This window comes from Mesorhizobium sp. BR1-1-6, from assembly GCF_020165355.1.
Classification (GTDB): Bacteria; Pseudomonadota; Alphaproteobacteria; order Rhizobiales; family Rhizobiaceae; genus Mesorhizobium.
This window is the reverse complement of sequence record NZ_JAIUHZ010000017.1, coordinates 1-55,198: the sequence shown is the minus strand read 5'-3', so window position 1 is coordinate 55,198 and position 55,198 is coordinate 1. Positions and strand designations below refer to the sequence as shown.

Below are 55,198 nucleotides of genomic sequence, written 5' to 3'. Positions count from 1 at the left end.
GAATGGCGATATCGCTGTCACCGCTGAAAAACACGAACGGGACGCCGCGGCGCATCAGTTCGTCCGCGATCGGAAAGACACGTCGCCCGTTGAGGTTGACGTCGAGGATGGCAGCCTCGGCCGATTCAGTGTGCAATGATGCTTGTTCGACCGTCGCTGCCGGTCCCAGGATGATCGCACCCATATTGCTGAAATAACGGGCGAGATCTCCGGCTACCATCCATTCGTCTTCGACGATCAGAAGATGCACCCCTTGCAGATCGCGCACCTCGTCATCCTTTCTCGACCAGTATCTCGTGGAAACAGTCTCCCTGGCCGAGCCTGCTGGCGTGTCGGCACGAGCCCGGCCGAAATCGTCGAGCAATTCCACGCCGCTGACTCCATGTGCGTCGGGAGCTTTGTTTCAGAATGGACGTTTGGTCATTGAACACGTGAACTCCAAATTCAACGCCATCCGTCGCGACTTGTTCCGTATCTCCGCCGCGCCTATGCTTACCTGCTGTCCGCCTGCTTCATAAGTGATTTCGCACACAGGTGCCGAAAGGGGAACTTCCAGTGACAGCCCAGTCGAAAAGATTTCCCATCGTTGGCGTCGGCGCGTCCGCCGGCGGGATTCCGGCGATGGAAGGGCTGTTCAAGGGTATGGCCGATCAGCCCGGCATGGCGTTCGTCGTCATCACTCATCTCAGCCCCAAGCGAGAGAGCCTGTTGCACGAGGTCGTCGGCCGCTACACCGAAATGGCGGTCGAAATCGCGGCGGACGGCATGATCGTTCAACCAAACCACGTCTATGTCATGCCGCAGAACGTGACCATGACCATCGACAAGGGAATGCTGCGCCTGCGCCGGCCCAATGGGTTCAGCCAGGAGCGCAAACCCATAGACATCTTCTTCAGCGCACTTGCCGAAGACCAGGGGGAACATGCCGTCGGCGTCATCCTGTCGGGCGGAGATTCCGATGGAACTTTGGGCGCCAAGGCGATCAAGGAGCATGGCGGGCTCACCGTCGCGCAGATCTCCGACGGCTACGGCCCGCGCAACCCCGATATGCCGCAGAGCGCCATCACCAGCGGACTTATCGATATAGCCGCGCCCGCCGAGGAGATCGGCACGAAACTGGAAGCCTTCACGCGCGGCTTCGACGCGTTGAATGGGTTGGCGGAGGAGGATAGCGTCCGCACGGCGGGTATGGAAAAGGTCCTGTCCCAGATCTACGGCATCCTGCGCAGCCACTCAGGCCATGATTTCTCGGGCTACAAGACCAAGACGTTCCTGCGACGCATCAAGCGGCGCATGCAGATCGCGCAGATGCAATCCATTGGCGCATACGTGGAATGGCTGCAGAAGGACCCTCGCGAGGTGATGAACCTTTTTCGCGACCTGCTGATCAACGTCACCAACTTCTTTCGCGATCCCGAGGCCTTCGAACTGCTCGAGCGAAAGATCGTACCGCAACTCTTCGAAGGCAAGACCGCCAACGACATCATCAGGGTGTGGATTCCCGGCTGCGCCACAGGCGAAGAGGTGTTCTCCATCGGCATCCTGCTGCGCGAACATGTGGAAAAGCTCCCGGTCGTTCCGCGAATCCAGATATTCGCGACCGATATCGACGAACCGGCGCTGGCGGTGGCGCGGGCAGGGCGCTATCCTGAAGCCCTGCTGCAGGGACTTTCCCCCGAACGCCGCCAGCGGTTTTTCAATGGCGACGGGGACACCTATGTCATCAGCAACGAGATACGGGAGCTGTGCATCTTTTCGCCGCACAGCGTCGTTCGCGACCCGCCTTTCTCACGCATGGACCTGGTGTCGTGCCGTAACCTGCTGATCTATTTCGGCCCCGCCATTCAGAACCGGGTCATTCCTATTTTCCATTACGCCCTGAAGCCCGGCGGTTATCTTTTCCTCGGCACCTCGGAGAGCGTCGGACAGAACGACGATCTGTTCGCTACCGTCGACAAGAAACATCGCATCTTCCAGGCGCGGGAGCATGCCTCGCCGCATGTCAGGCTGCCGGCCCTGATCGGCGATGGCCGTTCAGGCGCATTCCCGTCCGAGAGCACTGGCTTGAGGAAGGGAGCCGCCGGTTATCCCCTACGCCAGGCGGTCGAGGCGCAGGTGCTGGAGCGCTTCGCCCCCCCGCATGTGCTGGTCAACGCCGAGGGCGATGTCGTCTACTACTCAGCTCGCACCGGCAAATATCTCGAAGCGCCGCAAGGCATTCCCAGCCGGCAACTGTTGACAATGGCGCGCCGTGGGCTGCGACTCGACCTGCGCGCCGCGCTGCGGGAAGCGACGTCGACGCGCCGGACCGTCATACGGGAAAATCTCACGGTCGAGGAGGATGATGAGCGGATCCAGCCGATCAAGCTCACCATTGAGCCGCTGGCGGAACGCGACAATGGCGAGCCGCTCTATCTCGTCCTGTTCGAACCGTCGGGACCTACGCAGATCCGCACAGACGAAGGCGGCAGCCATGACACCGACAGCACCGCCGATCTGGAGCGAGAACTGCGCGATGCGAGGGAGCGCCTGCAATCGACGATCGAGGAATATGAGACCGCACTGGAAGAGGTGAAATCGTCCAACGAGGAACTCGTCTCTGTCAACGAGGAGGCCCAGTCGACCAATGAGGAACTTGAGGCCTCGAAGGAGGAAATGCAGTCGCTCAATGAGGAACTGAACACTATCAATGCCGAGTTGACGAACAAGATCGAGGAACTCGATCACGCCAACAGCGATCTGCGCAACCTGTTCGAAAGCACGGAGATCGCGACCATTTTCCTCGATCGCAATCTAGTGGTGCGGACCTTCACGCCCGCGGCTTCGTCGTTCTTCAGTCTGCGACCCTCCGACGTCGGCCGGCCGCTGACGGACCTGTCGAGCCAGTTGGAGTATCCCGAGTTGAAGCAGCATATCGCCGAGGTGTTCGAGACAGGCGAGACCCTGAACCACCACCTTGCGCGCGACAGCGCCGGGCGGTTTCACATGGTCCATATCAATCCCTATCGGGACAAGAGCAACCGCGTTCAGGGTGTGGTCGTGACACTGGTCGACGTCACCACTCTGGCTCAGGCGGAAGAACATCAGCAGGTTCTCATCTCTGAGCTCAACCACCGGGTCAAGAACATGTTGGCGGTGATCGTCAGCATTGCGAGCCGCACGCGGGAGAAATCCGTGTCGAAGGATGAATTCGCGGAAGCCTTGATCGGGCGCTTGCATGCGATGTCGCGGGCCTATGGATTATTGAGCCGGAAAAGCTGGAAGGAAGCTTCGGTCAGCGAGCTGCTTCACCAGGAGCTCGAGCCGTTTGGCATTGAACGGTTCGAACTGAACGGCCAGGAGATAGAACTTGGACCGCAACAGGGCCTTTCCCTTAGCATGGCCGTCCACGAACTGGCCACCAACGCGGCCAAATATGGCGCTCTTTCCAAACCTCGTGGCAAGGTGGTGGTGATGTGGTCGATCGCTGACGACATGTTTACGCTTACCTGGCGCGAGAAGGACGGTCCCCCTGTCAATGAACCCGTCGGCAGCGGCTTCGGCCTCACGCTGCTGCAGGGAGAGATCGGCTACAGGCTTGGCGGCCATGTCGAAACCGCTTTTCGCAAGGAAGGCCTCAACGTTCAGATCGCATTTCCCGTTAACCGGAAGGAGGGGTCGTGAACGACGGACCGCGCGTCCTGGTTGTCGAGGATGAATGGCTGATCGCGGAAGACACCGCGTTGGTCCTGCGTAGCGCCGGTTACCAGGTGGTCGGTCCCGCGCCTTCGGTAGCCGCGGCGCTTCGTCTCGTCGGCTCGGACAAGATCGACATGGCGTTGCTGGACATTCAGTTGAACGGTGAAACGAGCCTGCCCCTCGCGGAGACATTGCAGGCGCAGGGTGTTCCCTTCGCCCTCATGACGGGATTTGGCGCGCGCGACCTACCGGCATCCTTTCGCGACTGCAAATTCGTGCCCAAGCCGGCGACTGAAGCAGCTATCCTGGCTGCGCTGGCCGACCTGGGGTCGCTGCGCGACGTTTCGCGTTGACGGGCACTCGAAGGCGCCACAGGATCAGTCCAAGGGCTTGTCCGTCGGTCGCGGAGTCGTGCTGGGCTGACGGGGACGACCGGCATTTCGATTGGCTGTGGGATTGTCCAGGGGAGGAGCTGAAGGGTGAGATCCTCCGGCAGTCTTCGGCGTCGGCGATTTCGCCCCTGCGTCCGTATCACCGGCGTCTCGCCTCGGGTGTGGCAAACCATCGGTGTTCGGAGACCGAATAACGGGTTTCGAGCGAGAATTCTCGTTGGCCATGGCGGCACCCTTCTTCCGAACCGAACTCAGCGGGTCAATCGCCGACACAACAGAAAGTTCCGAACTGCCAATGCCGATCGGGCGGGCGTCCAACGGATGCCGGGAATGAGACAGCTCTTGCCTCTGGAATTGCGACATCTCAGCCATGCGGCCGCATAACCACCTTGATGCAACCATCCTGCTTGTCTCGGAAGGTCTTGTAGAGGTCCGGCCCGGCTTCGAGCTCGGCTCTGTGGGTGATGACGAAAGACGGGTCGATCTCGCCATTCTGGACCTTGGCCAGAAGTGGTTCGAGATAGCGCTGGGTATGGGTTTGGCCCATTCGGAAGGTCAGCCCCTTGTTCATCGCGGCGCCGAACGGGATGTGATCGACCAGGCCGATATAGACGCCGGGAACCGAGATGGTGCCGCCCTTGCGGCAGCAATAGATCGCCTCTCGCAGCACATGCGGCCGATCGGTGCCGAGATAGACGGCGGCCTTCACCTTGTCGAGCATGGCGTCGGCGCTGGCGCCGGGGTCGGATTCAGTGCCGACGCAGTCGATGCAGCGATCCGGGCCGCGGCCGTCGGTCATCGCCATCAGTGCGTCGTAGATATTGGAATTGCTGAAGTCGAGCGTCTCTGCTTTGCCGTGTTCACGCGCCATGGCCAGCCGCTCCGGCACCTTGTCGATGGCGATGACGCGGCCGGCGCCGAGCATCCACGCGCTCTGGATGGCGAATTGGCCAACCGGGCCGCAACCCCATATCGCGACCGTATCGCCCGGCTCGATGCCGGCGTTCTCTGCCGCCATGTACCCGGTCGGGAAGATGTCGGAGAGAAACAGCACCTGTTCATCTTCCATTCCCTCCGGCACCTTAATCGGACCGACATCGGCGAACGGAACCCGCAGATATTCCGCTTGTCCGCCCCAATAGCCGCCGACAAGATGCGAATATCCGAAAAGGCCGGCCGGCGATTGCCCCATCGCTTCGGCGGCCTGTTTTGCGTTGGGATTCGAGCGGTCGCAAAGCGAAAACAGCCCGTTCTGGCAAAACCAGCACTCGCCGCAGGAAATGTTGAACGGCACCACCACCCGGTCACCCTTCTTGAACTTCGAATGGCCCTGACCAACCTCCACCACTTCGCCCATCGTCTCGTGGCCAAGCACGTCGCCCGATTTCATCGTCGGCATGTAACCGTTCATCAGGTGGAGGTCGGAGCCGCATATGGCGCAGCAGGTAACCTTGATGATCACGTCGCGGTCATCCTCGATGACGGGATCGGCCACTTGGTCGCAGCGTATGTCGCCTTTGCCGTGCCATGTAAGGGCTTTCACGATGTTGCTCCTGAGTTTCGAGGGTGCGTTTCATTGGTGAGACGCGCGTTTCTCGTGCGTGGCGCCGAAGATGCCGCCGGTCAGTCCTGGGACGCCGAGTCCGGCGCAGCCATCTCGCGGTGCTGTTCGGCCAGCGTACCCGCTGGCGTGACATGCGCAGCGGCGACCTGCAGCTTGTTCTTCCAGCCGCTGACCACCTGTTCTTCGCCAGTCATCATCGCTTCGTAGCCGGCCTTGGCAACGTCGGCCGGATTGTCCTTCTCGTCGGTGCCGACCTTGGTGTCCATCATCTCGGCGCGTTCGAAGAAGCGTGTCTGCGTGGCGCCGGGCATCAACACGGTCACCGTGACGCCGGTGTCCTGCAATTCGTGACGCAAGGCGATCGCGAAGGAATCGATGAATGCCTTGGTGCCGTTGTAGACGGCTTGGAAAGTCCCGGGCATGAAACCGGCGATCGACCCGGTGAAAAGAATGCGCCCGCGCCCGCGGCGAGCCATCTTGGCGCCGAGTTCATGCGCGAGATACACCGTTCCGGTGATATTGGTGTCGATGATGCGCCGGATCTTCCCCCAGTCCTGGTCGACGAAGCCATTGCCGAGCCCGCGTCCAGCGTTGAGAAACAGCAGGTCGATGTCACGCTCGCCAATTCGGGAGATCAGCCGATCCACGCCTTCGACGATCGCGAGATCGGCCTCGACGGCTTCGACTGCGATATTATGTGAGCCGAGTGCCTCGGCGGCCTGCTGGATTGCGGGTTCATCAGCCGCAACGACGAGATCGTAGCCGTCCTTCGCGCAGAGTTTCGCAAGTTCCTTGCCTATGCCGCTCGAGGCGCCGGTGACCACTGCGAGTTTTGCATCCGTCATGATTTCCTCCGTCGTGCCGGCCGAACCAGCAGAGGAGATGATTGTTCCGTGGATCGGTATCGTCCGGTCGGCGCCTGTCGGGAGTCTGACTTCTGCTCTTGGCCGGGCGATGGATTTTCGGAATTCGGGCGGGAACAAGCGGATGGTCCCGCAGTTCGGCGCGTGCAGGAGGAACATGATGCAACATGCTGATAAGATCGCGCTCCGGCGTGTGAAAATGCTGGTCGAGCAATATGTGCTGACCAGGAGCAGGCGATATGATTTCGTGTCGACGGAGTTGGCTTGCAGGGCCATTCGTGAGGTGATGCGCAGCCCGATCGAAGATGCCGAACTGGATCGCATGTTGGCCAGAAGCGCGGCCAGGCAGGGGCTTTCGGTGCGATTCGACCGGATGGAAGCTTGGCAGGCTGCTTCGCCATCTCCCACCGAAGGAGTATCGATATGAGAGCCGTGTTGCTGATGCTGGCACTGGTTTGTCTGGCCGGGTGCAACAATCCCGATCCCGACAAATCCAAAGCGGATACGAACAGTCAGCCGGTCGACAAAAACCCCACAACCGACACGAACCCCACCCCACAAACCACCACCGGCGGAGATCAGCAAGGCACCCAACCGGCCCAGCCGGCATCCCCTAAGCCGGCTGGCGGCTAGCTACCGGCCTGGCGTTGCCGGCTGGGGAACAGCGGTGGAGCATTTCACCGTTTCACGGAAATGGCGAGAGCTCTACGTCTTTGTTTTCGCGCAATCCCAAGGGAAAGCGCTACGTGCTCTTCCCGAGAAAGCATACACACTTTCCTGGAATTGCTTTAGTGGCGCGCCGAGCTTCTCGTTTCGGGTTCCCTGGCAACAATTCTGACGGGTACCGATTTGACGGCTGGAACGTGAGCCTTCTTGGCCCGGTGCCACAGAGGAACCAGGGGATTGAGTTCCGGATAATAACCGGCGCAGTTGCCTTCGGGCACGGAGTAGGGGGTGATGCGCAAACCTCGAACCCGCCGCTCCACGCCATCGTCGGCATGGGTTTCCAGATCGATTTCCTGCCCGGCGCTCAATCCGAACCGCTGAATGTCGGCCTCGTTCATCAACAGGACCATGCGTGTGCCGTGGATGCCGCGCAATCTGTCATTGTACCCATAGACGGTGGTATTGAACTGGTCATTGGAGCGCACCGTTATCAGCGTCAGCACATTGTGACCCGAAACATCAATATCCGGGTCTGTTTCAAGCGTCGTCGGCAGCTTGAAATTGGCTTTCTTGTTCGGCGTCTCCCAGACCCGTTTCGAAGCCTTGATGTCCCGGTGAAAGCCTCCCGGCGTCAGGAACCGCTTGTTGAACTCACGAAAATGCTGCGGGTAACAACGCTCGATCTCATCGCGGATAAGGGAATAATCGCCGACCCATTTATCCCACGGGATCGAACTCACCCCCGATACGGTGGCCTTGGCCAGTTCCGCCACGATCTTCGGTTCGGAAAGCAGATGCGGTGAAGCCGGCGGACGCGAACCGAAGGAGCCGTGGATACAGGCGGTGGAGTCCTCCATTGAAACGGTCTGGTCGCCGCTCGCCTGATGGTCCCTTTCCAGCCGCGACAGGCAGGGCAGCAGATAGGTCACCGCCCCTGGCAGGAGATGGCTGCGGTTGAGCTTGGTGGCGACTTCGACATGCAGCCCAAGCCGACGCCATGCTTTCTCGATCAGGCCGGTTTCGGGAACGGCGCGAACGAAATTGCCGCCGAGCCCGATGAAGCCGTTCACCGAGCCGGCGATGACGCCCTCGCAGGCCTCGACCGTGTCGAGACCCTTCTCGCGTGGCGGCTCGAAATCATAGAACCGGGCGAACTTGTCGAGCGGGACGAGCTCGGGCTTTTCGGATATGCCGACAGTGCGCTGGCCCTGGACATTGGAATGGCCGCGCAGCGGTGAAATGCCGGCGCCGGGCTTTCCCATGTTGCCGCGCATGAGCAGCAGGTTGCATAGCATCTGGACGTTCTCGGTACCGTGCCGGTGCTGTGTCAAACCCATGCCGTAATTGCCGATCACCGCATTGGAGCGGCTGTAGACCTCGGCAACATGTTCGAGATCCGCCTGCGCTATTCCCGAGCGCCTGACGACTTCGTCCCACCTGGCTGCCCGCAGGTAAGCCTCGAATTCGGCAAAACCATCCGTGTGCTCGGCAATGAAATCGACGTCGAGGACGCGCGGATTCCCGTGTTCCCGTGCCGCGTCGTCGAGCGCCAGCACCGCCTTGGCGATGCCGGTCATGGCGGCGATATCGCCGCCGCTGCGGACCTGGAAGAAGTCGCTGGACATCTTCGTGCCGGGCCCCGGCGACAGCATCTCAAGGGGATCTTGCGGATTCTTGAAGCGCTTCAGCCCCCTTTCCGGCAAGGGATTGAAGGTGAACACCGGCACCCCGCGTTGACGAGCCTCTTGCAGCGGATGCAGCAGCCGCGGCGCCGTCACCCCGGTGTTGTGGCCAAAAAAGAACATCATGTCGCACTGGGAGAAGTCCTCGAGCTGCACGGTTCCAACCGGCGAGCCGATCGATTCGGGCAGCCCGACCGAGGTCGATTCGTGGCACATGTTGGAAGAATCGGGCAGGTTCGATGAGCCATAGATACGCGCAAAGAGCTGATACATGAACGAAGCCTCCAGCGAGGCCCGGCCGGATGTGTAGAAGACGACCGATTTCGGATCGAGCCGCCGAAGCTCCATGCCGATCTCGAGGAATGCGTCATCCCAGGAAACCGGTTCATAGCGGTCGGTGACGGCATTGTAGCGCAGGGGATCGGTAAGCCTGCCCTGTTTTTCGAGCTCACGATCCGGCCAGTCGAGCAGTTCGGTGACCGTATGTCGTGCGAAGAAATCGGGGCCGCAACGCAGCTTCGTCTGATCCCACATGGTCGCCTTCGCGCCATTTTCGCAGAACTCGAAGGGCCGCGGATCGGCCGGCTTGGCCCATGAACAGGAAACGCACATGTAGCCATCGGCCTTGTTCTGCTTGAGCAGCGTGCTCCATATGCCCGACATCAGCAGGCCTTCGCCGTATGCCTTGCGGACCAATGACCTCAGGGATCCCCATCCGCCCGTGGGATGGTTGTATTTTTTTGTTTCGATACGGTCGGTTACGGCAGGTTTCATCGAGATCGTCCTTGAAGAACCATACCGAACCTCGCCCGTCACCGATTGTTCCCGCGGCTCCGTGCAGTGTTGGGGTCGAATCTTGCGGGTCGAAGCCGACGCGACCGAGGAGCGATCGCGGCCGGTCGTGGAACTATTTTCGTGATCGGCTGTTCGGCTTGGGATCGGCTTGGGAAGGGAGCCTGGCAATGGTGCGACGCAATGCAGTGCTTTCGCTCGTGATAGCCGCCATCATCATCATCGGCTTCCTCATAGGCTTTCTCTATGCCGACATGGGCTGGCATACCTCGCCACTGAAGCGGGCGCCTGAACAGAACCGGGGCGGTAACGCGCCGACGGATACTTCGCCAGCCGCGGGTGTCCGGAAAAATCCCCAGGAAAACACCGAAATGCCGGGGCAGCAGTAGCGACCTCGAACGGGATCCCGCGCGAAAGGATGTCATGCTGTCAGATCCTACCGTGCTGATCCTGATGTATTTCCTGCTGCCGGTCTGGTTGGCCGCCGGATTTGCCGACTGGCTCTGCCATCGCGCCTCTCACATCGAATCGACGACAGGCGCCAAGGAGTCGTTGATCCACCTTCTGATGTTCGCCGAGGTCGGAATACCTTTGCTGGCCGCCATGTTTCTTGACGTGAATGCTCTCATCATTCTCGTCATGATCGTTACCTTCCTCGTCCACGAGGCGACAGCGATGTGGGACGTCAGCTACGCCACCACCGCCCGCACCGTCACGCCGATCGAGCAGCACGTTCACAGCTTCCTCGAGATGATCCCGCTGATGGGGCTGGTCAGCGTCATTTCCCTCCACTGGGGACAGTTCCTCGCCTTGTTCGGGGCAGGGACGGAAACCGCGCGCTTCGAACTTGTCTGGAAATCGCAGCAGCTGCCGGTGATCTACATTGCCTGCGTGATGGCCGTGATCCTGCTGTTCGAACTGCTTCCCTATCTGGAAGAGCTCGTCAGGGGATTGCGGGCCAACGCCGGGAAACTGATCCCGTCGAAGGCCAGGCGAGGAGATCCGGGCCAGACGACATGGCGTTGACACGGATCGCGCGGCAGCACCCCTCCAGCCGCCGGCGTCGGATATCCAGCCGGTCTGCAATGCCAGGATCGTTGTGCGGAACATTTCTGTCGGGCGAGCCATTGAGAGAGCGGGCACGGCAGCGATGGGGAGTGCGACGATGGGATTTCTTTCCGACCTCGACAAGAAATTGACGGACAATGTCTACGAACATGGCAGCCAGCTCACCGATTCCGCCGCGGATCTCCCGCAGACGGTCGGCGAAATTGTCGAACGGCTGATGCCTTTCGTCCAACCTGAGGCGCGCGAGACGGTCAAGGCTCAGATTCTGGGCCTGATCCACGAGTACAAAGCCGAGCGCACCCGGAGCGCCGCCGAGCAGGATCATCCAGGCTGAACTACCCGTTCTGGTCTATCGCGTGAGGCGCCGGCTGGCTGCCGCCCCCGCTGCCCGATGTATCGCGCCCGAACCATATCCAAGCCGCGACAAGCACAATCACCACGATGGCTATCCAGGCAATGAGACGGGGCATCGAGGGGTCCTTCCCTGCCAGTCGATCGTTCGGGCGGCGCGGCGATCAGGATGGAAGTCGAACCGCCCGCCTCCTCGTTAATCCGATTGCCGATCCTTTGTTCCGCTCGAGCTGGTCCCCGTCGCTGCCGCTTGGCACCTGCCGCGGCCGACAGGCTTGCACTCCGTGCTGGGCTCGATCGTAGCCTCGGTTGACGGGGAGGGCGGGCGCGCTAGATCAAAACTTACGCCGAACATGGTTTTCGTTGGTGGGGGAGGTCATTCGTGTGGCGGGTCCAACGCCGGATCTAATTCTTAGCGGTCGTTGCCTTGGCCGCAACAGCGCATGCCTGCTGTTGCTCATGGCCATTTCGACCGCGTGCTCGTCCTCGGACCAGATCGAACAGCAATCCCGAACTGCCGCCTCGACGGCGCAGACCGTATCAATGACGCTTGATGCCTGGGCGGCGGGAGCTGCCCCTTCCAAATATGCTTCGCGCACGCTGCAATCGGCCGGCACGACACTGGCCGATATCGACGCGAAGATCCGATCGGCCACTACGGCTGAACCTGCCGAGCAGGCTGCGTTGGCGGAGGCGGTCAAGGACCTGTCGATCGCGGTGAACCGCGCCCAGGCGGGAGTGCAAGCGGACCGCCGCCCGCAAGTGCAGGAGGCTCAAGAAGATATTCGGACGGCCACGCGCTCCCTGGCCGCCGCTTACTTCAGATATTTCGCGCCGAAGCCATGAAGAAGCTCCTGGAAATATCGCTGGGCATCGTCACCAGTGTTGGCGGCTTCCTGGAAGTCGGATCGATGGCGACGGCAGCCCAGGCAGGTGCGACCTTCGGGTTTCAGCTGATCTGGGCGGTGGTTCTCGGCACCATCTGCATCATTTTTCTGGTCGAGATGGCCGGCCGGTTTGCCGCCGTGAGCCATCACACGATCTCTGACGGGATCCGGGAACGATTTGGCTTCAACGTTTCGCTATGGCCATTGCTTGCCGCCCTGCTGGTCAATTTCATGGTGCTGTCCGCCGAGATCGGTGGTGTTGCCATCGCGCTCGAACTTGCCACCGGCATTGGCTTCCAATGGTGGGCTTTACCCGTGGCTTTGGTGGCATGGCTGTTGCTGTGGAAAGGCACGTTCGGGCTGATCGAGAAAGGCGTGTCGATACTCGGCCTCGTGACGCTGTGCTTCGTGGTCGCAGCGGTGATGCTGAAGCCCGATTGGACAGCTGTCGCGTCCGGCGCGGTGCCTACACTGCCGACCCATGATGCGGCGAGTTACTGGTTCATGGCGGTCAGCATCCTTGGCGCTTCGATATCGCCTTACCTGTTCATGTTCTATTCCTCGGGGGCGATCGAGGACCAGTGGGACAGAAGCTATCTCGGAACCAATCGGGCCATCGCCGGACTGGGCATGGCCTTTGGCGGCACCATTTCGATCGGCGTCTTGATGGTGGCCGCGCTCGTGCTTGCAACGCACGGCATCGATCAGGTCGACGACTATCATCAATTACCGTTGATGCTGATCCCGATATTCGGCTTCTGGGGGTTCGTCCTGTTCGTTGCCTCGCTCGCCATCGCTTGCTTCGGCGCCGCACTCGAGGTTGGGCTGCAACAGGCTTATCTGGTGGCGCAAGGGTTTGGATGGAACTGGGGCGAAAACCTCAAGCCACGCGACGATCCTGGCTTCAGTGCCGTCTACACGGTATCATTGTTTCTGGCCGCCATCCCCATCATGCTTGGGCTCGATCCGCTGAAGCTCACCATTTTTTCCATGGCGCTGACCGCCGCCAGCCTGCCGCTGACGGTAATTCCTTTCCTTTTCCTGCTGAACGACAAGCGCTATGTCGGCGAGCACCGCAACGGCATTGTCTCGAATGCCGCGGTGATCTTCATCATCGGGCTTGGTTTCGTGCTCGCCGTGGTGACCATTCCCCTGCAGATATTCGGAGGCACGTGATGGATTTGCTGCGCGACATCCTCGACAAGCAGATCGTCGACCGCGAGCAGGTCAAGATCGGCAAGATCGACGGGCTGGTGGCGGAGTTGCGGCCGGGCAAGCCGCCGAGGATCATCGCGGTCGAGCTCGGCTCCGTCACCTTGGCGCGTCGACTGGGCGTACGGCCAGGGCGTTGGATGACGCAACTCGCGGCAGCGTGGGGCGGCAAACGCCATCGCAAGCCGCACCGGATCGCCTGGAAGAAGGTCCAGGACATAGGCGTCGACATCCAGTTCGATATCGATGTGCGCGAAACCTCGATCTTCGCCTGGCAGGACTGGCTGCGCGACCATGTCATCGGACGCATTCCGGGAGCTTGATGATGTCCACCGTCAACCTCGAGCATCTGGCCGGACGACGCGTTCTCTCGCGGCAAGGCGAAAGCATCGGCTATATCGAGGAGATACGAGCCGAACCGGCCGGCGACGACTTCGTCGTTACCGAATTCCATGTCGGTATCTACGCCGCTTTCGAGCGTCTCTCGGCCTCGACCATCGGCACGGCGGTGCTGGATTTCTTCCGGTTGCGCCGTCGCGACGGCCTGTACCGTATTCCCTGGGACAAGCTCGACATCTCCGATCCTGCACGGCCGCGGCTGCTGTGTTCGACAACGGAACTTTCCGGCATGAAGGGCGCCCCCGAATTTCATCCACGAGGGAGGCAGGATCGATGACGACCCAGGCGGACGGCCGCGCGAAAGTGCTCGAACTCAGCCAAGGGTTGTCTGATGCTGTCTGCACTCAGGATGATGCGCCTTACCGCAGCAGGCTGGCTGCCAGGAACACCGCGGCCGCTATCAGCACGACGGCCGCAATCATCATTAGCGGCCAGTTGCTGCGGGGCTGCAGTTGGGGCTCGTTCTCCACCGGCCGCATCGCGTTGGCGAAGCTGGCATCGTTTTCGAATTTTGGCCGGAGAGAACGCTGCGGACCTGCTTCAGTGACCGGGTTCTGCGTGTCCGCCGCCTCGGCGTCGGTCTCGAACGGGGCAACTGCAGGATCGAATCCGGGCGTTTTGTCCCGTGTGGCTCCAGCCTGAACTTCTCCCCTGGCTGCGGCAGGTGTGGAATTTGAAATCTTGGCCATGAACTCTCCTCGGAACCCAATTCGGCAAGTTCGCTCGGTCGACAGATTGACGCTCATGGGTCGCATTTAAAATCAAATCTCGCAGCCGCCGATTTGTTCCGCGCCGCGGTCCCGATGTTGAAGGTCTCCTGGCCGGCTGTGGGGCCTGTCCGAAGGCGCTTGCAGCGCATCGCACGGCGCCGGAACAAAGCCCATCCTGGCTTGTTAGGGCGCATCGTAAGTTCGCGCATCGACAAGGACAAAGCCAATGAAAACGCGACACCTTCTTGCCTCGCTCGCCGCTGCTTCCATGCTTATCGCAATGCCTGCTTTGGCTGCTGCCGACAGCGCCCAGGATTTCGTCGACAAGGCCGCCGTCGGCGGCAAGTTCGAAGTCGACTCAAGCAAGATTGCCCAGGACAAGGCCCAGGATCAAAGCATCAAGAATTTCGCGCAGACGATGATCCGGGACCACGGCGCGGCCAACGCCAAGCTGGAAACAATTGCCGGCGAACAGAAGTTGAAGATGCCGACGGCGCTCGATGCGCAGCACCAGGCGGATCTGGATAAGCTCCAGAACGCACAGCCGCCAATCGATCCGGCCTATGTGGACATGCAGCGCAAGGCGCACGCCGATGCCGTCAATCTGTTTGAAAGCTACGCCCGCGACGGCGACAACGCGGCCCTCAAGACGTTCGCCCAGCAGACGGTCGATACGTTGAAGATGCATCGGCAGATGATCGAAAAGATCGCCGCCGGCCAGGACTCCATCACGGGAGCGACAACGCCCGCTGTGAAAACCACGAACACGCCCAATGCCGCGGCCCTGGTGCCCGGCGCAAACAGTTTCACCGAGACCCAGGCAAAGAGCCGCATCGAGGATGCCGGCTATTCCAATGTGTCGAAGCTTGCCAAGGACGATCAAGGCATCTGGCGCGGCCAGGCGACCAAGTCAGGCCAAAGTGTCGCCGTCGGGCTCGACTATCAGGGCAACGTCGTCGCCGACAGCAAATGAGCCCGATCAGGAGATATCAAAATGAAAACCGTAACTGCACTGTTCGACAACTATGACGACGCAGCCGACGCGGTCGGCGAACTGGAAGCGTCCGGAGTGCCACATTCCGATATCAGCATCATCGCCAACAACTCGGATGGCTGGTACGAGAGAGATCGTTCCGAAGCCGCTGAAGATGCCGCGAGCGGTGCAGGGATAGGGGCCGTGGTCGGTGGCGCCGGCGGTTTGCTGACAGGGTTGGGCGTCATGGCCGTTCCGGGCGTCGGACCTGTGGTTGCGGCCGGATGGCTTGCCGCTACCGCCACCGGGGCGGTTGCCGGCGCGGTGGCTGGTGGTGCGGCGGGCGGTATCATTGGCGCTCTGACGGATTCGGGCGTTTCCGAAAACGATGCAAATGTCTATGCAGAGGGCGTACGTCGTGGCGGTACGCTGGTGACGGCCAAGGTGGACGATGGGCTTGTTCCGGAAGCCGAGGACATTCTGGGTCAGTCCAGCTCGGTTGACGTGATGGAACGCCGTAGGGCTTACGAGGCGGATGGCTGGACCGGCTTTGACGTCAACGCGGGCGACTATGTCCCTGAGCGCGACGGCGGCAGGGCAATAAACCGGCCCTGAAGAACAAGCCTGCCAGGGCGGCGGGGCACTTTGCAGCCAGGCCGGCGTGGGTGCCTCGCCCGAAATTTGATCTTCGGGACATGTGCGAGGGATGTTTGGACCGCTGATCGAGTTTGCTGTGGGCCACAGTAGCTACAATCAATCCTTGTCCTGATGATAGAGCCGATCGGTGGCTCGATCGCTTTCTCTGCGTTCTGCGGGACCGCGGCGACGTCGGGTGACAATGACGTAGGCCAGCAACACGAGCAGCAACAATGGCCCGCCGGCGACGACGATCAACCACATGACGCTTTCAAACATGGGACGTCTCCTTTCCCTCACAACCGGCAAGGAGAAGAACCGTTCCGCGCGTGGACGACGGCGCCCGGATCAATCTGCCTTCAATTACCGGCCACGTTCGTAGGTTCCGACGAGTTCTGCCTGCTCCAGCAAATGTTTTTGCGCCTCCTGCCAGATACGCTCCACGCCCGTGCTTGCGGGGATAGCAAGGTTCGGCGTGTCGAGCGCCGCCAGCCGGAAGTGGTAGTGATGGACACCGTGGCCCGCAGGCGGTTCAGGGCCGTCGTAATAGGCGTTGCCGAAATCGTCCCGCGCTTGCCTGAGGGCCTGTGGACCCGGTCTGCCGCTTTCCGCTTCGGGCAACTCCTGCACCTCCGGCGAAATGTTGAACACCCCCCAATGGCCGAACATTCCGCTCGGCGCGTCGGGATCCTGGACGACAAGGACGAGGCTCTTTGTGCCGTCCGGTACCCCGGCCCACTTCAGAGGCGGAGATACGTTCTTGCCGTCACGAGTATAGGCTTCGGGGATCTCTCCGCCGTCGGCAAAGGCGGGGCTGCTGAGCGTCAGGGGCATGGTTCGCACTCCTTTGGGGGAACATTCGATCGCATCACCGCCGCCTCGCAAAGCGTGCTGGAATTGTTTGCGGCCATCGAATTGCTTGCGAGCACGTTCCGGCGCGGCTAAGCGCGCTGCGGCTCGAAAGGATTCTAAGATCCCGTCATAAGCGGCTTGAGGACGAATATGGCCAAGAGGCCAATAAAAAACACGGCGGCGATCACGACACCCCAGGTGATGAGCTTTCCGGTACCGCGTTGCTCTTCCTCGCGAGACAGGTCTTCCGGCATTGCGCGGATCCTCCTGTAAGGTTCGGTGATTTTAACAACCTGTTTTGTCGAGGTCCCGGCAGCCAAATCCAGAGCAGGACCCGCAGTTCAACTCGAATGCACCCCGCTCTGGACAGGAAGGCTGCCGGGCGCTTAGCGCCGGGCTGCCCCGCGGCTAAGCGGCTTTCTCAAGAGCCCGCTCATTGACCCCGCCTTCGCCTAAGCCTGTAAGCGCTTCATCGGTTGCCACTTCCTCTTTGAGCGTCTCGTTGAGGAGCTTGACCGCGTCGCTCTTGCCAAGCTGTTCAGCCCACGCGATCAACGTGCCGTAGCGTGCGATTTCATAGTGCTCGACCGCCTGTGCCGCTCCGACCAGTCCTGCATCCAATGCTGGGTCGCCCTTATAGTCGTCGAGAATCTCCGACCCCTCTTCGAGAATGCCGTCGATTGCCGGACAGGTCTTGCCGCGGGCTGGCTTGTCCATCAGGTCGAACACCTGTTCGAGGCGGTCGACCTGGCCTTCGGTTTCCACGCGATGTTTCTCGAACGCCGCCGCGACCTCCTCGGACTCGGCACCCTTGGCCATCTTGGGCAGCGCCTTTAGTATTTTCTTTTCGGCGTAATAAATATCCTTCAGCCCGTCGAGGAACAGGGCTTCCAGCCCTTTCGTCGCCGCCTTCTTCGCAGTCGCCATGTTTTCGTCTCCCTAAGGTTGTCATGAAAGCTCCACCACCGGTGTAGCTTTCCATAACCTTGAACACGGGCCGTTGTTCCCGCCGGATCGAGACAAAGACAAGGACGGCCGTATCTCACACGATCGCACTGTCCCAGCCGACATAGTGCGCATCGCTTGACGCTGGCTGCGGTCCAGCTACCTCTCACCAGCCGGCTGGAGAGAGTGCGTAGCGGGTTTTCGACCTTCTAAGTTCGGCCCGCACGCGTGCTGGCGGCCTTCTGCGCTACTTTCTTTCTTCCGGCAGCACCTTTGGTGCGGACCGCCTTGCGTGCGGCGGCGGACCGGCCTGCAGTGCCCTTCGTCTCCGAGGCTTTCTTGGCTGCGGCCGAGCGCTCCTCGGCCGTCCGGCGCGACGCCGCCTGCTTGGTCTGTCTTGAAAGCGCCTCATGGGATGCCGTGTTCTTCGGCTCGTGCTCGAGAACCTCGGAAACGGCCTTCGAGACCTTGGGGCTGCGTTTTGGCTTACGTTCGCCCTGGCCAACTTCATAGGCGTATTCGGCGCTCTTGCGGGTGCTCTCCTTGACGCTTCGTTTCTTGGGCGGAGGCAGGTCGACGCCTGCGCGGCGCGCCTCCGAAAGACCGATGGCGATCGCCTGCTTGGTCGAGCGCGCGCCGTGCTTGCCGCGACGGACCTTCTCGATCTCGTAATGCACGAATTCGCCGGCCTGCGTGGTGGGCGATTTGCCTTCGCGCTTGTCTTTTTTCGCTTTCTCGATGGTTTTCTTATCCGGCATCGCTTTCTCCTCGTTGGATACAGCGGGACAGATGGCGGTGCGACGTCGCGACCTCCAGAAAACCTAACGCATCGATGGCGCGAATGATCCGGAGGAAAAGAGACTTTCTCCGGCGAGGATCTACGGGCCGGCCGGACGCCACGAGAGCGCCGACAGCGTCGCGAGACAGAGCGCGGCAAATACAATCGCAGTATTTGCCGCATGGGAATATTCCCATTGCTGCCTGAGCGCTTCCCAGTTTGCGGGAACTGTCGTCCAGTTCTGCGTCGCCTGGTTGGCAGGGAGCGTCCAGACAACGAAGATCGCGAGCATGATCGCGAAACACAGCGCCGCAAGCAGGGCGAGCCAAAAGGGCCAAGCCTGTGAGCGCACGGAGATCGCCAACAATGCGTTCACGATCAGCGCGGCAGGCCAGAGCAACCCGAGGATCGCCCATCCGTAATAGATGCCTTGGACGGTGAAATATTCCGGCTGCGGCAGAGATATCTTGTTGGGAAGAGCGGCGAGATGGGCCCCTGCCGGGATGAGCGCGAGGGCCGAAATGACAATGGCGAGAAATTGCAGAACCCTGACTGTCATGGAACTCCTCCGCGGAATGATTTTTGACGCGCCGACGACCCAATCGATCTGGCTCTCTGATGAGGCGTTGGCGCCGGCGTCACGCGGGCAGTTGGCGCAGGAACCATTGGATCGCGAGGTCCGCCACTTCTTCCATCGCGCCGGGCTCCTCGAACAGGTGCGTCGCAGCCGGAACGATGGCGAGCTCCTTTTCACACCGCAGCGCCGCGAACGCCGAACGGTTGAGCGCGATCACCTGCGTGTCTGCGCCGCCGACCACGAGCAGCGTTGGTGCCCGGACGCGGGGCAGGGCAGGTGCCGCAAGATCCGGACGCCCGCCGCGCGAGACGACGGCGGCCGCTCGATCCGGGCGCTCTGCCGCAGCCATCAGCGCCGCGGCAGCCCCTGTGCTCGCGCCGAAATAACCGACGCGCAGCGCCGACGTTTCCTCGGACATGTGCAGCCAGTCGGTAACCTGAACCAGTCGATCGGCGAGCAAGCGGATGTCGAACCGCAACTCGGCGGTAATCTGGTCGATACGCTCCTCTTCGGTCGTCAACAGGTCGATGAGCAACGTGGCGAGTTCCGCCTCGTTCAACCGTCCGGCCACATAGCGGTTGCGCGGGCTGTGCCGGCTGCTGCCGCTGCCGTGAGCGAAGAGGACGAGCCCACGGGCTTCCTGCGGCAGCGACAGGTTGCCCGCGAGCATTGCGCCGCCGGCGGGAACCTGCACGGCCTTCTCGTTTGGCTTCAGGACTGAGACCATGGCGATCTCCATCTCAACTGGATCGGTCCCTAAACCCCGAACGGATAGGTCTCCGCGAGCTCACCGGCGTCCCATTGCGAGCTGCGCTCCAGCGGCTCAACCGCCCGCGTCTCGTCGAAATGCAGCAGCATGTCGAATTGCGCGGCAAGGTCGGCATGGAAGTAGTGGCTGGCCCGTTCGGTCTCAGGCCGGTAGATGACGCCGATCGCGCGCTCCAGGAGCCGTCGCGGCAGGGCTTCGCCGTCGCCGCGCAGATCCAGCTGGAAGCGATCAGCCGGGACTGCATGCAGCAGCGCCTCATAGCTGCGCGCTAGGGCAGGCCGGACAACCTTGCGCTCCGCCGGGCCGTCCCAGTTCGATGCCGCCGTCACCGTTCCTTGATACGTCGTGAAGCCGACGAGGAAGGCGTCGCGCTGATGCTTTTCGCGGATAAGCTGTCCGAGGTTGATCTCGCCATGCAGGCTCCTGTCTGTCGCCCTGGCGTCGCCGAGATGGGAGTTATGCGCCCAAACCACGATCTTCGGCGATCGCCCGAGCCGGCCGAGATGAGCGGTGAGAGCGTCGAACGTGTCGGCCATGTGCCGATCACGCAGGTTCCAGGTCGATTCGGGCGCCAGGAACATGGCGCGATAATAGGCCTCCGCATTCTTCACCAGGCGGGCGTTTTGCTGCGCCGCGAAGAGTTCGTCCGCGATGGCGCCTTCGCGTGGCTCGGCCTTCGCCGGGCGCCGCTTCAGCATCTCGACCAGCTGTGCGACCACAGCCTCCTGGCAAGATTTGTCGACCTCATTGCCGGCTATGAAGCCATAAGCCTGCGGGTCAGGGCCGAAATGATCGAAACAGGCATAGCGGCGACGCGCGATCTCCGCCGCGGCCGGGTCGGCCTTTTCGAGATAGCGCAGCACCGCCTTCATCGCGCCATGCAGGGCATAGAGGTCGAGCCCATAGAACCCGACTTTCGGATTGCCCTTGCCGGGCGCTTCATTGTGCCGGCGCAGCCATTCGACAAAATCGACGACGACCCTGTTCCGCCACATCCAGGTCGGGAAGCGTCGGAAATCGGCGAGCGCCTCTTCGGCGTCGATATCCCCGCCTGTTCCCTGAACATAGCGGTTGACCCGGTATGTGTCGGGCCAGTCGGCTTCGACAGCGACGGCGGCAAAACCCTGCTCCTCGATCAGCCGCCGCGTGATCCGCGCGCGCTCCTCATAGAATTCGTGTGTGCCGTGCGAAGCTTCACCGAGCAACACAAAGCGCGCCTCGCCGATCGCCGCCAAGAGCTCGTCGTAGTCTCGCGCGTCTCCGGAGAGCCGAACGACGTGCTTGTGCAATCGGTTTGCCGTATTCTGCGGCGCATCGCGGCCGGACGGTGCGGTTGGTCGCCCCGCCTTGGCGAGAAGGGCGCGGACCTCGTCGTCGCTGGTTTGGGAGAAGTCTTCATACCAGCGCCCGACGCCGATGAGCGGCTGCGGCGTCGTCGCACAGACGACCTCGTCTGCCTCGCTCTCCATCGCCTCGCACGTGTCGGGACTGCCGACCGGAACGGCCGCAACTATACGGGCAGGCCGCTTTTCGCGCAGCGCCCTGACCGCCGCGCGCATGGTCGACCCAGTGGCGAGCCCATCGTCCACGAGAATGACGATTCGATCCTCCACAAGGAGCGGTACCCGCTCGCCGCGATAGAGGTGCTCGCGGCGTAAAAGCTCCCTCTCCTCGCTGGCAGTGACCGCATCGATGACGTGCGCCGGCACAGCGAGGCCTTCCACGATCTCGTCGTTCAGGACGCGTACGCCGGAGGTCGCGATTGCGCCCATGGCCAACTCTTCGTAACCGGGAACGCCGAGCTTGCGCACGACGAAAACGTCGAGCGGTGCCTTCAATGCCTGTGCGACTTCGTAGGCGACAGGCACGCCGCCGCGCGGCAGCGCCAGCACGGTGACATCATCGCGCGCTGCGAAGTGGCCGAGCTTATCAGCGAGAACGCGTCCTGCCTCGCTACGATCCGAAAAGACAATAGTCATGATCTCAAGCCCAATATTTGCGCCGCGCCCACCCTTTGGGGTCCCGCTGCAAGGGCTTTGATTGGCCGAGGCCACACGGGGCGGCAAGGCATGGCCCACGCACATCATTGGCGTGTTCGTCGCCAAGAGTTCGAGCGGCGGGCATTCCCAAGTCATCCACCACTGCGCCGATGCTCGGAAACGGCCTAATCCCCCAAGGGTTCCGTGTCGCTCCGGTGCGGCTAGTCCGGATCGCTCCAAAAGCGTTGCCTTTGTTTCCGGAGGGAACAAAGCGGCCTGCCGGAGATTGGGGCACGCAGGAGGAGTTTCCAATGGACAAGGAAGAACTCATAAAGCGACGAGCCTACGAGATCTGGGAGCGCGAAGGCCGCCCGCAGGGCCGAGAGCAGGAGCATTGGGACCAGGCCGTGCAGGAAATAGAGGCGGAAGGATCGGAAGCCGAGCGCGGTCCGGTAGTGCCCGATCCGACCATCGGCAGCGGGTCGGAGCCTCGGAGCTCCTGAAGCGACGTCAATTGCCGCCAAGGAGGAAAAATGCGTCGACCGACTGTCATTCCGTCGACGCATTCGAGATGGCGTCTGGGTCAACGTCCGAGCAGCGCCCTGAGCCTGGCGAAGATATTGAAACCTTCGCCCATGGCGGCGCGCACGCGAACGGCGACCCACCCGGCTTTCATGGTCGCACCGACGTGGCAATCACAGACGATGTTGTGCAACTGCCAGTTGGACAGTTCGAAAAAGCGCTTTGCCTCTCCATAGGTGTCGCCTTCCAGACCCTGCGCCCGCAGTATCGGATCTTCGAACGCGACGCTGATGGGGGATTGCACGCAGTAGGCGTTTTCGCGCATGTCGGGGCTCATATATTCGGTGCCCGGAAGCGCTCCGAGGCGCCGTTCAGGATGACGCTCAAGAAGACTTGCCCAGCGCTCCAGGCGTTGGTTCCGCGTCATTGTCGGGCACACCGTATCAACTTCCGCGATTGCGTGTAGTTGTTCGAGTGTATGGGACTTCATGGTCAGCTCCTGTTGATCCAGGTTCCTCCCGCTTCAAGGTGAGTCGCGAGATCACGACAGCGCGCTCGCCGTCGCCGCGCTCCGAACTCTTTGTTGTCGCTGAAGTTCCATCATTTTGAGAATTTCAAGGCCGGTGCGCGGCAGCTCGGCGAACCCCGGGGCCGTTGCGTCACCTCGGTCGGTGCTGGGTCAGCCCCTTCCAACGCCACGCTCCTGGCCCCGGCCGCCCTTCGGCGCAGGAGTGTCGGTGTTCAATGCTGGAGATCGTCGGGCGGCTCCTCCAGGCTCCTGCTGGGGTGAATTTCGTTCGAGAGGGGGATATCCATCGTGCAGATCACCTCGGCATCGGTGAAGCGCAGCGAGCCAGCTCCGCCGATCTCATAGGGCACCACCTTTTCGATCAGCTCGGATCCGAAGCCGCGTCGCGCAGGTATTGCTGCCGGACCATGCAGGTCCTCGATCCAGCGGATCTTCAGCTCCTGTCTGGCGGGCGTGCCACCCACTTTCCAGCTTACGCTGATTGATTTGTCGGCTGCCGACAGCGCGCCATATTTCATCGAGTTGGTGGCGAGTTCGTGGAACGCCAGGCCCAAGGTCTCCGCCGTCTTTCCGGACAAGGAAATATCCGGGCCATCTATGGTGAACTGATCTTCCGTCCGGCCGCCTTGGGACGCAAGCTCGTCAAGGACAAGCATGTCAAGCTGCACGGTGGCCGAGGCCGATCGCATCAGCACATTGTGCGTGCGTGCAAGCGCATTGATGCGGCCCTCGAGGTGAAAGGCGTAGTCCTCGACATTGTCGCTGTTTTCAACCGACCGGCGAGCGATCGAACGGACAATGCTCAACGTGTTGCGAACGCGGTGCTGCAATTCGGCGGCAAATGCCTTCGTCGCCTGGAGGCGGTCGCGTGTGACCTGGAGTTCGGCTTCGAGCCGGGCGATATGATCGTCACGTTCGTCCATCTGTTCATCGACATGGCTGAGCCGCATCGACGCGGAAGCATCGCGTTCTTCGGCGGACACACCTTGCGGACGGGAGAATGTACCCGTGACGTCTTTCTTGGGAGGTCTTTTTCCAGCCACCTGTCAGTCTTTCAACCGTTCCTCGATCATGCGCGGTGCCAAGCGCATCGTCTCGTCGGCCTTTGGCTCGCGTTCACGCGCCCAGAATTGGCTTTCGTGCCGCCGCGCGCGGTTTTCAGCCGGCGAAAATGATACCGTCGAGCCGGCAGGAGCATTAATGCCGCCGCTGTCGGTAGAAATATGGAGGGCGATCGCAGCGGCCAACTCCCCAGCGGATCGATCGTACCTGCCGATCCGCCGATCAAATCGCGCTTGGCCATCGCTCGCTACCGCTTCCGGTCACGCCGAACCGGCAGAAGCCGGCCAGGTTCCCTCTGAAGTTTCATTTTGCGCTCCACTCGATGAGCCCGTGCCTGGTCATGCGAAAGGCTCCCTGACGTCCAACAGATGAAGGTAGTCAGGATTGAAAAAGGCCGCCGCCTCCAGTTTCGCCAAATTCTTAATCGTTACGGTGCCGTTGTTGAACGAAATGAGGCCGTCGCGCCTGAGATCCTGAAGCGTACGGTTGATGTGCACGTTCGAAAGACCGAGCGTATCGCCCAGGGTCGCCTGGGTTACCGGTAGGGTATAGCTCTTGCCGGCCGTTTCACCAATTGCGTGAAGCCTGTGAAACAGCTCGCAAAAAAGGTGCGCCATCCGTTCATAAGCAGTCCGCTGGCCGATGTTGACGACCCACTCGCGGGTGATCGCCTCGTCGAGCAGCGTGGTCCACCAGAGCGCACGCGTAAGATTGGGATAGCTGTTGGTGAAGCCGAGGATGGCGCTCTGCGGGATCGCCGCAACCTTGGAGCGGCTGAGAGCACCGATCGAGTGGTCCATGCGCCGCAGCAGGAACACGTGAAGATCGCAAAGGTCGCCCGGCACCAAATAGGCAAGGATCTGTCGCCGACCGTCTTCGAGAATCTTGTAGCGGCAGGCAAATCCTTCGAGCAGCAGGTTGACCCCGCCTGTCCGGTCGCCCCTTTGGATGACGTCATCGCCGGCGGCGAATTCGGCGACCTTTGTTGTCGCGCTCTCGATGGCGTCGCATTCTTCCACGGACAGGACCGTGAAATTGGACAGCTTGCGGATAAGCGGGTGCCGCGCGGTCTTCGCTCTCAGGCCAACCGCCGGCTCGCTTCTCTCGTTCATCGCGTATCGTGTGCCGTCGCGGCAACGAACTCGACAATGCTGCCGAATTCCAGAGGCTTTTCAAATCGCCTGATCCCGCCGAGCTCTGCTGGAATGGCCGTCTGATCATAGCCGGTGGCGAAGGCGATCGGAACGCCTTTCGCCAACGACTCGCGGGCAATCTCGAATGTCTGCTCGCCGCGCAAGTTGATATCGAGAATCGCAAAATCGCATTGACCGCTGTTCAGCAATTCGATTGCGGGCTCGACCGTGGCGACCGGGCCGAGCACTATCGCCCCTTGTGTGACGAGAGCCTTACGCAGGTCATCGGCGAGAAAATATTCGTCTTCCACGATCAAAACGCGAATCCCGCCCAGAAAGGCTGATTTCGCCGCTTCCCCGTCCATGGTGCAAGAGCTCTCCCTTTGCAGCGGCCATCACTTGGGACACTACACCGCAACCCGCTGCACTCCCAGTTATATTTCCACCGATGCAGCGGAGGTGAACTCCAAAGCCACCGCCAGCCCCTATTTTCCTGAATCGACATCTTTTTCGTCTGCCGTTTTAACAATTGTGATGGCAGGTTTCGGTGTCCGTCAACACAGTGAGAAAAACGGGGAAATAAGGAGGAGGAACCGATGCCTGTGATCGATATGACCTCGAAGGAACTGATCCGGGCCATCGATCACTACATCAATTCCCGCAGAAATCTCGAATGGCCAATTTCCACGGCGCAGGCGGTGTCAGCCATCCGTTACGAACTGCCAGAATGCACTCTCTCCGACAAAGAACTGGCGGACATTGTTGCCAGCTCAGCAATTCAAAAGCATCGCAACATCGCATTTGACCTGCAGTCGTAGCCATGCTCATGCATGTCGCCCAAAACGCCTCGGTTTGGAACAAAGACATGCATGAAAACAGAAACCTGACACAGGTCGCCCGCCTCGACGCATGCCGGGGCGGGCGCTTTGGAACATGCGGTCATTGAAGGACCTGGACGATTTTCCGGGTTTCCGGGTCGACCAGAACTGTTCGATTGTCGACCACGACGTAGCGGTATTTCACATCGGGAACTTCATGAAGTTCGACCGTATCAGGCACGGTGGATCCGACATTGAGTTCCACACCGGGCAGTTGGACCGAGGCCAGCGGCTGCTTCTTCACATACTCCTTGATAACGGTTTCTTGCTCCGGCTGGATGACCACATCTTGCGCCGCGGCCGCTCCGGCCCCCGCAAGAAACAGGATGCCCACTGCCGTTCCCAGTAGATATTTTTCCACTTCTGTCTCCATCAGATGTTGGGCAGGGCGCCAAGCCGACGACGCCACCGGCGTTTCGGCAGGTGCGCCCCATGCGCCGAACTTCGCAAAATGCCGGCAGTTCCATCCGCTCCGGAATATATTAGCCTTCGGTGGAACAATCACGGGGTGGCAAAGTTTTGCCGCGAAGGGACTGCCATCCTAGGAGATTTCCCATGAGAACCACTCTGATCACCAGCATGTTAGCGCTTACCCTCGGATGTGGGGCGGCAATCGCGCAGACCCAGCAGCAGTCGGGCGAAGCGGCCCAATCGGGTGGGGCAGACACTTGCGCAGCCGGCTCGGCCAATTGCCAGAAGGGCGGCAGCACCGAGCAGCAGACGCAAGGCAAGGCCGGCATGAAGACCGACGAGCAGGCGCAAGGCAAAGCCGGAGCGAAGACCGATGAGCAGGCGCAGGGCAAGGCGGGCGTAAAGACCGACGAGCAGGCGCAAGGCAAGGCCGGCATGAAGACCGATGAGCAGGCGCAAGGCAAGGCCGGCATGAAGACCGACGAGCAGGCGCAAGGCAAGGCCGGCATGAAGACCGACGAGCAGGCGCAAGGCAAAGCCGGAGCGAAGACCGACGAGCAGGCGCAAGGCAAGGCGGGCGTGAAGACCGATCAGCAGGCGCAAGGCAAGCCCCGCATGAAGACCGACGAGCAGGCGCAGGGCAAGGCCGGTACGACTACCGGTCAGCAAGCGCAGGGCAAGGCCGGTACGACGACCGATCAGCAAGCGCAGGGCAAGGCCGGTATGACGACCGACCAGCAGGCGCAGGGCAAGGCCGGTACGACTACCGATCAGCAAGCGCAGGGCAAGGCCGGTACGACTACCGACCAGAGTTCAACCGCTTCAATCAACAATATATCCGTCGAGCAGAAGACCGAAATCACCAACGTCATCCGCGAGACGAAGGTGGAACCGGTCTCGAACCTCGACGTGGACATTTCGGTCGGCGTGAAAGTGCCGAAGCAGAAGGTGCGGCTGCATCGACTTCCGCACCGGATCGTCGAAATCGTTCCTGCCTATGAGAGCTATGAATATTTCCTCCTGGCCGATGGCAGGATTGTTATTGTCGATCCGAACTCATATGAGATCGTCGCTATCCTGAGTTAGGAACCGAGCCGACTAACAAAAGCCCGCTCTCCATCGAAAGCGGGCTTTTGCGGCGCCTTCGGGCTCGAAAAATGTCAGTCGTGCGTCCCCTATTCACTCCGCTGCCATGTCGGGTGCCCGGCTTCGTACCGGGCCTAGCGCGTCGGCGTTCTGCACCAGTGCGCGCATGTAGCCCAATGCGAAGGCCTTGCCGGCGTGCCATGGCGCGTCGCAGGCCATCTCAGGCGTGTGATCGGGTATCATGACGCCTTGATAATTCTCGTCGCGCAGAATGCGCACGATCTCGGCCATGTCGATGTCGCCGTCGTCGACGAAGGTTTCGTGATATTTCGGCACTTTGCCCCGCACATTGCGGAAATGGATATAGCCGATGCGGCCACGCCGCGCGAAACGGCGCACATGGCTGTAGATCTCCTCGGTCTGCGGCATCTCCTGCAGCGAGCCGAGGCAGAGCTCCAGCCCGTTGGCGGGCGAGTCGACGATATCCATCAGCCGATCATATTTCTGCGGCCGGTTGACGAGGCGCGCCGTGCCGCGCAGCGCCTCGGCGGGTGGATCGTCCGGATGCGCAGCCATCACGACGCCGGCCTCTTCGGCCACCGGTACGATTTCGCGCAGAAAGACGCCAAGCCGTTCCCACAGTTCTTCTTGCGAGACCCTGACAGGCGCGGCGCCGGCTCGGCCCGGCCGGTAGCGCATATTCCAGACCACTCCGTCGGGCAGCGGCAGGTCGGGATCGATATTGGACAAATCGAGCCCCACGGACATGGCGTCGCCGCGCGCGAATGGCCCGCGCTGCCAGCCCCACACGCCCGCGATCGAGAAGTTGTAGCCTATGCAGGGAATGCCGGCCCGGCCGGCGTCACGCACCAGGCGCTTGAGGCCGTCGAGCTGCCTCGACCGATCGGGGCCGCCGAGCAGCACGTCGGACCAGAAGCGCGGCGACAGGTTTTCGATGCCGGCGATCTCCAGGCCGTTGTCGCGTACGGTTTTCACCAGTCCGGTGAAATCCTCGTAGCTCCACAATCCATCCGTCGAACAATCGCCCCAGCCATCCGTTTCGGTGCCGGCCGACAGCGAGGGATCGCGGCCGCGAAAATAGTTGGTGAGATGCGCAACGACATGCGTTGCGCCGGCCTGCCGGGCAAAACGGAAATTCTCCGGCGTCAGCGAATCGCGATAGAGGCCAAGTCCGATCTTCATGTCGCCCTACTTGACGCCGATGCCAGCGGTGAGGCCGCCATCGATCTTGTAGTCAGCGCCTGTGCAGAAGCCGGCTTTCGATGAACACAGGAAAGCAATGAGTTCCGCCACTTCCTCCGGCTCGCCGATGCGGCCGAGCGGATGGGCGGCGCCGAAGCGCTTGTAGGCTTCTTCGACATCGGCGTCGCTTCCATTGTCACCACGCGCTGCCTTCTCGAGGATTGGCGTGCGGATCGAGCCCGGGCTGACCGAATTGACCCGGATGCCGGCCGCGGCATAGTCGAGCGCCAGCGAACGCGTCAGCGTGTGGATGGCGCCCTTGGTCGTGGCATAGGCGGCGACGTTCTGCTGGCAGGCGAACCCCTGCACCGAGGCGACATTGACGATGGCACCGCCGCCTCGGCGGATCATTTCGGGAATGCCGAAATGCGCGGTCAGGTAGATCGACCCGACATTGACCGTCATCGCCCGGTTCCAGGTTTCCCAGTCGGTGGTGGTCGCCGTGCCGTAGGGGTGGACCGCCGCCGAATTGACGATGATGTCGATGCCGCCGAACCTCGCGACGCCCGCTGCGACCGCGTCGCGCACCTGGTCGGAAACGGAGACATCCACCGTTTGCACCAGCGCATTCGCTCCGGCCTTGGCGAGGCTCTCCTGCATGGCGGCATTGGCCGCCCGGTCGATGCCGCAGGCGATGATCGCAGCGCCGCCTCGCGCCAGGCGACTCGCAGTGGCGAGCGCGATGCCGGTCGTGCCGGTGATCAGCGCCACCTTGTTCTCAAAATCAGACATGATGCAAATCCTTGGAAGATGCCGGACCCGGATGCACCGGGTTTGCCGCCGACATACGGGCGTTTTCGAGGTCGTCGGGAACGAAGCGCAAGCCGAAATCGAGATGCCGGCTCATCAGGTAGCAGTAGGCAATGCGGTCGCGCGCGCGCAGCGCCGCGATGATCTCGCCATGCGCGTGGCGTGTTTCGCTCAGCACCGGCCGGATGGATTTGCCGACGGTCATGATGTGCAGGATGACCGGCGACAGGAACTGATAAGTCTGCACCAGCATGCGGTTGCCGGCGAGCTTCATCAGCGCCAGATGGAAATCGAAATCGCGTTGCGCGGCTTCCTGGACATCCTTGCTGGTCTCGATCAGGCCATTGACCTCGTCCAGGGCTTCAAGTTCGGCGGCGCTGGCATTGAGGATGATGTGGTCGCCGACGCTCACTTCGATGATGCGGCGAAATCCTTGTATGTCGTGAAAGGACGTTTTCGATATGTCCATTTGCGCGGCGAAAAAATTCTGGATCGCGACATTCTGGCGATCGGCGAGCACCGCGCCGACGCGCGGCTTGGGATCGATCAGCCCATAGGTTCGGATGGTGCGCAGCGCCTCGCGTATCGTGTTGCGGCTGGCGCCGAACAGTTCGCCAAGCTCCCGTTCGGTGGGCAGCACATCGCCGATGGACATGGCGCGATTGCGGATGAGGTCGAGGATCTGCCGCACGGTCTGGTCGACGGCGGAACTGCTGATCCCGGCTTCGTCTGCCGCCTCCATCGAATCGTGGCTCGCCTGTTCCACCGCAGAACTCCTTGCTATTTGTTGGACCACCCTAGGGCTCGATCCACAGGAAATCAACTGTATGGCGACGGAAAGGTTCTGTTGACAGGCTTGTGGTCCGACAATATGGTCGCCGCCAACCCTGAGGAGGCTTCATGGAACAGTGCTGGCGCTGGTATGGTCCCGATGATCCGGTGACGCTTGAACATGTCAGGCAGGCCGGCGCCACCGGCGTTGTCTCCGCGTTGCACCAGATCTATGACGGCCGCGCCTGGCCTGAGGCCGATGTGCTCGAGCGCAAGCGGATCATCGAGGCGGCTGGCCTGAAATGGTCGGTCGTCGAGAGTATTCCGGTGCACAATTCCTTCAAGATCGGCGCGCCCGAGCGCGAGCGCTATGCCGGCTACTACCGCGACAGCATCCGGGCGCTCGCCAAGGCCGGCATCGAGACGATCTGCTACAATTTCATGCCGGTGGTGGACTGGACCCGCACCGACCTAATGTATCGCCTGCCGACAACCGGCTATGCGCTGCGCTTCGATGCGATCGATTTCGCGGCCTACGATCTTTTCGTGCTGCAGCGCAAGAACGGTGCGGCAAGCTATACGCCGGCGCGTATCGCCGAGGCCGAGAAGCGGCTGAAGACGCTGACGCCGGAGCAGATCGACCGGATCGAGCGCAATCTCATCGCCGGCCTGCCGGCGACCGAACGCAGCTACAACAGGGACAGTTTTCGCGAAGCCCTGGCGGAATACGATTCGATCGGGCCGAACGAACTGCGCGACAACCTTGCCTGGTTCCTGCGCGAGATTGTTCCGGCGGCCGAAGAGGAGGGGGTGCGCATGTGCATTCATCCCGACGACCCGCCCTTCTCGCTCTATGGCCTGCCGCGCGTGGTTTCGACGGCGCAGGACGCGCGTTTTATCCTCAACGCCGTCGACAGTCCCGCCAATGGACTGACCTTCTGTACCGGCTCCTATGGCACGCGCGCCGACAACGACATCGTCGCCATGGTCAAGGAATTCGCTGACCGCATCCACTTCGTCCACCTGCGCAACATCACCATCGAGGAGGACGGCTCGTTCTATGAAGCCGAGCATCTCGAAGGCGGCACCGACATGGCGCACGTTATCCTGGCTCTGATGCAGGAAGAAAAGCGCCGCCGCGAGCAAGGCCGGGCCGACTGGCAGATCCCGATGCGGCCGGACCATGGGCATCTGCTTGCCGACGACATCGGCAAGAAAAAGATCAACCCCGGCTATTCGCTTATCGGACGGCTCAAGGGTTTGGCTGAACTGCGCGGCATCATGCGCGCCGTGGAGCGTTTCGATCTGGCTTGAAGCGATGCATCGGCCAGTCGGGAGGATGTGTGCGCTTTTTGCGCAAATGAAAACAAGTTGCGCATATGAAAAATGGTGCTAGTGTCGATGGCGAGCCGGCTATTGCCGGTGCCGGGAGGATTTGAGTGGCATGACGAAGCTGCGCGGACTGGCGTGGGATCATAGACGATGCTGGGGTCCGCTGGACGCCAGCATCGAGTCCTATTGCGCCGCGCATCCCGGCCTGGAGATCCAATGGGACCGCCGCAGCCTCTATGAATTCGGTGAGGGCGCCCTCGGTCCGGTGCTCGGCACTTACGATCTGGTCGTGTTCGACCATCCCTTCATCGGCGATATCGCCCAGGATGAACTGATGGTCCCGTTCGACGCTTATCTGTCGGCCGAACAGATCCATTTCTTCGAACGTGACTCAGTCGGGGCGTCCTGGCGTTCCTACCAGAAGAACAGCCGCCAGTGGGCGCTGCCGATCGACGCCGCCTGCCAGGTCGCCTCCTATCGGCCGGATTTGCTGGAGCGCTACGGCCCGGTGCCCGGCACGCAGCAGGACGTGCTGGAGCTTGGCCGGCGCGCGCGCAGCGACGGCAAGTGGCTCGGCCTGCCCTTCGTGCCGACCGACGCCATGTGTCTGCTTCTGACGCTTGGCCGTCCCCAGGAAGATGGCGAGCAATTCATCGCGAAGGAAATGGTCGAGCAGGCGATTGCGCAATTGCGCGAGCTTGTCGCGCTTTCGCACCCGGACTCGTCGAAGTGGAATCCGATCCGCTGCTACGACCACATGATCGCGCATGACGACGTTGTCTACGTGCCGTTCGCCTTCGGCTATGTGAATTACGCCTCGAAACCCGACAGGCCCCATCTGCGCTTCGCCGACGTGCCCACCCCGCAAGCCGCCGGCGCCTTGCTCGGCGGTGCCGGCATCGGCGTCAGCGCCCAATCGAAGCACAAGCAGGCCGCGATCGACTACGCACTGTTCCTGTGCTCGCCCGAATACCAGCGCGGCGACTATGTGAAGTCTGGCGGACAACCGGGTTCGCTGGCTGCCTGGAAGGATGCCGGGGTCAATGGTCTTTCCGGCGATTTCTTCGGCTCGACGCTGCGGACGATCGCCTCGTCCTATCTGCGTCCGACCCATCCGGGCTTCATCGCCTTCTTCCGCGAATGCGCGCCGCATGCCGCCGCAGCCATAGCCGGTGACATGTCGGCGACCGAACTCGCAGGCCACGTCAACAGCCTCTACCGCGAAACCAGGCAAGTCCAGCCGGAACGGAGCGTCGCCTGATGGCCGCAAGCGTTGCCGAGACGCTCGACGAGGGCGAAAGCGGCCGCAACGGCTATCGCGTGCCGGCGGTGGAGAAGGCGCTCGACGTTCTGGAATTCATGGCCTCCAGCGCCGAAACGCTGACCCAGACCGAGATCGCGACCGGCCTCGGCCGCTCCATTCACGAGATCTACCGTATCCTGCTTCTGCTGGAGAAACGGGGCTATATCTTTCGCACGCAATCGGACCGTTTCCGGCTGTCGCTGAAGCTGTTCGAACTGGCGCACATGCATCCGCCGGTAAACCGGCTGGTGGAATGCGCTCTGCCGGTGATGCGCGAATTGACCGCCAATGCCGACCAGAGCTGCCATCTCGTGGTGCGCGAGGGCCAGAACGCACTGGTGGTTTTGCAGATCGATTCGCCGCTGCCGATGCGCTACTCGGTAGCACTTGGGTCGCATTTCCCGATCCTCGAAACAAGTTCGGGTGCCGTGCTGCTCGCCCATTCGAACCGGGCCGAGCGCGACCGCATCGTCGAGCGCATCGTGGCCGCCGGTGAGGGTCAGGGCACGCGGGCCGAAATCGAGGCGCGGCTGAACGAGGTCGCCAGGCTCGGCTACGAGATGCGCGCTTCCTTGGCCGTTGCGGCCTGCACCAACATCTCCATGCCTGTGCACGATCACACCGGTGCCGTCATCGCCGCGCTAACCGTGCCGCTGCTGCCGCAGAAGGCGGCGCGGTTCGACAGCGAAACCGTCTTCGAACGCGCCCGCGCCGCCGCCGAGAAGATATCGGCGGCACTCGGCTGGGGCGAAGCCACCAACTCCTTACGTGCCGACCCGGAACGGCGGGACTATCCGTTCAGCGACTAACAAAAGCGATAAATCTGGGAGAAGAAAATGCTCTGGTCCAAGTCAATCCTGTTTGCGTCCGCCGCCGTGCTGGCGCTCGGCGCCGCCGCCGCGCATGCCGAGAACATGCCCAAGCGCATCGGCTACGTCACCAACTACGCCACCCATGAGTGGTATCAGAACGTCATCAAGGGCATGAAGGCTCACGGCAAGGAACTCGGCATCGAGGTCGAGGTGCAGGATGCCAATCTCGACATAGCCAAGCAGGTCGCCGCGGCCGAAGACTTCATCGCCAAGGGCGTCGACGTGCTGATCATCACCCCGGTGAACGAAGAAGGCGTGGTGCCGCTGCTGCGCCAGGCCAAGGCCGCCAACGTGCCGGTCGTGCTGGAAGGCAATCCGGTCAAGGGCATGACCACCATGGTCGCCATCTGCGACTACGACACCGGCTATTTCTCCGGCGTCGAGGCCGGCAAATACGCCAAGGAAAAGCTCGGCGGCGTTGCCAAGGTGATGAATGTCGGCCTGCCGCTGCTTTCCGCCACCGTGCTGCGCTCGCACGGCTTCATGGACGGGCTGAAGACCATCATCCCCGATGCGGTCATGGTCCACGATCTCGACGGCGGCGGCAATCCGGACCGCGCTCTCGAAGTGTCCTCCGCGGCACTGGCCAAGAACGCCGATATCAACATCATCTACGGCATCAATGATTCGTCTTCGTTGGGTGGCCTGCAGGCCTGGAAAGCGGCGGGCAAGTCGCAGGATGGCCTGTTGACGGTCGGCACGGGCGGCGAAGGGCTTGCCTTCATCAACGCGATGCAGAACGAGCCTTCCTACCGCATCGAAGCCGCGATGTTCCCCGAGAAGGAAGGCTTTACCGCCATCGATGCCGCGGTGAAGCTTTTCAACAATGAGGAAGTGCCGGAGCACATCGTCAGCCCGACCGCGCCGATGAACGGCGACGATTGGAAGAAGTTCTATAACTATGACGGCACCACCCGCACCATCAAATGGGATGCCGTCAACGCGCTGCAGCCGCCGGCAAAGTGCATGAAGACCTCCGCCGACCTGAAGAAATAAGGCCGGCCGATATCGCCCTTCCCGTGTTGCGGGAAGGGCAGGCGGCCAGGACCTTTCGGTGGCCAAGACAAATGCCGGGTTCGACACGACAGGTTCCAGAGGGACCAGGCAAACGGCCGGGAATGGACTGAAATGAGCGAGCTTACACAGGCCTCCGCGTCGAAGCGTTTCATCGGCGGCAACCTTCTGGGCAGCAGCCAGCTCGTGCTGGGCGCAATCCTGGCCGTGCTGTGCATCGCCATCTCGATCGCGGCGCCGCAATTCTATTCGGAGGCCAACATCATCGCCATCCTGCGCCAATGCGCTCTGGTGCTGATCGTCGCCTCGGGCATGACCATGCTCATCATCACCGCCGAGGTCGACTTGTCGGTCGGCGCGTCGCTCGCCTTCGTCGGCTGCATCGGCATGGCAGTGCTCAATTCCACCCATAGTCTTACGCTCGGCATGCTGGCGGCGCTCGCCTTTGCCGGCGGGGTCGGCCTGTTCAACGGGCTGGTCGTCACCAGGCTCAGGGTGAATTCGCTGATCGCCACCATCGGCACGATGATGATGCTGCAGGGCGGCGTCTATCTGTTCACGCGCGAGGCGGTGCAGAACCACAACCAATTGGCAAGCTTCACCGATCTCGGCGCCGGTTATGTCGGCCCCGTGCCGGTTCCCGTCATCCTGGCGGCGCTGATCTTCGTGGTTGCCTATGTGACGCTGCGCTTCACCACGCTCGGCCGCTACCTCTACGCGGTCGGCGCCAATGAAAAGGCGGTGCGCCTGTCAGGCATTCGCTCGGAACGGCTCAAGCTGTTGGCCTTCGTCGTCACCGGCCTGTGCGTCGGTGTTGCCGGCATGATCCTGTCGTCGCTGATGAATGCCGGCCAGCCGACCGCCGGCCGTGGCTTCGAGCTGACGGTGATTGCCGCCGTCATCCTCGGCGGCACCAGCCTGCTTGGTGGCCGCGGTTCGCTGTTCGGTACCTTGCTTGGCGTTCTGGTGCTGAAGGTGATCGACAACGGCATCATCATCCTCGGCTGGAACCAGGATTTGCAGATGGTGGTGCCGGGCATCGTCATCATCCTGGCAACCTATCTCGACATCATCCGGAACAGAGCCAATGTCCGTTGATTTCCTGCATCCTGGCGAAGGCGCGGCCATCGATACCGATGTGCCGGCGCTGGAATTGCGCGGCATCGGCAAGCGCTTTCCCGGCGTCGTGGCGCTCGACAATGTCGACTTCACCCTGGAGCCCGGCAAGATCCATGCGCTGATGGGCGAGAACGGCGCCGGCAAGTCGACGCTGATCAAGATCATGGCCGGCGTCTACGGCAAGGATGCCGGCTCCATCCGCATGCACGGACGCGAGGTCGACATCAAGTCGCCGCGCGACAGCTTGAAGCAAGGCATCAAGGTCGTGTTCCAGGAGATCGCGCTGATCTCCGAATTCACCGTTGCCGAGAACATCTTCCTGGAAGGCTATCCGACCGGCAGAAGCGGCTCCATCGACTGGAAGAAGATCCGCGCCGATTCAGCCGCGCTCTTCGACCGCATCGGCTTCAACGTCGATCCGGCGGCGCGAACCGGCTCGTTGCCGGTCAGCCAGCAGCAAATGGTCGAGATCGCCCGCGCGCTCGCTCATGAAGCCCGCGTGGTGGTGATGGACGAGCCGACATCCTCGCTGACGCCGAACGAGGTTTCGCTGCTGTTCACCGTCATCCGCCGGCTTGCCGACCTCGGCATCGCGGTGGTCTATGTCAGCCATAAGCTCGACGAAGTGTTCGAGATCGCCGACACGGTGACGGTGCTGCGCGACGGGCGCCACATCTCGACCAAGCCGATCCGCGAGCACACCAACGACACGCTGATCCAGGACATGATCGGCCGGCGCATCGAAAATCTGTTTCCCCGCAAGCGTGGCGCACCGGCTAGCAAGGTAGCCCTGTCAGTGGACAAGCTCAGCACGGCGAAGAAGCTCAACGGCGTGTCCTTCGAGGCGCGCGCCGGCGAGGTGCTCGGCTTCTTCGGGCTGATGGGCGCCGGTCGCACCGAACTCGCCAAGGCGATCGTCGGTTACGATCCGATCACTTCGGGCACGATCACCGTCGACGGCCAGCGCCTCTCGCCGCACGATACGCGCACCGGCGTCAGGTTAGGTATCGGTCTGCTCACCGAGGATCGCAAGAGCGAAGGGCTGATGGGCGAGCTGCCTGTCTACCAGAATGCCAGCCTCGCCTCGCTCGGCGCCTTCGCCCGCATGGGCTTCGTCGATAAGGCCAGGGAACACAAAGCGGTGCAGGATTACGTCGACCGCTTCCGCATCAAGACGCCCAGCCTGTTCCAAGAGGTGAAGAACCTGTCTGGCGGCAACCAGCAGAAGGTGCTGATCTCGCGCTGGCTGATGCGCGGCCTCAAGGTCATCGTCGTCGACGAGCCGACCCGCGGCATCGATGTCGGCGCCAAGTCGGAGATATTCGCCCTGATCGACCGGCTCGCCGGCGAAGGCTTGGCTGTCGTCATGATGACGTCGGAGATGCCGGAACTGCTCGGTCTTGCGGACCGGGTCGCGGTGATGTGCGAAGGCCGCCTGACCGCGATCATGCCGCGCGACGAAGCCACGCAGGAGAAGATCCTCAATGCGGCGATCGGATAAGACATGAGCGTTGTGAATACAGTCTCCGCGAAAGCCCGGCCGTCCATGCTGGCGCGGCTCTTTGCCCGGCAGGAATTGGCGCTGCTGGTCTGCCTCGTGCTGGTGCTGGCTTTCTTCTCCGTTACCGTCGAGAATTTCTTCTCCGTGCGCAACATGACCAATGTGCTCGGCCAGGCCTCGCTCGCGCTCACCGCCGGCATTGGCTGCGCCATCGTCTTCATTTCCGGCGAGGTCGATATTTCGATCGGATCGCTGCTGGCGACCATTGCACTGCCGCTGATCATCATCATGAACGACACCAATTCGCTGCTGCTCGGCGTCGGCGGCGCGCTGTTGTTCGGGCTGATCATCGGTGTCGTCAACGGCTATCTCACCGCCTATGCCGGCATCAACTCGCTGATCGTGACGCTGGGCACGATGTTCATCATGCGCGGCGGCGTCTATCTCTACACTGGTCAGCGGGCGATCCCTGACGATGCCAGCCTCGACAGCTTCATCGCGCTGTCGGATGGCCGCCTGTTCAACGTCATCCCCTATTCGGCCGTCATCGCCATCGTCCTGCTCGCCGCCTTCGCCTACATGATGCAGCACCGGCCGTTCGGACGGCAAATCTATGCCGTCGGCGGCAATCAGGAAGTGGCCCGTCTTGCAGGCTACGACGTGCGGCGGGTCAAGTTCATCTGCTTCATCATCAGCGCGCTGCTGGCGACGGTCGCCGGCATCATCCTGGCCGCGCGGGTCGGCTCGGCACAGCATACGGCGGGGCTCAATTTCGAATTCCAGGTGGTTGCCGCCACCGTGCTCGGCGGGGTCAGCCTTGCGGGGGGCATCGGCAGCCTGACCGGCATGGCGCTGGGCGTGCTGATCCTGCAATTCCTGTCCAACGGCCTGCGCGGGCTTGGCCTGCCGACCGAGTGGCAGCTGGTCATCACCGGCATGATCATCATTGCCGCGGTCGCCCTTGATGAAGCGAAACGCCGGCGTGCGAATGGAGGCTGAAGATGGCTCGTCTTGAAGCAAAAATCGCCGTCATCACTGGTGCGGCCGACGGGATCGGCCACGCGATCACGCAAGCGATGGCGCGCGAAGGGGCGCATGTCTTCCTGGGCGACATCGCCGACAGCGCTGGTGAGGATTTCGCGGCCGCACTTCGCGCCGCCGGCCACCGCGCCGACTATCTGCATTGCGACGTTTCGCAGGAGGCCGACATTTCAGGCCTCATCGACAGTGCCGTCAAAAAGACGGGACGCCTCGACATCCTCGTCAACAACGCGGCCATTGCCATTGGCGGCATGCCGGTGCACGAGATGACCGACGAGCAGTGGCACCGGCTGATAGCAGTCAACCTGACCAGCGTGTTTCGCGCCTGTAAATACGCGCTGCCGCACATGATCGCGCAGAAATCGGGCTCGATCATCAACATGGCCTCCGCGCAAGGCCACATCGGGCTTGATGGCTGGACCGCCTATGCCGGTGCCAAGGGCGCGGTCATGGCGATGACACGCCAGATGGCGGTTGAATTCGGGCCGCTGAACATCCGCGTCAATTCGATCTCGCCGGGCACCATCAACACGCCGATGAACGACAAACTCATCAAGGAGATCGGCGGCAATCTTGCCAAGGCCTGGGTCAAGATGCATCCGCTCGGCCGTATCGGGGAGCCTTCGGAAGTGGCCGAGGCCGCCGTCTATCTTGCCTCCGATGCCGCCGGCTTCACCACCGGCACCGACCTGCGCGTCGATGGCGGGCTGACGGCGGCGCCGCGCTACGTTCCCGAACTGCTTTGAAAATTTTGAAACGAGACATGACATGAACAAGGCCCTCGAAGGCGTCCGCATCCTCGATTTCAGCCATCTGCTGCAGGGGCCGTTCGCTACCCAGCTGCTCGGCGACATGGGCGCCGATGTCATCAAGATCGAGCGCGCCGGCGCCGGCGACATGTTCCGTGGCATGACCTTCTTCGCCAAATGGGTCGGCGGCTCGGAGAGCCCGAACTTCCTCGCCTGGAACCGCAACAAGCGTTCGATCGCGCTCAACCTGAAGAGCCGCAAGGTGCATGCCATCATCATGGAAATGGCGAAAAGCGCCGACGTGGTGGTGCAGAACTTCCGCCCAGGCGTGCTGGCCAAGCTCGGCTATGGTTATGAGGATTTCAAGACTGTCAATCCGCGCATCATCTATTGCTCGGGCTCGGGCTATGGCGAGGAAGGGCCTTATGTCGAGCGCCCCGGCCAGGACATGCTGATCCAGGGGCTCGCAGGGCTGATCGCCAACACCGGCCGCGGCGATCAAGCCCCGGTTCCCGCCGGCGCCGGCCTCGCCGACCAGATCGGCGCCATGAACATGGTCTACGGCATCCTGTCGGCGCTCTATTATCGCGAGAAGACCGGCAAGGGCCAGAAGATCGAGGTCAACCTGCTGGCCGGCCTCTTGGCGCACCTCAACCAGGAATATGTCGCGGTGCTCAACCTTGGTGAGGACTTCGTGCGGCCGAATTCCGGGATCGGCCATCCCGGCATGCAGGCGCCGTTTGGCATCTACGAGACCAGCGACGGCGGCTACGTGTCGATCGCCATGAGCCCGTTCAAGACGCTCTACGAGGTGCTGGAGGCGCCGCAGCTTGCCGTCTACGACGATCTCAAGACTTTGTTCGACAAGCGCGATGAAGTCTTCGAGAAGGTGAATGCCGAGACCAGGAAATTCGCCACGCAGGATTTGTTGGCGCGGCTGCTGGCAGCCGACATCTGGTGCGCCGAGGTGAAGGATATCCGCCGCGCCGCTGAGGACCCGCAGGTCAAGCACATGGGCATGATCACCAGCTACGACCATCCGCGCGGCGGCAAGGTGCAGGTGGTCGCCCCGGCGGTCAAGATGAGCGAGACGCCCGCGACCATAGAACGGCCGGCGCCGCTGGTCGGCCAGCACGGCCGCGAGATCCTGGCCGAGTTCGGCCTCTCCAAGGACGAGATCGCCGCATTGGAGGCGTCCGGTGACATGACCGTGGACGCCGCCTGACGATGCGCACCTACCAGACACTCACGGTCGAAACCGCGGGCCGCGTCGCGATCGTCACCTTCCGCCGCGCCGATCAGCTCAACGCCATGAACCGGCTGATGCAAGGCGAGATCACTGAAAGCTTCGAGTCGCTATCCGGCGATGCAAGCATCGGGGCGATCGTGGTGACAGGGGAAGGGCGCGGCTTCATGGCCGGCGCCGACATCAAGGAATACGCCGCCCAGACCGGACCGGAATTCGACATTTTCCAGGCTGCCGGCATGCGCATGTACGCGGCCATCGAGAACAACCGCAAACCGGTGATCGCGGCGGTCAACGGCTTCGCGCTGGGCGGCGGCATGGAGCTGGTGCTGTGCTGCGACCTCGTCATCGCCAACCAATTCGCCAAGCTCGGTCTGCCGGAAATCAAGCTCGGGCTGATCCCCGGCGGCGGTGGCACGCAACGCAGCGTGGCCAAGCTCGGCCGCAGCCGCGCCAATTTCCTGCTGATGACCGGCGCCATCGTCCCGGCCTCGGAATTCGTCGCTGCCGGTCTGGTCAACGAGATCGTCGAGGTCGACCGGCTGATGCCGCGCGCGCTGGAACTGGCCGAAATGATCGCCGCCGAGCCTGCTGCCGCAATCGAGGGACTGAAGGCGCTGACGGCGCATGCCGTGTCCGGTGATCTGGACGATGGGCTCACCATGGAGCGCGACATATTGGGTGAGCTCTATCGCAGCGAGATCGGCCAGCAGCGCGTCAAGGAGTTCGCCGGGCGGAGCACGACAAAGGCAAAGAAGGGCGGGCCGTGAACGCGGGCGACGATTATCGCGGATTGGGCTGGGCGCATGGCGCGCTGACTGTCCAGCGGCTTGGCGCGATGCTGGCGCCGGTTACGTTCATTCTGGAGGACGGTCGGCAGGTTTCGCCGATGCACATTGCGCCCTGGTCGAACGAGCCGCAGGCGCAAGCGCTGCCAGGCATCCTGCGCAAGTTGCGCGGCGAATGGCCCTGCGTGCCCTTCGGCTATTCGGTGCCGGCCGATGGATGGCCCGAGGACTGGGCTCGGGTGATGGGCTCGCCGGAGGAGGGCGAGGAAGCCCATGGCCATAGCTCCAACCATGACTGGCAATGGCGCGAGAGCGCCAAAGGATCGTTGTCACTGACACTCGCCTATCCAGCCGGAAGCCCGGTCGGGCGTGTCGAGCGGACGGTGACGCCCGATCCGTCGATGCCAGCCGTCGACGTTGAATTCAAGATCGTCGTTCGCCATGCCTGCCGATTGCCGATCGGCTTGCATCCGGTGTTCCGGCTGCCAGCGGAGATCGGCGCCGCCGCGCTGGAACTTGGTTCCTTCGATCACGGTCGCACCTATCCACACGATGTCGAAACTAGCGCTGAACTGTTCGCCCGGAACGCGTCCTTCACTGACTTGTCGAGCGTACCGGCCCGCGCGGGCGGCATGGCTGATGCTTCGCGACCGCCGCTGGTGGCCGACACGGAGGAATTGTTGCAGATCGAGGGCCTGGATGGCACGGTGGCGCTCGCCAATCATGCGGACGGGTACCGCGTGAAACTTTCCTGGCAGAAGGAGCATTTCCCGAGCCTTTTGCTCTGGTACTCCAATCGTGGCCGCAAAGCAGCACCCTGGAACGGGCGCCATGTCGCCATCGGCATCGAGCCGATCTGCTCGCCCTTCGGGCTCGGCCCGGCGACAGCGTTGGCCGACAATCCGATCGCGCAATCCGGCATTGCGACGGCGCAGGAATTCTCGCCTGAAAAACAGTTCGTGACCCGCTATCGCATCGAGGCATCCGCGCTGTGACGAACCGTGCCGCAATGTCCCTGGTCAAGCCGAACCGGCCGCGCTTCACGGATGTCGAAGGACTGGCCGCGATGGTCGGCCATGGCGAATCGTTTGGTGTCGGCGGCCACCATTTCGCCCGGCTGCCGATCGCATTGCTGCGTGCGATAGCCCGGTCGGGCGTCAAGGATCTGCATTACATCTGCTGGGCCGGCGGCTTGCCCCTCGAACTGCTGCTCGAAGCGCATGCCGTGGCTGAGATCGACCTCTGTTTCTCCAGCCTCGACATTTTCGGCTTGCCGCCAAAATTCCGCGCAGCCGCCGAAAGCGGCGCGATACCGGTTCGCGATTGGACGGCGCTGGCCATGATCCAGGCGCTGCGGGCGGCGCAGCAGAACCTGCCCTCGATGCCGTTCCAGCTTCCGCTGGGATCGGGCATGCTGGCGCGCGTGCCGGGTGCGAGCGCCAGACCTGATCCGATTGCCGGTACCGAAAACGGATTCGTCCCGCCGCTGCGGCTCGACACATTCGTCGTCCATGCCCAGCGCGCCGATGAAAGCGGCAATGTGCAGATCATCGGGCCCCGCGCGCTGGACTTCGCCATGGCGGGTGCGGCGCGCAAGGTGCTGGTCACGGTCGAGGAAATCGTGCCGGGCGGGACGCTGCGCCAGGACGGCCGCCAGAGCGTGCTGACCCGCAACCAGGTTTCGGCGATTGCGCTGGCGCCGGCCGGCGCCTATCCGGCCTCGTGCCTGCCGTTTTACGTCACGGATTATCAGCGATTGTCGGAGGCGTTCGCCGACCGGCAAACGCCTTTGGCGGACAATCTGCGCCCGCCTTCCGAGGGCGTGCCGAAGCCGTTGCAAAGAGCTGCGAAGGTTCGAGCTGACACAGCGCTTGCCATGCCGGCGCTTGCGCGCGCCGAAGAGAAAGCATCCGTCGACGAGATCATCGCCGCTCGCATCGCCGCCGAACTCACCAATGAGAGCTTCGCCAGCGCGGGTGCGGTCTCGCCGCTGGCCAACGTCGCCTACCGGCTGGCCAAGGCCACGCACGCGCCGGACATGATCATCGCGACGATGAGCTGCGGCCATCTCGACATCGCGCCGAGCCCGATGATCCTCTCGCTGATCGAAAGCTTCGATTGCGAAACGGCTGTCGCGCATGCCGGCGGCGACGACACCTACTCGACCTATTACCAGGCCGGCGCGGTGACGCACGAGATCGTCGGCGCGGCACAGGTCGACCGGCGCGGCCGCGTCAACACGATCGCACTGCGCAAACCAAGCGGCGGCCTCATCCGGTTGCCGGGGCAAGGCGGCATGGCCGATGTCGCCAACATGCACCGCGATTACCTGCTCTACATCCCCCGCCACTCGATCCAGTCGCTGGTGGACGAGGTCGAGATCGTCAGTTCCGCCCGGGGGTTGCTCACGGCGGCCGAACGCGAGCCGATGGGCTATCGCACCGGCAGGGCGCTGGTCTTCACCGATCTCTGCGTCTTCCGGCTCGACGAGACTTCGAGGGAATTGATCGTCGTCGAAACCATGCCGGACGTCACGCAGCAGCAGATCCGTGACGCCACCGGATTTGCGGTGTCGTTCGACGCCTGTTGCCGCAAGGTCTCGCTGCCTTCCGACAACACGCTCGCCATCTTGCGAAACCGCATCGACCCGCTCGGTCTGCGCCGTCTGGAATTCGTCAGCGCCAAGGAGCGCGGCGCGCTGATCGCCGAGATTCTTGAAGCCGACCGCGCGATGGTCGGACGCTGCATCACCGCGCAGACGGCGCTTGTCGAAAGCTGAGATCCCATGGCCAAGCCGTTGCTCGACATGTCAGCCGCGCGCGTTTTCTTCGACGGCATCTTCACCAGCCCGCGCGTCGCGCATCCGGAGGGCGTGGCCGTTCACCGCGATGGCTCGATCTGGTGTGGCACCGAAACCGGCGACCTGCTGCGGCTGACCGCCGATGGCGGCTCGGTCGAGCGCATGGGTGGCACGGACGGCTTCCTGCTCGGCATTGCCTTCGACAGCGCGGGAAACTGCTTTGCCTGCGACCTCAGGCATGCCGCGATTTTCCGCTGGGATGCCGCGACAGCGCGCATGGAGCGCTTCGCGTCGGCCGGCATTCGCGTGCCGAACTATCCGGTCGTCGACGAGGCGAGGGGTTGGCTCTTCGTTTCGGACAGCGTTGGCCAGGACAATCGCTCGGGCATCTTCCGCTACGATCTCAAGACGGGCGAGGGCGGCCTGTGGTGCCGGGAGGCGATGTCGTTCGCCAACGGCATGGCCATGGCGCCGGACGGCAACGGCCTCTATGTCGTGGAAAGCGACGCACCCTGCATCAGCTATGTGCCGATCCTTGCTGACGGATCGGCGGGGGCTCGTGAGATCGTCGTCGAAGGCGTGCACAATGTTCCGGACGGAGTGGCCTTTGCGCCTGACGGCTCATTGTTCATCTCATGTTATGAGCCCAGCCGTATTTATCGCTGGCAAAAGGACAAAGGTCTCGAAGTGCTGATCGAGGATCCCGCCGCAACCACGCTGGCGCACCCCACCAACATCGCCTTCAAGGGCGACAAGCTCTATACCGCCAATCTGGGTCGCTGGCATATTACCGAGATCGACTTGAGCCTTCTCCAGCAACGGAAGTAGCATTTCGCAGAAGGTCAACTCGTCGGGCGAAAGGGTTTTGCCAGCGAGGCCGGGAAGTGCAGGGCCAGCATCTGGCGGTTTCGTGAGATCAGCACCAGGACGATGATGGTGGCGAGATAAGGCAGGGCCGAGAGCAGTTCGGATGGCACGTCCAGCCCCAGCGCCTGACCTTGCAGCTGAAGGATCGTCATCCCGCCGAACAGCCACGCGCCAAGCAGGATGCGCAGCGGCCGCCAGGTGGCGAAGACCACCAGCGCAAGCGCGATCCAACCCTTGCCGGCAGTCATGTTCTCGACCCAGAGCGGCGTGTAGGCGACCGACAAATAGGCGCCTGCCAGGCCTGCCATCAGCCCGCCGAACAGCACGGCCATGTAGCGGATCCTGATCACGGGGTAGCCGATCGCATGCGACGTCTGCGGCGACTCGCCGATCGTGCGCAGCACCAGGCCAGCTTTCGTGCGGTAGAGGAACCAGCTGATGGCGACGAACATAACGAGAGCCAGATAGACCATTGGATCGAAGCGGAACAGTAGCGGACCGATCAGCGGCAGGTCGGACAGAACGGGGATGTCGAGGCGGCGCAGTGCCTCGATAGGCTCGCTGCCGAAGCCGCGCCCGAGGAAGGCCGAGACGCCCGAACCGAAGATCGCCAGCGCCAGGCCGGCTGCATACTGGTTGGTCAGGAACGTCAGCGCCAGAACGCCGAACAGCAGCGAGGCGGCGCCACCCGCCAACGCGCCGGCCAGGATCGCGACGGGCATCGGATAGCCTGCGGTGACGGCCCAGAATGCCAATGCGGCGCCCATCAGCATCATGCCTTCGATGCCGAGATTGAGGACACCCGACTTCTCCACCACGAGCTCGCCGAGCGCGGCGAATATCAGCGGTGTGGCGGCAATGACGGTGCCGGTGAAGATGGCGATGAACAGATCCATCAGGCTGTCTCCCGCACGATCCGAAATCCGCTCATCGTGCCGTCTCCAGCGCATGCGTGTCCCGGACGGGTCGCACCAGTCGAACGCGATAGAAGATGAAGAAGTCGGCGGCGAGCAGGAAGAACAACAGGATGCCCTGGAAGATCCGCGTCAGGGCCGAAGGCAGTCCGAGCGTCATCTGCACACCTTCGCCGCCGAGGAAAAGCAGCGACATCAACAGCCCGCCAAGCACGATGCCGAACGCGTTCAGCCGTCCGACGAAGGCAACGATGATGGCCGCGAAGCCGTAGCCTGGCGAAATCTGAGGCGAGAGCTGCCCGAGCGGCCCGGCGGCTTCCGCCATGCCGGCAATGCCGGCCGCGGCACCTCCCGCCAGCAGTCCGATCCAGACCGCAGCCGATTCGCGAAAGCCGGCATAGCGGGCGGCAAGCGGTGCAGCCCCGCTCACCGACATCTTGTAGCCGAGAAAGCTGCGGTCGGTGAACAGCCACATCAGGAGCACGGCGACGACCGTGATGAAGATCGACGGGTTGAGCCGATAGGCGGGGTCAAAGGATTCGAACAGGGCCGCCGTCGGCAGAAGTGCCGTCTGCGGATAGTTGAAGCCGGCCGGATCGCGCCACGGTCCGTGCACGAGATAGGACAGGAACAGCGTCGCGATATAGGTCATCATCAGCGTGACCAGGATCTCGTTGGTGTTCATGCGGGCGCGCAGAAAGGCGGGGATTGCCGCCCAGGCCATGCCGGCGCCCATGCCGGCGATGAACATCAGCGGCAACAGCAGCACGCTTTCGGGGTTCGGCCAGAAAAGCCCCACGCCGCTGGCCGCGATTGCCCCCATGGTGAACTGGCCCTCGGCGCCGATATTCCAGACATTGGCGCGGAAGCCGACCGCCAGCCCGCAAGCGATGAGGATCAGCGGCGAGGCCTTGAGCAGCCATTCGGACAGGCCGTTCATGGAAGAGAGCGGCTCGATGAAGAAGGCATGGAGGGTCGCCAGCGGATCATGTCCGAGGGAGGCGAAGAAAATCGATCCGACGATGACGGTCAACAGGGTCGCCAGTGCGGGCGCGGCGACGCGCATCAGCGAGGAGGGCTCCGGCCTTTGTTCAATCCTGAAGCGCATTGTTGCCACCTCCGTTCGCCAATGCGCCGTCGCTCATGCCGCGGCCCGTCATCAGAAGTCCGATCTCCTCGCGATCGGTCGTCTTGCGCTCCAGCGGCGGGGAAACCTTCCCTTGGCAAATGACCAGCAGCCGGTCGCAGATCTCGAACAACTCGTCGAGTTCCTCGGAGACGACGAGCACCGCCGCGCCGGCGCGGCTGAGATCGACGATGGTCTGCCGGATGAAGGCGCTCGCGCCGACGTCAACCCCCCAGGTCGGCTGAGACACCAGGAGGAACTTCGGCTGGAGCGCGATCTCACGCCCGACGATGAATTTCTGCAGATTGCCGCCGGACAGGCTTTGCGCGGTCGCCTGCGGCCCGTTGGCCTTGACCTTGAACCTATCGATTATGCCGGCGGCGAACGCCTTGGCCCGGCGCCGGTCGACCAGCCCGTTGCGCACCGTGCCGAAGCGGTGCGCGGTCAGCACCGCATTCTCCCACAGCGTGTGCGAGGGCACGGCGCCGCGCCCGAGCCGCTCTTCGGGAACGAAGGCGACGCCGAGCTTGCGGCGCTCGTGCGGGCGAAGGCGGGCTGCGCCGGTTCCGCAAATCCGGATGGCGTCGCTGCGCTCATGCGTGCGCTCGCCGCTGAGCAAGGCGATCAGCTCGGCCTGGCCATTGCCGGAAACCCCGGCCAGGCCGACAATCTCGCCGCCATGCACCTTGAAAGAAATGTCCTTCAGGTCGACGCCGAAATGATCCCGGGACTTCACCGTAAGTCTGTTGACCTCGAGCGCCGGTCTGTCGCTTGGCGTCGGCGGGCCGACATGCATTTCAGGCAGCTTCGAACCCACCATCATGCGGGCAAGCTCCAGCGACGTCGTCTCCTTCGGACGCGCGGTGCCGGTGACCTTGCCGTTGCGCAGCACGGTGGCGGTGTCGCAGAGCTCCTGGACCTCGTCGAGCTTGTGGCTGATATAGACGATGCTGCAGCCCTCGGCGGCAAGTTGGCGGAGCGTCTCGAACAGCTTCACCACCGCCTGCGGCGTCAGCACCGAGGTCGGCTCGTCGAGGATCAGCAGTTTCGGCGACTGGAGCAGGCAGCGCACGATCTCGACGCGCTGGCGCTCGCCGACCGACAGGTCGTGCACCTGGCGATGCGGGTCGATGGGCATGCCGTAGCGGCGCGACAGATCGCGGATCTTGTCGGCGAGCGAAGGCAGGTCGTATGCGCTGCTTGCCGAGAGCGCTATGTTCTCGACCACCGAAACGGATTCGAACAGCGCGAAATGCTGATAGACCATTTCGATGCCGAGTGCGCGCGACATCGCCGGGGTGTGCGTGGCGATCGGATTGCCATCGCAAAAGATCTCGCCGGAATCGGCTTGCGTCGCCCCATAGATGATTTTCATCAGGGTGGATTTGCCGGCGCCGTTTTCGCCCAGCACGGCATGGATCTCGCCGGGTTGAATCGACAGCGACACATCGTCATTGGCGACGACGCCGGGATAACGCTTGCAGATGTTGCGCAGTTCTAGTCGCGGATGCATGGCGGGTCCTGCCGTGGCGTGAAGCGAGGTTGGACGGGAACCAGGCAAGGAGACGCCGAAGATATGGACTTGGGCGTCTCCCGGCACTTTTACGGCGATCAGCTCAGCCTGCCGATCATCCCCTTCACGAACCAGTTCATGCCGCGAATGTCGTCATCGGCCAGAACCGAACCGGCGGCAACCTTGACGTTGCCGTCCTGATCCTTCAGCTCCCCGGCGTAGGGATGAAGCTTGCCGCTGCCGATGTCGGCCTCGAGCTGCTTGAGCTTGGCGCGCGCATCGGCGGGGATACCCTCATTGTAGGGGGCCATTTTCACCACCCCGGCCGCCAATCCGTCCCAGCGTACTTCCGGCTTCCAGGTACCGGCGGCCACGGCCTTGGCTGCGCCGACATAGTCGCTGGTCCAATCGAGAACGAAAGAGGTCAGCTGCTTGCCCGAGGCGAATTTCGACATGTCGCTGGCATAGCCGATCGACCAGGCGCCACCTTCGCCGGCGACCTGTACGCCGGTCGCGGTGTCCGTCATCGAGCAGACCACGTCGCAGCCTTGAGAGATCAGCGTCTTGGCCGCCTCCTTCTCCTTGCCCGGGTCGAACCAGGAATTCAGGAAGATGGTGTTGCAGGTCGCGTTTGGATTGACGCTCTGCGCGCCAAGCAGCAGCGCATTTGCCGGACCGACGATGTCGGGGATCGGAAAGCCGCCGATGAAACCGATCTTGCCCGATTTGGACATGTAGCCGCCCGCCGCGCCGGCGACGAAGGTGCCTTCGTAATATTTCGCTTCGAAGGTTCCCAGATTGGCTAGGTCGACGATGCCTGAGCAGTGTTCGAACGCCACCTTGGGAAAGCGCGGCGCCACCTTCTGCATCGGCGTTCCATGCGAAAAGCTTGTGCCGAAGATCAGCCTGTTGCCGGCGCTGGCCAGTTCGCGGAAGACCCGCTCGGCGTCCTGCGGCATGAAGATGTTGTCGATGACGGTGAGCTCGACCTTGTCGCCGAATTCGGCCTTGATGGCCTCGACGCCGAGGCTGTGCTGCTTGGTCCAGCCGATCTCGGCGACCGGCGAGACGTAGACGGCACCGATCTTCAGCACCTCCTGCGCCTGTGCGATGGTGCTCAGCGCTCCCGCGCCAAGAGCCGCGCCGGCCGCGCCGCTGTGTTTCAGGAATTCACGTCTCGTCAGTTTCTTCATGATGGTAGCCCTCTGTTGGTCTTTTTTGTTGATGCCCGGCTTGTCGGTGCCCGGTCTGTTCTGGGGATATGGAGGTGGAGATGCGTTGCCGCGTCGCCGCCGCCGGATGCATTCGACAATCCTCGCAGCGGCACAGTCGCGCCGTCGGCCTTGCCGTCGAGATAGGGTGCCAGCGCTTCGGCAGGCGTCATCTCTGGAAACACTGCGCGATCCATGATGTACCCGCGCACCACCGCGCGGTGGTGGGTGTCGATCAGGTCCATGGCCGGTTTCAGCCGGCCCTTCTCTAGCAGGTCGACGACCCGCGAGTGGTCGTCCAGCAGATTGCAATAGTCGAAATCGGCTGAAATGAGGGAGCGCAGCAGCGTCGTGCGGCGCACCAGCTGCGCGTGGATTTCCTGCATGACCTTGTTGCGGCTGAGGCGTACGAACACGGTATGGAACTCTTGGCCCAGCACGTCGGCCAGCGCATCGTTGCCGGCGGCAACAGCTTGGCGCTGGCGCTCGACATGCTGGCGCAGTTCGGCCCAGCCGGCCGGCCCAAGGCGATCGCTGAGCTGTGCTGCGACGCCCTGTTCGACGAGCGTCAACGCGTCGTAGATCTCCATCGCCTCCTGCATGCTCGGCTTGGCGACGAAGGCACCGCGGTTGCGTTCGATCTGGGCCAGCCCGTCATCGGCGAGCCGGATCAGGGCCTGGCGCACCACGATGCGGCTCACGTTGAATATTTCGGAGAGTTCGCGTTCGCCGAGCTTGCAGCCGGGCACGAGGCGATGGTCGATGATGGCGCGGGTCAGCGTATCCGCGATGGTATGGGAACGGCTGCTCAAGGCATGGTTCTCCGCCATTTCGACGACATGATCAGCGGGCTTTCGTGATGGCGACATGCCTCGTCAGGACACGACATATCCCAGGTTCAGCTTTCTCATATCGGAATTCAATCATCATAATCTGTCAACACAAAAAAGGATTTTGGACGACAAAAAAATGTTGATTGGTATCCAATCTTGTGGTTTCGTCTTCCCGAAACGTCGGGCTAGGTTCATGGTGAAGGGCTAGCCGAGTTGGGAGGGAAGCCGATGGCAACCCGTTGCGTTGACCGCGAGCTTTTGAACGATTGGCACATCGTCGCGGATCAGGAATCGCTAAGCCATGATACGCGGTTTGCCACATGCCTGCTTGGGGTCGCTCTCTCCGTTCACAAGTGTTCAAACAAGATCGAAGTCGTTCGCAGCGATACGGGCGCCACGCTGAAAAGCGCCGAGCGTTATGGCTTCATCTGGACGTGTCTGGAAAAGCCCTGGCGCGACATCATCTATATCCCCGAGGCCAATGAGGCAGACCGGCATCTTGTCAGCGGCGGTTCGATCGCGGTCAAGGTGTCGGGCCTCCGCGCGGTCGAGAATTTTCTCGATATGGGGCATTTTCCCTTCATTCATACCGGCTGGCTCGGCGAGGAGCCGCATACCGAGGTCGCGCCCTACAAGGTTGAGATCACAGCGCAGGACGAAGTGCTGGCGACCGAGTGCAAATTCTATCAGCCGGTGGCTTCGCCGACCGCCAAGGAAGGCTTTGTCGTCGACTACATCTACAAGGTGATCCGGCCCTACACGGTGGCTCTCTACAAGAGCAACCCGATCCAGAAGGACCGGCTCGACGTCATTACCCTGTTCGTGCAGCCGGTGGACGAGGAAAACTGCATCGCGCATCCTTACCTCTGCTATCTTAAGGAAGGCATGGAGGCGGCAACGGTGCGCAGCTTCATGCAATTGATCTTCGCCCAGGACAAACCGATCCTGGAGAACCAGGTACCCAAGCGCCTGCCGCTCGATCCGCGTGCCGAGACCCCGATCCGTGCCGATGCCGTGTCGGTTTCCTACCGGCGCCGGTTGCGTGATCGGGCCGTCACCTATGGCGCGATACCGGCACAAGCCTGATGACGTTCGAGGGCATCCAGAGGATAAAACGATGACAAAATGCTCGGATCCCGTGATCCTCAATCTCTGGCATCCCGTAGGGGCGATCGCCGAGACCGTTCCCGGCGGTGTCCAGGACACCGTTCTGCTCGAGGAGCGCCTCAGTTTTGCGGTCGATATGGATGGTGAGCCCGTCGTCTGGCGCTCACGTCCCGATGTAGAAGGGGTGGATCGTGTTCCAGGCGCCGACAGGCTGCCGGCAAGAAGCGCCTACGGCTATGTCTGGACTTCGCTCGGCTCGCCACCGGCCGAGCTGTTCCCGATCCCGGAATATGAAGAGCCGGACCGCCGCAAGCTCAACGCGGCCACGTTTGGCGTCAACGTCTCGGCACCGCGCGCCATCGAGAACTTTCTCGACATGGGCCACTTTCCCTATGTGCATACCGACATACTCGGCGTCGAGCCGCATACCGAAGTCAAGGAATACGACGTCGAGATATCCGTCGACCGCGACGAGATCCTGGCCACGCGCTGCCGCTTCTTCCAGCCGATGGCTTCGACCGCTTCCGGTGGCGGCGCCGACGTGGACTATGTCTATCGCGTGCCGCACCCCTATTGCTCCGTGCTCTATAAATCGAGCCCGGTCGACGAGGCACGGCGCGACGTCATCGCCATCTTCCTGCAGCCGGTCGACCAGGAGCATGTGCGCGCCCACATGCTGCTTTGCGTGCTCGACGAAGACAATGAAGACAAGGTGATCAAGCGCTTCCAGCAGACGATCTTCGGCCAGGACAAGCCGATCCTGGAAAACCAAGTGCCCAAACGCCTGCCGCTCGATCCGCGCGCCGAAACGCCCATCCGGGCCGACAAGTCGGCCATCGCCTACCGGCGCTGGCTCAGCCAGAAGGGCGTGACCTACGGTGTCATTCCGGTTGCGGCCTGACGAGATTCTTGGAGACGATTGATGTTGGAAGAAGCCAGAAGCCAGTGGCATCCGATCGCCGCTTCCCATGATTTGCCGTACCGCCACGTTTTCCATGGTCAATTGCTCGGCCGGGAATTCGCCGTCTGGCGGGCCGATGACGGCTACATCAACATCTGGGAAAACCGCTGCCTGCATCGCGGCGTCAGGCTGTCGATAGGCATCAATGACGGGCGCGAGCTGAAGTGCCAATATCACGGCTGGCGTTATTCGAACCGCACCGCCGGCTGCACCTACATTCCCGCGCATCCTGCCGACGCGCCGGCCCGCACCATCACCAACCGCACCTTCCCCGGGGTCGAGCGCTACGGTCTTGTCTGGTCGTCCGAGGAGCCTCGCGGCGAGGTGCCGGATGTTGCCGCGCTGACCGAAGGCAAGCTGCTCGCCTTGCGCGGCATCGCGGTCAACGCGCCGGCCGACAAGGTCGTCGAAGGGCTGAAGGCCTATCGCTTTCAGCCCAACGCAGCGATCGAAGGCGAGGGCGCGGAAACCATCATCGAGGCCGCGCGGGATTTTGCCGTGGCGCTGCACTCGCACGATGGTGGTGCCGAGACGCGCGGCGTGTTCTTCGTGCAGCCGGTTGATTCAAACCGTTCGATGATCCGTGGCGTGCTCGATCAGGAGGTCGAAGCAGCCGCCCGCATCGCCATCCTGCGCCACCACAATGAGCGGCTTTCCAAGCTGCGCGACAAGGTCGAGCGCGACGTCGCGAACGCACCGGCGCCCGCACCGATCGAGCCGGTCTACGAAAGGGTGTCGGCCGAACTCGCCGAAATGCCCGAAGTGACCGCGCATGGCCGCAAGGCGGCGCTGCGCGTCAGCGTGGCCAGGAAATGGCAGGCGGCCGACGGCGTTGCCGGTTTCGAGCTCCGCCCGATCAAGGGCATCCTGCCGACGTTCCAGCCTGGAGCCCATATCGACGTCCATATGCCCAATAGCGAGATCAGGCAGTATTCGATCACCAACGGCCCTGGTGAAACCGACAGCTTCATCATCGGCGTCAAGCTGGAGCGCGATTCCAAGGGCGGTTCGAAATGCATGCACGAGACTGTGCGCGAGGGGGACGTGCTGGCGATTTCCGAGCCGCGCAACAATTTCCCGCTGCGCCGTGACGCGATCAAGACGCTGTTCGTCGCCGGCGGCATCGGCATCACGCCGCTGCTCGCAATGGCGCAGGCGCTGAAGAACCAGGAGCTGGCGCACGAGCTGCACTATTTTGCGCAAGGGCAGGAACACCTCGCTTTCGCCGATCGGCTGAAGCATCTCGGCGATGCGCTGAAGCCGCATCTCGGGCTGTCGCCGGACGCGACCGGCGCCGAGCTTCGAGGGATTCTCGCCGGTTACCGGGACGGCATGCATCTCTATATCTGCGGTCCCGGACCGATGCTGGAAGCCGCGCGCAAGATCGCCGCCGAGCAAGGCTGGCCGGATACCGCCATCCATTTCGAATATTTCAAGAACACCAACAAGATCGACGACAGTTCGAGCTTCGAAGTAGCGCTGGCGCGCTCCTGCGTAACGCTGCAAGTGCCGGGCGGCAAGACGATCATGCAGGTCATGCGCGAGAATGGCATCGATGTTCCGTCGTCCTGCGAGCAGGGCGCATGCGGCACCTGCGTCGCCACCGTGATCGAAGGCGAGCCGGACCATCAGGACGTCTACCTCAACGATGCCGAGCGCAAGGCCGGAACCAGGATCATGACCTGCGTCTCGCGCGCCAAATCGGCACGCCTCGTGCTCGACATTTAGGAACTCCCGATGATCACGCTTTACGATTACGAACTGTCGGGCAATTGCTACAAGCTGCGGCTGCTGATGAGTTTTCTCAGCATTGACTACAAGACCGTGCCGGTCGACTTCTACCCCGGCCGCGAACACAAGTCGGAATGGTTCCTGAAGCTCAATCCGCTTGGCCAGCTGCCGGTCATCGAGGATGAAGGGCTGATCCTGCGCGACGCCCAGGCGATCCTGGTCTACCTCGCGTCGAAATACGATCCGTCGAGCACATGGTATCCCCGGAACAGACCGGCCCTGCTCGGCGAGATCAGCCAGTGGCTGGCCTTCGCCGACGGCATCACTTCGACGGCGTCGGCCGCCCGCCTGCACGACGCGCTGTTCTACGATTTCGACATCGATGCCGCACGCGCCGGCGCGCACCGGCTGTTCCGTATCCTCGACGAGCATCTGTGGTTCGGCGAGCAGCAGGGCCGCGGCTGGATCTGCTCGGCCGATCATCCGACCATCGCCGATATTGCCTGCTTTCCCTACATCATGCTGTCGGAGGAGGGCGGCATTACGCGCCAGGACTATCCCGCCATCCGGCGTTGGTGCGATCGTGTCAAACGCATCAAAGGCTTTACCGTGATGTCGGGCGTGTTCCCGGCGGGGCCGGCCAAGGCCGCATGATTTCTATCGCAACGCCGGGCGATCGATCGTCCCGGCAAGCAAGTTTGGGAGAAAGAAATGAAAACCCGCGCCGCTGTTGCCGTTGCTGCCGGAAAGCCGCTTGAGATCATGGAGGTCGACCTTGACGGCCCGCGCGAGGGCGAGGTGCTGGTCGAGATCAAGGCGACCGGCATCTGCCACACCGACGAGTTCACGCTGTCGGGCGCCGATCCCGAGGGCCTGTTCCCGGCCATTCTCGGCCACGAGGGCGCCGGCGTGGTGGTCGATGTCGGCAAGGGCGTCACCTCGGTCAAAAAGGGCGACCATGTGATCCCGCTCTATACGCCCGAATGCCGGCA

Annotated in this window: 59 protein-coding genes (1 of these 59 cut by a window edge); 32 read left to right on the top strand and 27 right to left on the bottom strand. The window is 62.4% G+C overall.

Annotation, left to right across the window (positions count from 1 at the left end; genetic code table 11):
• A protein-coding gene (locus LB545_RS24370) for a response regulator (protein ID WP_224705971.1) crosses the window boundary here: on the bottom strand, positions 1–370 show its 5' portion. 329 nt of this gene lie to the left of the window's left edge; only the first 370 of its 699 coding nucleotides appear in the window; its start codon is at positions 368–370; its stop codon lies off the left edge, out of view.
• Between the two features lie 185 nt (positions 371–555).
• Here LB545_RS24370 and LB545_RS24365 point away from each other — a divergent pair, with 185 nt between their 5' ends.
• Positions 556–3,663: a CheR family methyltransferase gene (locus LB545_RS24365; protein ID WP_140671949.1), complete on the top strand. Its 3,108-nt coding sequence runs from the start codon at positions 556–558 to the stop codon at positions 3,661–3,663.
• Positions 3,660–4,031 carry a response regulator gene (locus LB545_RS24360; protein WP_140515210.1) on the top strand — a complete coding sequence of 124 codons (372 nt, stop codon included), beginning with the start codon at positions 3,660–3,662 and terminating at the stop codon, positions 4,029–4,031. The genes LB545_RS24365 and LB545_RS24360 overlap by 4 nt, the downstream gene beginning before the upstream one ends.
• Before the next feature lie 403 nt (positions 4,032–4,434).
• On the opposite strand, the gene LB545_RS24355 is transcribed toward LB545_RS24360, so the two are convergent.
• The 3 genes from LB545_RS24355 to LB545_RS24345 all read right to left on the bottom strand — a co-directional run bounded on the left by LB545_RS24355 (position 4,435) and on the right by LB545_RS24345 (position 9,619).
• Positions 4,435–5,613 carry a zinc-dependent alcohol dehydrogenase gene (locus LB545_RS24355; RefSeq protein ID WP_140497428.1) on the bottom strand — a complete coding sequence of 393 codons (1,179 nt, stop codon included), beginning with the start codon at positions 5,611–5,613 and terminating at the stop codon, positions 4,435–4,437.
• Positions 5,614–5,693: 80 nt separating this feature from the next.
• Entirely contained in the window at positions 5,694–6,479 is a 786-nt protein-coding gene (locus tag LB545_RS24350; RefSeq protein ID WP_140671947.1) for an SDR family NAD(P)-dependent oxidoreductase, read from the bottom strand.
• 806 nt (positions 6,480–7,285) lie between these two features.
• The gene (locus LB545_RS24345; RefSeq protein ID WP_140671945.1) at positions 7,286–9,619 is read right to left on the bottom strand and encodes an FdhF/YdeP family oxidoreductase; all 2,334 of its coding nucleotides are present in this window, start codon (positions 9,617–9,619) and stop codon (positions 7,286–7,288) included.
• 188 nt (positions 9,620–9,807) lie between these two features.
• On the opposite strand from LB545_RS24345, the gene LB545_RS24340 reads away from it, so the two are divergent.
• The 7 genes from LB545_RS24340 (at position 9,808) to LB545_RS24310 (ending at position 13,831) form a co-directional block, all read left to right on the top strand.
• Entirely contained in the window at positions 9,808–10,026 is a 219-nt protein-coding gene (locus LB545_RS24340; RefSeq protein WP_140497436.1) for a hypothetical protein, read from the top strand.
• 34 nt (positions 10,027–10,060) lie between these two features.
• Positions 10,061–10,663, top strand: a complete 603-nt coding sequence (locus LB545_RS24335; protein WP_224705970.1) for a diguanylate cyclase — start codon at positions 10,061–10,063, stop codon at positions 10,661–10,663.
• A gap of 139 nt (positions 10,664–10,802) precedes the next feature.
• On the top strand, positions 10,803–11,039 hold the full coding sequence (locus tag LB545_RS24330; RefSeq protein WP_140555670.1) for a hypothetical protein: 237 nt from the start codon (positions 10,803–10,805) through the stop codon (positions 11,037–11,039).
• A gap of 476 nt (positions 11,040–11,515) precedes the next feature.
• Positions 11,516–11,902, top strand: coding sequence for a hypothetical protein (locus LB545_RS24325; RefSeq protein ID WP_224705969.1), 387 nt, complete (start codon positions 11,516–11,518; stop codon positions 11,900–11,902).
• Entirely contained in the window at positions 11,899–13,119 is a 1,221-nt protein-coding gene (locus LB545_RS24320) for an Nramp family divalent metal transporter (protein WP_224705968.1), read from the top strand. Before LB545_RS24325 ends, LB545_RS24320 begins: the two co-directional genes overlap by 4 nt.
• Positions 13,119–13,478: a hypothetical protein gene (locus LB545_RS24315; protein WP_140515218.1), complete on the top strand. Its 360-nt coding sequence runs from the start codon at positions 13,119–13,121 to the stop codon at positions 13,476–13,478. Before LB545_RS24320 ends, LB545_RS24315 begins: the two co-directional genes overlap by 1 nt.
• A 2-nt stretch (positions 13,479–13,480) precedes the next feature.
• A complete protein-coding gene (locus LB545_RS24310) occupies positions 13,481–13,831 on the top strand; it encodes a hypothetical protein (RefSeq protein WP_140497446.1) in 351 nt (116 codons plus the stop codon).
• An 82-nt stretch (positions 13,832–13,913) separates the two neighbouring features.
• On the opposite strand, the gene LB545_RS24305 is transcribed toward LB545_RS24310, so the two are convergent.
• Positions 13,914–14,243, bottom strand: coding sequence for a hypothetical protein (locus tag LB545_RS24305; protein ID WP_140555667.1), 330 nt, complete (start codon positions 14,241–14,243; stop codon positions 13,914–13,916).
• Between the two features lie 247 nt (positions 14,244–14,490).
• Between LB545_RS24305 and LB545_RS24300 the strand changes: the two genes are divergently transcribed.
• Both LB545_RS24300 and LB545_RS24295 read left to right on the top strand, forming a co-directional pair.
• Positions 14,491–15,237: a DUF4142 domain-containing protein gene (locus LB545_RS24300; RefSeq protein WP_140525119.1), complete on the top strand. Its 747-nt coding sequence runs from the start codon at positions 14,491–14,493 to the stop codon at positions 15,235–15,237.
• Positions 15,238–15,258: 21 nt separating this feature from the next.
• Positions 15,259–15,852: a general stress protein gene (locus LB545_RS24295; RefSeq protein WP_140497452.1), complete on the top strand. Its 594-nt coding sequence runs from the start codon at positions 15,259–15,261 to the stop codon at positions 15,850–15,852.
• A gap of 138 nt (positions 15,853–15,990) precedes the next feature.
• Here LB545_RS24295 and LB545_RS24290 read toward each other — a convergent pair whose 3' ends face one another.
• From LB545_RS24290 to LB545_RS24255, 8 genes are all read right to left on the bottom strand, one after another.
• On the bottom strand, positions 15,991–16,152 hold the full coding sequence (locus LB545_RS24290; RefSeq protein WP_140497454.1) for a hypothetical protein: 162 nt from the start codon (positions 16,150–16,152) through the stop codon (positions 15,991–15,993).
• Positions 16,153–16,236: 84 nt separating this feature from the next.
• The gene (locus tag LB545_RS24285; RefSeq protein ID WP_224705967.1) at positions 16,237–16,707 is read right to left on the bottom strand and encodes a YbhB/YbcL family Raf kinase inhibitor-like protein; all 471 of its coding nucleotides are present in this window, start codon (positions 16,705–16,707) and stop codon (positions 16,237–16,239) included.
• 134 nt (positions 16,708–16,841) lie between these two features.
• Positions 16,842–16,979 carry a hypothetical protein gene (locus LB545_RS24280; RefSeq protein ID WP_181167175.1) on the bottom strand — a complete coding sequence of 46 codons (138 nt, stop codon included), beginning with the start codon at positions 16,977–16,979 and terminating at the stop codon, positions 16,842–16,844.
• 154 nt (positions 16,980–17,133) lie between these two features.
• A complete protein-coding gene (locus tag LB545_RS24275) occupies positions 17,134–17,652 on the bottom strand; it encodes a ferritin-like domain-containing protein (protein ID WP_140497458.1) in 519 nt (172 codons plus the stop codon).
• Positions 17,653–17,879: 227 nt separating this feature from the next.
• Positions 17,880–18,428 (bottom strand): DUF6496 domain-containing protein, encoded by a 549-nt coding sequence (locus LB545_RS24270; protein ID WP_224705966.1) that lies wholly within the window; start codon positions 18,426–18,428, stop codon positions 17,880–17,882.
• 120 nt (positions 18,429–18,548) lie between these two features.
• Entirely contained in the window at positions 18,549–19,007 is a 459-nt protein-coding gene (locus tag LB545_RS24265) for a DUF1772 domain-containing protein (RefSeq protein WP_224705965.1), read from the bottom strand.
• Positions 19,008–19,086: 79 nt separating this feature from the next.
• Positions 19,087–19,752, bottom strand: a complete 666-nt coding sequence (locus LB545_RS24260) for a dienelactone hydrolase family protein (RefSeq protein ID WP_140878760.1) — start codon at positions 19,750–19,752, stop codon at positions 19,087–19,089.
• Between the two features lie 29 nt (positions 19,753–19,781).
• Positions 19,782–21,773 carry an erythromycin esterase family protein gene (locus LB545_RS24255; protein ID WP_224705964.1) on the bottom strand — a complete coding sequence of 664 codons (1,992 nt, stop codon included), beginning with the start codon at positions 21,771–21,773 and terminating at the stop codon, positions 19,782–19,784.
• A 311-nt stretch (positions 21,774–22,084) separates the two neighbouring features.
• On the opposite strand from LB545_RS24255, the gene LB545_RS24250 reads away from it, so the two are divergent.
• Complete coding sequence (locus LB545_RS24250; protein WP_140553408.1) at positions 22,085–22,276, top strand: DUF2934 domain-containing protein; 192 nt, start codon at positions 22,085–22,087, stop codon at positions 22,274–22,276.
• 80 nt (positions 22,277–22,356) lie between these two features.
• Here the strand turns inward: LB545_RS24250 and LB545_RS24245 are convergent, their stop codons facing one another.
• The 5 genes from LB545_RS24245 to LB545_RS24225 all read right to left on the bottom strand — a co-directional run bounded on the left by LB545_RS24245 (position 22,357) and on the right by LB545_RS24225 (position 25,384).
• Entirely contained in the window at positions 22,357–22,785 is a 429-nt protein-coding gene (locus tag LB545_RS24245) for a hypothetical protein (RefSeq protein ID WP_140515225.1), read from the bottom strand.
• Positions 22,786–23,036: 251 nt separating this feature from the next.
• Positions 23,037–23,867: a sensor histidine kinase gene (locus LB545_RS24240; protein ID WP_140561654.1), complete on the bottom strand. Its 831-nt coding sequence runs from the start codon at positions 23,865–23,867 to the stop codon at positions 23,037–23,039.
• 3 nt (positions 23,868–23,870) lie between these two features.
• The gene (locus tag LB545_RS24235) at positions 23,871–24,071 is read right to left on the bottom strand and encodes a hypothetical protein (RefSeq protein ID WP_140561652.1); all 201 of its coding nucleotides are present in this window, start codon (positions 24,069–24,071) and stop codon (positions 23,871–23,873) included.
• Between the two features lie 153 nt (positions 24,072–24,224).
• Positions 24,225–24,998, bottom strand: coding sequence for a Crp/Fnr family transcriptional regulator (locus tag LB545_RS24230; protein ID WP_140685200.1), 774 nt, complete (start codon positions 24,996–24,998; stop codon positions 24,225–24,227).
• Complete coding sequence (locus tag LB545_RS24225; RefSeq protein WP_140497475.1) at positions 24,995–25,384, bottom strand: response regulator; 390 nt, start codon at positions 25,382–25,384, stop codon at positions 24,995–24,997. The genes LB545_RS24230 and LB545_RS24225 overlap by 4 nt, the downstream gene beginning before the upstream one ends.
• 231 nt (positions 25,385–25,615) lie before the next feature.
• On the opposite strand from LB545_RS24225, the gene LB545_RS24220 reads away from it, so the two are divergent.
• Entirely contained in the window at positions 25,616–25,837 is a 222-nt protein-coding gene (locus tag LB545_RS24220; RefSeq protein ID WP_140497477.1) for a hypothetical protein, read from the top strand.
• Positions 25,838–25,958: 121 nt separating this feature from the next.
• Here LB545_RS24220 and LB545_RS24215 read toward each other — a convergent pair whose 3' ends face one another.
• The gene (locus tag LB545_RS24215) at positions 25,959–26,258 is read right to left on the bottom strand and encodes a DUF1236 domain-containing protein (RefSeq protein WP_224519082.1); all 300 of its coding nucleotides are present in this window, start codon (positions 26,256–26,258) and stop codon (positions 25,959–25,961) included.
• A gap of 194 nt (positions 26,259–26,452) precedes the next feature.
• Between LB545_RS24215 and LB545_RS24210 the strand changes: the two genes are divergently transcribed.
• On the top strand, positions 26,453–27,394 hold the full coding sequence (locus tag LB545_RS24210) for a DUF1236 domain-containing protein (RefSeq protein WP_140728045.1): 942 nt from the start codon (positions 26,453–26,455) through the stop codon (positions 27,392–27,394).
• A gap of 93 nt (positions 27,395–27,487) precedes the next feature.
• Here LB545_RS24210 and LB545_RS24205 read toward each other — a convergent pair whose 3' ends face one another.
• Genes LB545_RS24205 through LB545_RS24195 form a run of 3 tightly spaced genes read right to left on the bottom strand, consistent with a single transcriptional unit; the run spans position 27,488 to position 30,173 of the window.
• Positions 27,488–28,597 (bottom strand): mannonate dehydratase, encoded by a 1,110-nt coding sequence (locus LB545_RS24205; RefSeq protein WP_140515229.1) that lies wholly within the window; start codon positions 28,595–28,597, stop codon positions 27,488–27,490.
• Between the two features lie 6 nt (positions 28,598–28,603).
• Positions 28,604–29,389 (bottom strand): SDR family NAD(P)-dependent oxidoreductase, encoded by a 786-nt coding sequence (locus LB545_RS24200; protein WP_140555659.1) that lies wholly within the window; start codon positions 29,387–29,389, stop codon positions 28,604–28,606.
• Positions 29,382–30,173: a FadR/GntR family transcriptional regulator gene (locus tag LB545_RS24195; RefSeq protein ID WP_224671760.1), complete on the bottom strand. Its 792-nt coding sequence runs from the start codon at positions 30,171–30,173 to the stop codon at positions 29,382–29,384. The genes LB545_RS24200 and LB545_RS24195 overlap by 8 nt, the downstream gene beginning before the upstream one ends.
• A 134-nt stretch (positions 30,174–30,307) precedes the next feature.
• On the opposite strand from LB545_RS24195, the gene uxuA reads away from it, so the two are divergent.
• From uxuA to LB545_RS24130, 13 genes are all read left to right on the top strand, one after another.
• Positions 30,308–31,492: a mannonate dehydratase gene (gene uxuA / locus LB545_RS24190; protein ID WP_140555658.1), complete on the top strand. Its 1,185-nt coding sequence runs from the start codon at positions 30,308–30,310 to the stop codon at positions 31,490–31,492.
• Between the two features lie 130 nt (positions 31,493–31,622).
• A complete protein-coding gene (locus LB545_RS24185) occupies positions 31,623–32,771 on the top strand; it encodes an ABC transporter substrate-binding protein (protein ID WP_140515232.1) in 1,149 nt (382 codons plus the stop codon).
• Positions 32,771–33,622 (top strand): IclR family transcriptional regulator, encoded by an 852-nt coding sequence (locus tag LB545_RS24180; protein WP_140555656.1) that lies wholly within the window; start codon positions 32,771–32,773, stop codon positions 33,620–33,622. The genes LB545_RS24185 and LB545_RS24180 overlap by 1 nt, the downstream gene beginning before the upstream one ends.
• Positions 33,623–33,649: 27 nt before the next feature.
• Positions 33,650–34,681 carry a sugar ABC transporter substrate-binding protein gene (locus LB545_RS24175; RefSeq protein ID WP_140555654.1) on the top strand — a complete coding sequence of 344 codons (1,032 nt, stop codon included), beginning with the start codon at positions 33,650–33,652 and terminating at the stop codon, positions 34,679–34,681.
• 132 nt (positions 34,682–34,813) lie between these two features.
• The gene (locus LB545_RS24170) at positions 34,814–35,797 is read left to right on the top strand and encodes an ABC transporter permease (RefSeq protein WP_140497493.1); all 984 of its coding nucleotides are present in this window, start codon (positions 34,814–34,816) and stop codon (positions 35,795–35,797) included.
• Entirely contained in the window at positions 35,787–37,319 is a 1,533-nt protein-coding gene (locus LB545_RS24165; RefSeq protein ID WP_140515235.1) for a sugar ABC transporter ATP-binding protein, read from the top strand. Before LB545_RS24170 ends, LB545_RS24165 begins: the two co-directional genes overlap by 11 nt.
• Positions 37,320–37,322: 3 nt before the next feature.
• Complete coding sequence (locus LB545_RS24160) at positions 37,323–38,318, top strand: ABC transporter permease (protein ID WP_140515236.1); 996 nt, start codon at positions 37,323–37,325, stop codon at positions 38,316–38,318.
• A gap of 2 nt (positions 38,319–38,320) precedes the next feature.
• Complete coding sequence (locus tag LB545_RS24155; protein WP_140515237.1) at positions 38,321–39,106, top strand: SDR family NAD(P)-dependent oxidoreductase; 786 nt, start codon at positions 38,321–38,323, stop codon at positions 39,104–39,106.
• 22 nt (positions 39,107–39,128) lie between these two features.
• The gene (locus LB545_RS24150; protein ID WP_140515238.1) at positions 39,129–40,334 is read left to right on the top strand and encodes a CaiB/BaiF CoA transferase family protein; all 1,206 of its coding nucleotides are present in this window, start codon (positions 39,129–39,131) and stop codon (positions 40,332–40,334) included.
• A 2-nt stretch (positions 40,335–40,336) separates the two neighbouring features.
• A complete protein-coding gene (locus tag LB545_RS24145; protein ID WP_224705963.1) occupies positions 40,337–41,125 on the top strand; it encodes an enoyl-CoA hydratase/isomerase family protein in 789 nt (262 codons plus the stop codon).
• On the top strand, positions 41,122–42,138 hold the full coding sequence (locus tag LB545_RS24140; RefSeq protein ID WP_140555651.1) for a hypothetical protein: 1,017 nt from the start codon (positions 41,122–41,124) through the stop codon (positions 42,136–42,138). The genes LB545_RS24145 and LB545_RS24140 overlap by 4 nt, the downstream gene beginning before the upstream one ends.
• A 14-nt stretch (positions 42,139–42,152) precedes the next feature.
• Entirely contained in the window at positions 42,153–43,922 is a 1,770-nt protein-coding gene (locus LB545_RS24135) for a CoA-transferase (RefSeq protein ID WP_140555650.1), read from the top strand.
• Between the two features lie 6 nt (positions 43,923–43,928).
• Positions 43,929–44,771 carry an SMP-30/gluconolactonase/LRE family protein gene (locus LB545_RS24130; RefSeq protein ID WP_224705962.1) on the top strand — a complete coding sequence of 281 codons (843 nt, stop codon included), beginning with the start codon at positions 43,929–43,931 and terminating at the stop codon, positions 44,769–44,771.
• Between the two features lie 14 nt (positions 44,772–44,785).
• Here the strand turns inward: LB545_RS24130 and LB545_RS24125 are convergent, their stop codons facing one another.
• From LB545_RS24125 to LB545_RS24105, 5 genes are all read right to left on the bottom strand, one after another.
• Positions 44,786–45,706 carry an ABC transporter permease gene (locus tag LB545_RS24125; RefSeq protein WP_224705961.1) on the bottom strand — a complete coding sequence of 307 codons (921 nt, stop codon included), beginning with the start codon at positions 45,704–45,706 and terminating at the stop codon, positions 44,786–44,788.
• Positions 45,707–45,737: 31 nt separating this feature from the next.
• Complete coding sequence (locus LB545_RS24120; RefSeq protein ID WP_140497512.1) at positions 45,738–46,832, bottom strand: ABC transporter permease; 1,095 nt, start codon at positions 46,830–46,832, stop codon at positions 45,738–45,740.
• On the bottom strand, positions 46,816–48,363 hold the full coding sequence (locus LB545_RS24115) for an ABC transporter ATP-binding protein (protein WP_224705960.1): 1,548 nt from the start codon (positions 48,361–48,363) through the stop codon (positions 46,816–46,818). Before LB545_RS24115 ends, LB545_RS24120 begins: the two co-directional genes overlap by 17 nt.
• A gap of 98 nt (positions 48,364–48,461) precedes the next feature.
• A complete protein-coding gene (locus LB545_RS24110; protein WP_224705959.1) occupies positions 48,462–49,556 on the bottom strand; it encodes a BMP family ABC transporter substrate-binding protein in 1,095 nt (364 codons plus the stop codon).
• Complete coding sequence (locus tag LB545_RS24105) at positions 49,553–50,386, bottom strand: GntR family transcriptional regulator (RefSeq protein ID WP_224705958.1); 834 nt, start codon at positions 50,384–50,386, stop codon at positions 49,553–49,555. The genes LB545_RS24110 and LB545_RS24105 overlap by 4 nt, the downstream gene beginning before the upstream one ends.
• A gap of 249 nt (positions 50,387–50,635) precedes the next feature.
• Between LB545_RS24105 and LB545_RS24100 the strand changes: the two genes are divergently transcribed.
• The 5 genes from LB545_RS24100 to LB545_RS24080 all read left to right on the top strand — a co-directional run.
• A complete protein-coding gene (locus LB545_RS24100) occupies positions 50,636–51,493 on the top strand; it encodes an aromatic ring-hydroxylating oxygenase subunit alpha (protein WP_224705957.1) in 858 nt (285 codons plus the stop codon).
• Positions 51,494–51,524: 31 nt separating this feature from the next.
• Positions 51,525–52,415 carry an aromatic ring-hydroxylating oxygenase subunit alpha gene (locus tag LB545_RS24095; protein ID WP_140525103.1) on the top strand — a complete coding sequence of 297 codons (891 nt, stop codon included), beginning with the start codon at positions 51,525–51,527 and terminating at the stop codon, positions 52,413–52,415.
• 21 nt (positions 52,416–52,436) lie between these two features.
• Positions 52,437–54,203, top strand: coding sequence for a Rieske 2Fe-2S domain-containing protein (locus LB545_RS24090; protein WP_224705956.1), 1,767 nt, complete (start codon positions 52,437–52,439; stop codon positions 54,201–54,203).
• Positions 54,204–54,212: 9 nt separating this feature from the next.
• A complete protein-coding gene (locus LB545_RS24085) occupies positions 54,213–54,860 on the top strand; it encodes a glutathione S-transferase family protein (protein ID WP_140673614.1) in 648 nt (215 codons plus the stop codon).
• 57 nt (positions 54,861–54,917) lie between these two features.
• Positions 54,918–55,198 (top strand): alcohol dehydrogenase catalytic domain-containing protein (locus LB545_RS24080; RefSeq protein WP_224681744.1); only part of this gene is annotated, 281 nt, incomplete at its 3' end.

What these genes read in the sequence shown, in the direction of transcription:
- LB545_RS24185 (WP_140515232.1), top strand. Translation starts at nt 31,623, where the DNA reads ATGACGAAGCTGCGCGGACTGGCGTGGGATCATAGACGATGCTGGGGT.
- LB545_RS24255 (WP_224705964.1), bottom strand. Translation starts at nt 21,773, where the DNA reads ATGACTATTGTCTTTTCGGATCGTAGCGAGGCAGGACGCGTTCTCGCT.
- LB545_RS24175 (WP_140555654.1), top strand. Translation starts at nt 33,650, where the DNA reads ATGCTCTGGTCCAAGTCAATCCTGTTTGCGTCCGCCGCCGTGCTGGCG.
- LB545_RS24085 (WP_140673614.1), top strand. Translation starts at nt 54,213, where the DNA reads ATGATCACGCTTTACGATTACGAACTGTCGGGCAATTGCTACAAGCTG.
- LB545_RS24180 (WP_140555656.1), top strand. Translation starts at nt 32,771, where the DNA reads ATGGCCGCAAGCGTTGCCGAGACGCTCGACGAGGGCGAAAGCGGCCGC.
- LB545_RS24300 (WP_140525119.1), top strand. Translation starts at nt 14,491, where the DNA reads ATGAAAACGCGACACCTTCTTGCCTCGCTCGCCGCTGCTTCCATGCTT.
- LB545_RS24345 (WP_140671945.1), bottom strand. Translation starts at nt 9,619, where the DNA reads ATGAAACCTGCCGTAACCGACCGTATCGAAACAAAAAAATACAACCAT.
- LB545_RS24230 (WP_140685200.1), bottom strand. Translation starts at nt 24,998, where the DNA reads ATGAACGAGAGAAGCGAGCCGGCGGTTGGCCTGAGAGCGAAGACCGCG.
- LB545_RS24280 (WP_181167175.1), bottom strand. Translation starts at nt 16,979, where the DNA reads ATGCCGGAAGACCTGTCTCGCGAGGAAGAGCAACGCGGTACCGGAAAG.
- LB545_RS24210 (WP_140728045.1), top strand. Translation starts at nt 26,453, where the DNA reads ATGAGAACCACTCTGATCACCAGCATGTTAGCGCTTACCCTCGGATGT.
- uxuA (WP_140555658.1), top strand. Translation starts at nt 30,308, where the DNA reads ATGGAACAGTGCTGGCGCTGGTATGGTCCCGATGATCCGGTGACGCTT.
- LB545_RS24120 (WP_140497512.1), bottom strand. Translation starts at nt 46,832, where the DNA reads ATGCGCTTCAGGATTGAACAAAGGCCGGAGCCCTCCTCGCTGATGCGC.
- LB545_RS24315 (WP_140515218.1), top strand. Translation starts at nt 13,119, where the DNA reads ATGGATTTGCTGCGCGACATCCTCGACAAGCAGATCGTCGACCGCGAG.
- LB545_RS24170 (WP_140497493.1), top strand. Translation starts at nt 34,814, where the DNA reads ATGAGCGAGCTTACACAGGCCTCCGCGTCGAAGCGTTTCATCGGCGGC.
- LB545_RS24265 (WP_224705965.1), bottom strand. Translation starts at nt 19,007, where the DNA reads ATGACAGTCAGGGTTCTGCAATTTCTCGCCATTGTCATTTCGGCCCTC.
- LB545_RS24205 (WP_140515229.1), bottom strand. Translation starts at nt 28,597, where the DNA reads ATGAAGATCGGACTTGGCCTCTATCGCGATTCGCTGACGCCGGAGAAT.
- LB545_RS24130 (WP_224705962.1), top strand. Translation starts at nt 43,929, where the DNA reads ATGGCCAAGCCGTTGCTCGACATGTCAGCCGCGCGCGTTTTCTTCGAC.
- LB545_RS24290 (WP_140497454.1), bottom strand. Translation starts at nt 16,152, where the DNA reads ATGTTTGAAAGCGTCATGTGGTTGATCGTCGTCGCCGGCGGGCCATTG.
- LB545_RS24220 (WP_140497477.1), top strand. Translation starts at nt 25,616, where the DNA reads ATGCCTGTGATCGATATGACCTCGAAGGAACTGATCCGGGCCATCGAT.
- LB545_RS24250 (WP_140553408.1), top strand. Translation starts at nt 22,085, where the DNA reads ATGGACAAGGAAGAACTCATAAAGCGACGAGCCTACGAGATCTGGGAG.
- LB545_RS24245 (WP_140515225.1), bottom strand. Translation starts at nt 22,785, where the DNA reads ATGAAGTCCCATACACTCGAACAACTACACGCAATCGCGGAAGTTGAT.
- LB545_RS24115 (WP_224705960.1), bottom strand. Translation starts at nt 48,363, where the DNA reads ATGCATCCGCGACTAGAACTGCGCAACATCTGCAAGCGTTATCCCGGC.
- LB545_RS24165 (WP_140515235.1), top strand. Translation starts at nt 35,787, where the DNA reads ATGTCCGTTGATTTCCTGCATCCTGGCGAAGGCGCGGCCATCGATACC.
- LB545_RS24135 (WP_140555650.1), top strand. Translation starts at nt 42,153, where the DNA reads ATGTCCCTGGTCAAGCCGAACCGGCCGCGCTTCACGGATGTCGAAGGA.
- LB545_RS24320 (WP_224705968.1), top strand. Translation starts at nt 11,899, where the DNA reads ATGAAGAAGCTCCTGGAAATATCGCTGGGCATCGTCACCAGTGTTGGC.
- LB545_RS24330 (WP_140555670.1), top strand. Translation starts at nt 10,803, where the DNA reads ATGGGATTTCTTTCCGACCTCGACAAGAAATTGACGGACAATGTCTAC.
- LB545_RS24295 (WP_140497452.1), top strand. Translation starts at nt 15,259, where the DNA reads ATGAAAACCGTAACTGCACTGTTCGACAACTATGACGACGCAGCCGAC.
- LB545_RS24100 (WP_224705957.1), top strand. Translation starts at nt 50,636, where the DNA reads ATGGCAACCCGTTGCGTTGACCGCGAGCTTTTGAACGATTGGCACATC.
- LB545_RS24150 (WP_140515238.1), top strand. Translation starts at nt 39,129, where the DNA reads ATGAACAAGGCCCTCGAAGGCGTCCGCATCCTCGATTTCAGCCATCTG.
- LB545_RS24225 (WP_140497475.1), bottom strand. Translation starts at nt 25,384, where the DNA reads ATGGACGGGGAAGCGGCGAAATCAGCCTTTCTGGGCGGGATTCGCGTT.
- LB545_RS24305 (WP_140555667.1), bottom strand. Translation starts at nt 14,243, where the DNA reads ATGGCCAAGATTTCAAATTCCACACCTGCCGCAGCCAGGGGAGAAGTT.
- LB545_RS24090 (WP_224705956.1), top strand. Translation starts at nt 52,437, where the DNA reads ATGTTGGAAGAAGCCAGAAGCCAGTGGCATCCGATCGCCGCTTCCCAT.
- LB545_RS24260 (WP_140878760.1), bottom strand. Translation starts at nt 19,752, where the DNA reads ATGGTCTCAGTCCTGAAGCCAAACGAGAAGGCCGTGCAGGTTCCCGCC.
- LB545_RS24160 (WP_140515236.1), top strand. Translation starts at nt 37,323, where the DNA reads ATGAGCGTTGTGAATACAGTCTCCGCGAAAGCCCGGCCGTCCATGCTG.
- LB545_RS24200 (WP_140555659.1), bottom strand. Translation starts at nt 29,389, where the DNA reads ATGTCTGATTTTGAGAACAAGGTGGCGCTGATCACCGGCACGACCGGC.
- LB545_RS24145 (WP_224705963.1), top strand. Translation starts at nt 40,337, where the DNA reads ATGCGCACCTACCAGACACTCACGGTCGAAACCGCGGGCCGCGTCGCG.
- LB545_RS24285 (WP_224705967.1), bottom strand. Translation starts at nt 16,707, where the DNA reads ATGCCCCTGACGCTCAGCAGCCCCGCCTTTGCCGACGGCGGAGAGATC.
- LB545_RS24275 (WP_140497458.1), bottom strand. Translation starts at nt 17,652, where the DNA reads ATGGCGACTGCGAAGAAGGCGGCGACGAAAGGGCTGGAAGCCCTGTTC.
- LB545_RS24270 (WP_224705966.1), bottom strand. Translation starts at nt 18,428, where the DNA reads ATGCCGGATAAGAAAACCATCGAGAAAGCGAAAAAAGACAAGCGCGAA.
- LB545_RS24125 (WP_224705961.1), bottom strand. Translation starts at nt 45,706, where the DNA reads ATGGATCTGTTCATCGCCATCTTCACCGGCACCGTCATTGCCGCCACA.
- LB545_RS24340 (WP_140497436.1), top strand. Translation starts at nt 9,808, where the DNA reads ATGGTGCGACGCAATGCAGTGCTTTCGCTCGTGATAGCCGCCATCATC.
- LB545_RS24325 (WP_224705969.1), top strand. Translation starts at nt 11,516, where the DNA reads ATGGCCATTTCGACCGCGTGCTCGTCCTCGGACCAGATCGAACAGCAA.
- LB545_RS24350 (WP_140671947.1), bottom strand. Translation starts at nt 6,479, where the DNA reads ATGACGGATGCAAAACTCGCAGTGGTCACCGGCGCCTCGAGCGGCATA.
- LB545_RS24110 (WP_224705959.1), bottom strand. Translation starts at nt 49,556, where the DNA reads ATGAAGAAACTGACGAGACGTGAATTCCTGAAACACAGCGGCGCGGCC.
- LB545_RS24155 (WP_140515237.1), top strand. Translation starts at nt 38,321, where the DNA reads ATGGCTCGTCTTGAAGCAAAAATCGCCGTCATCACTGGTGCGGCCGAC.
- LB545_RS24095 (WP_140525103.1), top strand. Translation starts at nt 51,525, where the DNA reads ATGACAAAATGCTCGGATCCCGTGATCCTCAATCTCTGGCATCCCGTA.
- LB545_RS24310 (WP_140497446.1), top strand. Translation starts at nt 13,481, where the DNA reads ATGTCCACCGTCAACCTCGAGCATCTGGCCGGACGACGCGTTCTCTCG.
- LB545_RS24335 (WP_224705970.1), top strand. Translation starts at nt 10,061, where the DNA reads ATGCTGTCAGATCCTACCGTGCTGATCCTGATGTATTTCCTGCTGCCG.